We start from the raw sequence: 57,671 nt of genomic DNA on the forward strand, positions 1-57,671 counted from the left end.
GAGGAAATAACAAGTGGCGGAGTGGACGGGACTCGAACCCGCGACCCCCGGCGTGACAGGCCGGTATTCTAACCAACTGAACTACCACTCCGCAGTGGTATGTGCATGGGGTAATGCACTTACTAATTTTAATCATGATATCAAATGGCGGAGTGGACGGGACTCGAACCCGCGACCCCCGGCGTGACAGGCCGGTATTCTAACCAACTGAACTACCACTCCGCAGAGATATCATTATACTTGTTATTACTTAATTTGTTGGCGGAGTGGACGGGACTCGAACCCGCGACCCCCGGCGTGACAGGCCGGTATTCTAACCAACTGAACTACCACTCCAGCATACAAATTTTGTAATATAACATTGTTTAAATAGTTGGCGGAGTGGACGGGACTCGAACCCGCGACCCCCGGCGTGACAGGCCGGTATTCTAACCAACTGAACTACCACTCCAGCGCATATTTAAACTGTTATTTTTTCTTATTGGCGGAGTGGACGGGACTCGAACCCGCGACCCCCGGCGTGACAGGCCGGTATTCTAACCAACTGAACTACCACTCCATAATAAGAATATGTTTTACAACCATACGTTGTGTAAGTGTTGGCGGAGTGGACGGGACTCGAACCCGCGACCCCCGGCGTGACAGGCCGGTATTCTAACCAACTGAACTACCACTCCAGCTTTTACTTACAAGTTTTACGAAAATGGCGGAGTGGACGGGACTCGAACCCGCGACCCCCGGCGTGACAGGCCGGTATTCTAACCAACTGAACTACCACTCCATATTTTCGTTGCTGTTTAGGTCTCCCTGACAGCGGCGTGAATAATACGAACCAACCCCTATTTCGTCAAGGGCTTTTTTGTTTTTTTATAGGTTTTTTAGTCATCTGTCATCGAAAGGTTTAAAATTTCACCTGATCTGTCATTTTTTGAGCCATTTTTACCGACTTGATTTTTTTCTGTGTCGGCAACATCACCTTCGCTTGTTTTCTTTTTCTTTAAAAAAGGCAGCTTAACTTTAAATTTAATCGGTTTTTTCTGAACAAATATACGAATTAACAACCAACCGAGTAATAAAATAAGCGTATTGCAGCCTACAATTAAACTAATAATTGTCGATGTGGCCATTTCTTCTTCAGCAGGTTCACTCTCAATCATTTTATCTGGTGTAATAATCGTTGCCGGATCAATTTCGGGCACCGCTTCTATGGGTCGTTCTATCTCAAATTTATACGTTGGCAGCGTTGCCATAAATTCACGACCATTAATATTAGTGCCAAAAACAGACAGTTCAACACTATATCTACCCCAATCATAATTTTTAACACTAAGCTGACGTGAGTCTTTAGCTGCAGCATCTATGGTAAACATTTGCTCTTCGTTATTGGGATAGTATATTTTTCCCTGGATGATGACTGTTTCTGGCTTAACAATACTTGGGTCTATATTTATAGTTAACAGATGCTCGTCTGTGTCTTGCTCTGCTAACGCGACTTCGGTTACAAAAGGTGGCTCGTGCACTTCTATTGTATTTTGCACAATGCGACGCTGCAGCAGAGGTGTTGCCACGTAAAGCTCTGGTGTCCATTCACCCGCAGGAAAATCTAAAGTAAACTCGCCGGTAAACACACCATCTTTAGGGCGCTCATCAAACCCACGTCCATCGTCCTTAAATTCCGCTACTTCTTGAATGCCTGCGCCAAAGTTAGCAAAGTTTTCATTGTTGGTACTTACAAAGTCAACATTAAGGCTCACAACATCCCTAAATAGGTTTGTGTTAATTGGCTCACCGTCGTTTAGTATTTTCCCGGTGATTTTTATTGTCTCCCCCCTAAACAACATTGAAGGAAGAGGCTCTGCCTCAAGAGATATTTCGCCTAATACAACTATTCTGCTATCGGGCAAAATACTGCCTATTACTTGCCAAGGACCTGCCATAGGTTTTTTTATGGTAACTAAATCGTAGCTGAGTTCGTCAAACCAATCTAAGTTAGGGTTTTTAACTGAGTCAGTAGCAAAGTACTTACTGCCATCGGGCCGCACTAAAATAACAGCAGGTGCACCTGATTTTCTAAAAAACAGCAGTGTTATTTCATCTATTTTGCTATCTATGCGAAAACGATTATCAAGTAAAGGGATCTCATTTTGATGCCCATCGCGCTTGAGCACTTCTACTTGTTTTACGCCATATGCATTGCCAGTAAATAAACTAGCGGCACATAACGCTGTTACAAAATACATCGTTTTCATTAAATCGCCTTATTTAGCGCGCCATATACATTGGCCGCCTTCTTTGTTTACAAGATCTAATCGTGCTTCGTGTGCGCTTTGCTCAGCGTCGCTTGCTCGCAATACAACTAATGGGGCTCTATCGCTATTTAAACGCTTTATACCGCCTTTCTGTTGCTCGCTGCCGTCATCTTTGTTTTGATTCAAATTCAGCTTTGTTTGACCACCCGTCATGGCAAGGTAAACATCGGCTAAAATTTCAGAATCCAGTAGCGCGCCATGAAGTGTTCGCTTTGCGTTATCTACATCGTAACGACGACATAATGCATCAAGATTGTTCTTTTGACCTGGATGCAAGTCACGCGCCATTTTAAGCGTGTCGAGAACTTGACAAAAAGTCTCTGTTTTAGGATAGCCCTGATTAAGTAGTGCAAATTCATTATCCATATGACCAACATCGAACGGTGCGTTATGAATAACTAACTCTGCCCCTTCAATATAGTCGAAAAACTCTTGGGCAATTTGATGAAACAGTGGTTTATCACGTAAAAATTCGTTAGTGATACCGTGAACGTCGATTGCTTCTTCTTCACTTGGCCGTTGTGGGTTTATATAAACGTGAAAGTTATTGCCTGTTAAACGACGGTTTACTAACTCCACACAACCAATTTCTATAATACGGTGCCCTTGTTTAGGGTCGATGCCGGTGGTTTCTGTATCTAAAACTATTTGTCTACGTGCCATATCGAATTTAGCCTGATTCTGGTATCTTTCTATAATCACTTTATTGTACATAAGATCAAGGTAAAACAGTGCAAAAAACCGTAGAGATTTACACCGACGGCTCATGTTTAGGTAATCCAGGCCCCGGCGGTTATGGTATTTTTATGATTTATAACGGCCACGAAAAAGAAATGAGCCAAGGTTATATACTCACAACAAATAACCGAATGGAAATGCTCGCGGCTATTGTAGCCCTAGAATCACTCACTCGAGAATGCGAAGTAAACCTAACAACCGATAGCCAATATGTTAAACAAGGCATTGAATCGTGGATCACTAACTGGAAAAAACGTGGCTGGTTAACATCAGCTAAAAAGCCGGTTAAAAACGTCGATTTATGGAAACGCCTAGATAAAGCCTGTAGCGAGCACAATGTAACTTGGAAGTGGGTTAAAGGGCATAGCGGCAATAAATACAACGAAATAGTTGACGATTTAGCCCGCGATGCCGCTGGCAGTAAAGATTTACTAGAAGATGTAGGCTACCAGCCTTAAATTTATTCTAAGCTAGTTGTTATACCAATTTTATTAAAAACATGTTCATTCTATCGCATTAAATAACTCACTAACTGCGTTAAAAATTATTCATATAGAACAACTATATGTCACAATTTTCGCCTTGTTAATGTGCTATTTTCTTAGCGCTATAATAGATCACTTACTTAATGCAATTGGTATTATTTTTTTGCTCGCACGATTTAAAGTGTTGCTTTGACGTTTGTCTAAGCCCTGCCCCTTTTACTGGTGCAAATTGCGGCCTAGCATGCCACTTAGGTTTTATTGGCGTAAGTGGCGCAACTCTTTTTCGTGCCACCAGCATATAAACACTGCCCATTGGTTTTAAATACTGTTTTGCAAAAGTCCGCCAAAACTCAAATCTTGATAACCTGTTACCTCTTGCCAGTGATGAATAAATAAAACGTTCGTCACTTACAATTTCAAAACCCAATAAATTTAGCCAATCTTTAACCCTCGCAGGGGTAAAAAAGCGCCCCGTCCATGGTAATTTCTGACCACTAAAAGGCAGCATTTGTGCAAGCCCACACAAACTAAACGGGTTAAAACCAGTCACTAGTATATAACCACCCGGAATAAGCGTGCGATGTGCTTCTCGTAAAATGTGATGTGGGTCTGAATGATACTCTAAGCAGTGGCTTAGTATGCAGGCATCAATACTGTGCTCGTAAAATGGCAATTCATCTATGTCAGCAACTACCCCGGTGTAAGGCCCAGGCTCTGCAACACACACTTGGTGTTTAATCGTACTTATACTTGTGTTTAATTCGCCACTTAAATTACCCAACTTAAGCATATGATAGCCAAACATACGCGGTAGCCATTGCTCCATTTTACGTTCAATATCTGTGCGTAAATAATCCCCATGAGGAAACTGCTGCCACGACAGTGGTTTGGGTCCTTCTTGAAAACTAAGGGCTGGTTTCATTTTTTGAGCTCGTTATACTATGTGATAAGTGTCACTTTATAGAGCAATTTACCATGGTGCAAGTCAAAGCAATTAAAGCCTTTTCTGATAATTACATTTGGTGTTTAACTACCAATAACAGTAACCAAGCATGGGTAGTCGATCCAGGCCAAGCACATCCCGTATTAACGTACTTAGCTGAGCACAAACTAACGCTTGGTGGTATTTTAATTACGCATCATCACTACGACCACACTGATGGCGTAGCTGAATTAGTTGACGCCTATCCAGATATATCGGTTTATGGCCCTGCAAATAGTCCATTTAAAGGCGTCACTCACGCACTCACTGATGGACAAAGCATCAGTGTGCTTAATATTAACTTTACTATTTTAGCAACTCCTGGGCACACGCTTGATCATATTTGTTACACAAATGATGAACTTGCTTTTACAGGCGATACATTATTTAGCGGCGGATGTGGGCGCTTATTTGAAGGCACGCCAGAGCAAATGTGGAAATCTTTTAATAAACTAAGAGAGCTGCCTGCAAGCTGTGTTGTGTATTGCACACACGAATACACGCAAGCTAATCTTGCCTTTGCCAAAGCAGTTGAACCACGCAATCCAGAACTACTCGCGTACAGTAAAAAAGTAGATGTATTACGCAGTAATAATCAAATTTCTCTACCGACCTCTATTGGACAGGAGCTAAAAATAAATCCATTTATGCGTAGCGATTTGCCAACCATTATAGAGTTAGTGCCCGAGAAATTTATCTCGGTTACAAAAAACAATGAACCTTGGGGAAACTTTGCGAGTCTGAGACAGTTCAAAGACAATTTTTAATGCAAAAACTAATACTTTAATATTTATTTTATTAGAATCATTAACTTAAGATATAGTGATGATTCTATTTCTGCGTTTTAAAATGTCATTAAGTGGCAATGTTAACTCATAGCAGGTAGTATTCGCCGAGTTTTTTACCCGATGTATTGGTATTTATGAATAAATCTCCCCTATTAGTAGCCTTGGCGTTAGCGCTAAGTGGTTGTCAAACACTGACAACATTAGAGTCAGACTCTAAAGTTGCCACGCAAGCAAACCAACAACTCGAAGGCGCAAGTCCTAACGACATTAACAATGCATTGATGGTAAACGCACAATATCAGCAAGTTGACTCTGATGAGCAAGAAGCTCCCGTGTTTGATGATGTGTGGGAGCGAATTCGCTACCAACTTTCTATCGAAATACCGCAAAACCGCCCTGTTGTTACTGAACGTAATTATTACGCTCGCCACCAAGCCTATTTAGATCGTATTTCTAAACGTGCAGAACCTTACTTACACTTTATTGTTGAAGAAGTAGAAAAGCGCGAAATGCCAATCGAAATTGCACTACTGCCTATTGTAGAAAGCGCATTTGACCCGTTTGGTTATTCTAATCGCAGCGCATCGGGCATTTGGCAGTTTATGCCTGCAACCGGTGAGCGATTCGATTTAAAACAAAACTGGTGGTACGACGGTCGTCGCGACATAGTGCAGTCGACTCGCGCAGCACTTGACTACTTATCGTATTTACATAAAACACTTGAAGGCGATTGGCTAAATGCGATTGCTGCTTATAATTCAGGTGAAGGGCGCTTGATGCGCGCAATTAAAAAGAATCGTAAAAAGCATTTACCTACCGATTTTTGGTCTCTTGATTTACCAAGCGAAACAACAGCCTACGTACCAAAGTTATTAGCACTTGCCGATTTATTAAAACGCTCAGATGATTTTAACGTTACATGGCAACCAGTAATTAATGCACAAGTGGTTGAAGTGGTTGATGTTGGCTCGCAAATAGATCTAGCACTTGCTGCTGATATGGCCGATATGACGCTTACTGAGCTATACAGATTAAACCCCGGTTTTAATCGCTGGGCAACTGATCCTAATGGCCCACATTCTTTATTACTGCCAGTAGATAAAGCAGAGCAATTTAGCCAAAAACTAGCAAACACTGATGTTAAAAACAGATTACGCTGGCAGCGTTATATTGTGGCTCGAGGCGACAGCTTATCAGTAATTGCCAAAAAATTTACAACGAGCTCAAGTGCAATCCGATCGCTTAATAAACTCAAATCAAATACGATTAAAGTAGGCCAAGAGTTACTAGTCCCGCTTACTGATGGCGCTATAAATAGCGAACATTTACCAAAGCAGATGCGTTTAGCTGCTAATAAAGCAACTCGCACAAAGCTTTCGCACACAGTTAAAAGTGGCGACACGTTATGGGACATTAGCCGCGAATATGACGTAACTATGGATGAGTTGGCTAAATGGAATAAGCTAAAGAAAAACTCTGTACTGCGCCTAAATCAAAAACTTACTGTGTATAAGTCAGCTAATAAACCACAAGCAACGGCAAGTACCAACCGTACTATTACATACAAAGTACGCCGTGGTGACTCACTTGCACGTATTGCGTCTAAGTTTAATCTAAGCGTTAACGAAATTATTAAGTGGAATAATTTAGCCGGTCAAAAATACTTACAACCTGGCCAAAAGCTAAAACTTAAAGTTGATGTCAGAAGTAGTTAATTTATAAAACTATATTAAAAGTAAAAAAGTAAAAAGGAGCGCATGCGCTCCTTTTTTAATACCTTAAAATTAAGGGTTAAGCAGGTAGTTTTTCTAGCCATACTTTTAACCAAGGCTCGGTTACCGGCCACGGTTCAAAATCTTCACATGCATCTATTTCTAGGCGGTTGCCCACAGGCTTTGCTTGTAAATCACGAAGTAGCTCGTCAAAGCTTCGCCCTGCGCCACAAAATGTATCGCCGTAACATCTGTCACCCATTGCAATTACACCAAACGGTTTATCGGTAAGCATTGGGAAAGTGCTATTCATTGCAAAGTACAATCCGGCCAAATTACTCGGTACATCACCTTGGCCTGTTGTGGAGGTAACAATTAAAATATGCGATGCATTTTTTATATCATCAAGTGATGCTTCAGTAATTACTGTAGCAGTATGACCCGCTTGCTCTATTGTGGCTGCAACTTCATCGCTTAAACGCTCTGCACCGCCATTAACGCTGCCTACAAAAATACTAATATGTGCCATTAATAATCCTTTTCTTGCTCTGGCCAACCTAGCTGCTTACATATTTCAAGCATGTCTTCACCTAGTGACGCTTTAATTGTTATTGATTCATTACTATAAGGGTGCACAAAACTAAGCTCTGTTGCAAATAACATTAAGCGTCTTAGCTCAAAATGATCCCTAAAAAATTGATTATGCTGGTTATCACCATGATTTACATCCCCAATGATAGGCAGTGATAAGTGCTTTAAGTGTCTGCGAATTTGATGCTTGCGCCCAGTTTTTGGAAAACACTCAACTAACGAGTAACGCACTGTTGGATACTTACCTATAGGAATAGGCAATGCAGCTTGGTGCAAGCAATTAAACTGGGTTTGCGCTTCTTGCGGTGCTTTATCTTGATCTGCAAACTTATCGGCTATTTTATCAAGTTCTTCTTTAAGCGGTTTATCTAGAAATACTGACTCTGGCGCAAAGCCGCGCACTAAGGCTAAATAACGTTTAGCGATGGTGCCTTCAATAAATAGCTGGTTCATATCACGAGCTGCTTCAGAGCTCAGTGCAAACAGCAATACGCCCGACGTAGGTCTATCGAGCCTATGTACTGGAAATACATGTTGCCCTAGCTGGTCGCGCAAAATTTGCATAGCAAACTGGGTTTCGTGTTTATCTAAAAACGAGCGATGCACTAATAAGCCTGAAGGCTTATTTATAGCTACATAGTTTTCATCTTGATACAAAATAGTCAGCTCGCCATATTCAATAGGCGCTAGACGCTCACTCATTTGGTTCTCCTAAAAAGGTATCAAGGGCTGTTAGTAATTCAATAATTTCATCGCTTCCGGCTTTATTCACAAGTGTCATTTGCGCCATAGGGGCGATAGCAAAGTTACGCGGTAGTGGTTGCCTATGTGTTAATAATTGCTGTATTTTTTCAATAAATACAAATTGTAACCACTGCTCAAATGCCATTGTATCGTGACAAAAAGGAGTATTTGAAAGCAGTGCCTCAGCGTCTATTGGCTCACTTTGCCAAAGCGCGTGTTTTTGTAAAAGTGCCGTTAGCTGCACTAAATAAGTTTGGGTTTGCTGGTACATAACCACCCTCTTTTATATATGTAATGCAATTATACCCTGTTCCCTCATAGGCGGCTATGACGTATAATTAATGTAATTTTGCAGTAAAAACAGTTGAGAAAACAATGAGTGATCAAATAGCTACATTAGGTCAGCTTTTAGATGGTGCGGGTACTCAGTGGCGTGCTTTTGATATTGGCAGGCACATTACTAAGCTTGATAAAAAACAATTTTTAGCTATTGAACAAGCTCAAGTGCCTTACCCTTATCCACTTGCTGGTCATGCATGGCTCGCTATTCAATTTTGGGATACTAAAGCCAGTAAAGAACCGTATGTATGGTTTTTAAAATTTCCACTTGATGAGCAAAGTATGCTTGTCAGTGCTAGTCGCGATCACTTTGCTGATATGGTTATTCAAGCGCTAGGCACTGAAATCACAGGCGAACAAGCCGATGGAAAGCTTGATAATAACCCTTATGTTTTTACACCAAACGCAAATAAATTAGCGGCATTTAACGCCCAAGTAAAAGTACTATTAAAACAGCCTGCATCGCAGTATTACGAGCATACACAACTGTACTTTAGCGGTAAAATTGGTTTTGATAATTGGCAAAGTGTTGCACTACAGGGTATTGCCGATTTTGCACTACGCTTAAACAGCGATACAAACTTAAGTAATCTGCAAAAAGCATGGGCGCATTTACCTATTGAAGTACTACAACCACTCAGTGCAATGCTTGAACACGTTGAAATACCAACATCAATGAGTGAGTTACTTGTTGATTACACCCAGGGTGCAATTAGTAACAACGACACAGTGGCTATAACCGCAGCACTAAGATCAGCTTCAAAAGGTCAAGCTCAAGGGTTATGCGCTCAATTAGTCGATACTGTACTAAGCTCACCAGTGAGGTACGACTCTGACGTGTTACTAACAATAGCTGGGCGGTGTTTTAAGCAATTAGAAAACCCTGAACGCTTACATGTATTTATGGATAATTGCGCGCATCATCAGAAAATTGAAGAATTGTTTCCAAGTATTTTTGCTGACTTAGTTGCAATACCGACTATTCGCCCGCATTTATTAGGCTTATTACGTAAAGAAAATCGTAGCGAAACCCTCGCGCGCGCAATTGGAAGGTTATTCTCTTAAATGGCAAGTTTATGGACGTTCATACTTATTGGTAGTGTAATTTACTTATTTTGGCTTAACCGAAAGGTTGCTGAAGCGGCGAACGTTCATGCTAAACGTCAAAGTGAGCAACTGCAGGTGCAGTTGATGAGTGTTGCATGCACAAAACGCCGCTTTGGTTTTTTAAAGAACGGCAAGCCAGGCATTAAAAGTGAATTTATATTTGAGTTTTCAAGCGACGGTGAAAATGCTTATCAAGGTGTGTTAATTATGGAGAATGAGTTTTTGAAAAGTGTGGTTGTTCCACCGCATAAAATATAAACTTAATATACTTTAAGAGTGTGTGTCTTAAATTAATAAATTTAATTCAACACAAAAAACTAAGGCGTAACTAAAGTTACGCCCCAATTGGACTGCATCCTGCTAGATATCCATTATCTTAAATCCGTATTATCATCCCCTGAACGAGTAAACAACCTTGTTTACCCTCACATTGCATCCTGCAATATCCATGGCCACCTTGGCAAACCCACGAAATCTATCGTTTGGCTACATCTGTAGCATCATCCTTGGTAATCCTTTTAAGTAGCTCCTGCCACTTTTGCATCCTGCAATGTCCACTTGCCATCTTGGCAGTCCTGTGTAAACTAACGCTCCTGCTACTTCCTGTAGCGTCATCCGTGATTATCCTAAAGTAACTCCTAGCTACTAAGTGCTTCATGCACTTCCTTATTCTTCCTTGTATCCGTTTTAGCTTGTCCTTTATGCTTCCTGCTAGCGTCTACTATGTTGCCTATTCCTTATCCCTGGCAGTAACTCAATCATTGAGCTATGTCGTCTTGACAAAGAGAAGTTTAAAGCAATCAGGGGGGAGAAATAGGACTTAACACTAAATAAATAAACGTCACAAAAATGAAAAAACAAAATAAACACTGCAGAACAATAACTTAGAACAAAAAAGGCTACTTATTAGTAGCCTTTAAGTGACAATGCTTACGATGATGTGAGAAATATCTCACGGTCTTATGTCCGTTTGGGCGCATTGGCTCACATTATAATTTTAAATAGTTGGCTCAATTATTGATTTAAACAGTAACTCGCCCTCTACTTGATTAAAAGTAAGGTGTTTAAAAGCTTCAAACTTTTCAGTTTTAAAAAATTCAATGTGCTCCTTACGTGTTACAAATACAGCCATCCCCGTTGACTCAGCGTTACATTTAACTAAGTCGTCAAGCCCGCGTAGTAAGTAACGGCCAAAGCCTTGTCCATGAAAATGCGGATCTACGGCAATAAAAGCTAAAAAATAGTAATTGCCTTTTTGTTTAAGGGCGTCTCTAATTGTTTGTTCTTTATCTATTAATTGATTTGTTTGTAAGTAGCCCGCACTCAGCATTAATTTTAAACGCCAGTGCCAATAACGCTGCGCTTGTAATTGGCTATTAGATTCAAATACACACGCTACTGCTTTTAATTTATCGTTGCGGTATAAACCAATTAATGGCTGTTTTTCTTGCCAAAAACTACTGAGCTCTTCGCGAATTAATGATCGTAATTTTTTTTCGTAAACTGGTTTATTTTCGTCATTGTAGCTAAGCATGTTTAGTAATACAGGATCGTCATGATAAGCCTGATAAATTAGGCTCGCTGCAGTACTAATATCTTCTGCAGCTAAATACTGTACGCTGAACGTATCAGCTGGTGTGGTTACACTCATTGTATTTCCTTTATTATTTTAGCTATAGGCTGTTTAACTTTAAACCTAACTATATACCTAAAATTATTAACCGTAAATTCAGCGAGAGTTTAACTAGCAGGAGGTACAGTTAGGTACTAGTATGAATTTTCATTCATTTAAAGGAGCAATATCATGGATACGACAAAACACGACATTAACACACTTTTTGCACAGCTTGGATTACCAAATAGTGATGAGCAAATAGATGCATTTATTGCCTCACATGAATTAGAAGACACAACATTACTCCAAGAAGCTTCTTTTTGGGATGAGGCACAACAGCACTTTTTAGCTGAATCCCTTGCACAAGACGGAGATTGGAGTGAAGTAATTGACGAGTTAGATGTGCGCATTCGTCAAAGTAAGTAATTTTATTTAATGTACCCTCCCTTATTTATTGCTAACATAGCATCTGCGCAGCATTTATATGCTGCGTATTTATTTTATTAAAGAGTTATATATCTAATGAATTCAGTTGTATTTGATGCAATCAAAGCCCTTCTCGATGAAGGCAAAACCCCTACTGTAGCACTAACTAAAAGCCGCTTGGCGCAACCGGTTCCAATGCCGATGATTATTGCAGCAGTAAGCCAATATAAAAACAATCCTGATTCAATTAATAACTTCATGAGAAACCCACTGCAGTCAGATAATACTGAGCTTAAAACAAGTCAATTAGATAGAATTGAGCAAAAACTCGATAAACTTCTTGCGCTGCTAGAACAAAAATAATTTGAGACTATAAATGTTCGTTGTTGATTTAACTTTTGATTGCTACCAAGACACCACCCTAGAACAAGCCGAACAAGCAATAAATCGCTTAGTAAATGCACTGCGTTTTAATGGTCAAATAATGGGGGAAGAATTTCCAACCGTTTTAAAAGATGGATTTTTTATTACCCGCGTAATGTGCCCTACTGAAGATGCAATGCACCCGCTAAATAACAGCCCGTTTGTTAAGCACAGTATCGAAAAGTTACATAGTGCTGGGCTACTTGCGCCAAAAGTAAAAGTGATTGGACAAGATATTCACTCCAACGGCGCTGATTGCTGCAAAGAACCATCAAGTTATATTTTATATACAACCTATGTGCATACGTGCAGTCCGCTTTATTGTGGTGATGACTTTTTGCCTGTGCCGCTATTTCGTATTCCGGCAATTGCTAATGGTGACTATAAAACGCTTATAAAATGGCAAGAAGATTGGCAAGCCTGCGATCAAATCCAAATTAATGGCGCAACCCGTTGTGAGTTTCCGGCGCTTGAAGAAATATCGAGTATTCAAAGCGACTTATACAGACGCGGAAAAGACATAACAAAGCGAATTAGTTTTTTAACTAAAAAGCCAACCTATTATTATTTATACCGTGTAGGCGGCGTAGATAAAGCGTCTGAACTTGAACGAAAGTGCCCTAGTTGTAATGGCGACTGGAAATTACCTGAATCGTGGTTTGGGTTATTCGACTTTAGGTGTGAGCCGTGTGGCTTGGTGTCTAATATATCGTGGGATTTTCAGTAACTACTTTAATAAGCGCTTAAAATCAGCTTAGTGATAACGCTAAGCTGATTTATTAAACACGTTTTAAACCTCTAACGCCTTTAAAAAAGCATTAATGTTAGGTGCAAGTACATGGTGTGTTTTTTTGCCTACGTGCTCTAAGCATACCTCGCCAGTGTGCACCAATACACTCACTAGCAAATCATCTTGATCTGTTAAACCAATAAACACTGTTTCTGGCTGCTTGAGCTTGCGTTTCATTAACACGTGGCCCGTGATATTTTGCTGTAGCAAATTAAAGTCTTCTTCATTCCATGCTTGTAGTAATTCAACCTGATGCCCATCAATACTTGCTAAAATACTTCCACCGTACATATGTCCGTATAGCTCGCTAAGCGCTTTTGGAAACTCAAGTTCTAGTGCACTGGCTAAATCATTAAGCGAACCTGCAGGTTGCTGACGCGCCCCCTGCCATTGAATGTTTCCTTGCTCGTCAACCTCACCAACTTCACATGGGCTTGGCCATTGCTCGTCATGCGCAATAAGTGGGTACTTTGTAGTGTTTTTAAGGGTATTTTCGCTAAATGTTTGATGAAGTTGTTCTATAAGCAATGCAACAGACATACTGTGAAACTCATTTAAATTAGATATAATGTCCCTATTGTAACTATTTAAGAGCAAACATGACAGATTACAGCAATTCTCCAGACCTTAAAGGTAGCGTATTAGGCCAATCTACTGAGTATGTAGATGTGTACACGCCAAGCTTGCTTTTCCCTATTGCGCGCAAACTAAATCGTGATGCTTTAAATATTGACGAAGCAGAGCTTCCATTTAAAGGCCAAGACATTTGGACAGGTTACGAGCTTTCATGGCTAAACAATAAAGGTAAACCGCAAGTTGCCGTGGCCTTATTTACCTTTGAATGCCAAAGCAGCCATATTATTGAGTCAAAGTCGTTTAAACTTTATTTAAATAGCTTTAACCAAACCCGATTTGAAAGCATTGATGTAGTAAAACAGCATTTAATTGATGATTTATCAAACGCGGTTAACAGCCCTGTCAAAGTGACTTTATATAATCCTGATGATTACAATTGCTTACCGTGTACAGCGCTGCCAGGTGAATGTATTGATGATTTAGATATTGAGATTAATAATTACGATATTGATGCTAATTCACTTAAAGCAAAAAGTGATGAAGTAGTTACTGAAACACTCTACAGCCACTTACTTAAGTCGAACTGTTTAATTACCTCCCAGCCTGACTGGGCAAGTGTCATTATACGATACACAGGCGAGCAAATATGTCGCGAATCGTTATTGCGTTATTTAATTTCGTTCAGAACGCATAACGAATTTCATGAGCAGTGTGTTGAGCGTATTTATAGCGATTTAACAACACAACTTAATATTAAAGAATTAGAGGTTTACGCGCGTTATACTCGTCGCGGTGGGCTTGATATAAACCCGTATCGCTCTACGCATTATAACGATACGCCATTTGCAGTTAAAATTAATCGTCAGTAGGTTATTTTAAACTGGAATATGAGTATTAAAAAAGGAGCCTAGGCTCCTTTTTACATTTTTTAATTAATACCAGTTCCATTAAGTACGTGATCTAAATTTTACGCCGAAAAAACAATTCAGTTCTAGGCGTAAATTGATGTAAATGGTTGTTCCCTTTGCGAAATTTACAACAAAGAAATGGGTTGTTTTAGCAAGTAAAATAGATCAGCTATTTATTGGAATTGGTATAACTTCGCGCTTAGTGGGTATGGGCATACCACACACGTCAACGTAGTTATGTGCTTTAACAAACCATGGTTCAACACGGTTTTTACGAGCATTTATTAAGTTTTTAAACACCAGTGAGTTTGTTTTCATCACTTTAAATATACTTTTATCGCTTTGTACATCACCAAGTACTTGTATATTGGTAATTGGGTTAAATGCTTTACCTTCACTTGGTGTGCGCGCTAAACGGTTAAAATGCTCTATACCTTCGAGCAATCGACCAAACACCGTAATATTTTTATCAAGATAGCGCGGGCCTTGCCCTATTGTTACAAAAAACTCCGTACTCGCACTATTTTTATCGTTGTCGCGCGCCATGGCAAACACGCCACTACAATGCACTTGCCATGTTTGCGTATGTGCTGAGTTTTGAGCTACTGCAAAGCCGTTTAAAAAGCCGGTAACTGGTGCATATCCGTCGCCATTTAGCTCAGTAATTAAAAGTGGTTTGTTTGTTGTTAAATAAAACTCAGCTGGAACTGTTTTATCTGCAGTTTTAATTAACTTTTTACCCGAGCTGTCGCCACCTTGCGCTACAAAACCCTCAACAAACCGATAAACGCTGGTGTTTTTATAAAACCCTTCTCGCGCTAACTTTTTAATGTTTTGAGCGTGCTTTGGGGCAAGCTGTTCATTAAGTTCAATATACGCATCGCCCGTTGGCAGCGTTACCTTTAAAATATTTTGAGCATCCACTACTCGCCAGTCATTATCTGTTGCACTAGCAATTACCTCACTCGCGCTCAATAAAGGTAGCTCTTGTTTAGCAAAATCATCACCTAGTTGTTGAGCACAACCGCTCAATAAAACACTAAGCAGAGCTGGCAATATAATTTTTTTCATCGCTTATATCCTTATAATTATTATAGTTTTGGTTATTCCCAATCAAACTTATATAGCACATCAACATTTTGATATAGGCCGCTTGTTATTTCTATGTATAACTGTGAAAGTAACTGATAACGCACAGCCACTTCACTGAGCGAATCAAATACACCCACGCTATATTTAACTTGCAAACTGGGTGCTACGTATCCTGATATTTCTACTTTGGTACTATCACCACTACCTGATGAGCTTAAACTTACATCTGACAACCCAAAGGTTTCACCTACCTTAGAAACAACCCCTTCGCTGCGGCTAACCCCTTGAGAAAGTAATAACTGTGTGAGCATAGCATCGCTTGACGAACTTTCTCCATCGCCTAAAGGTTGGCCATTAAGTAAATATGCGAGTGCTTGTGCTTGATCCATCGCAGGCTCAGAAAATATTTTAAGCGTTGGTTGTTCAACATTACCCGTAAGCGTAACCCCTGCAATGACACCATTTGCAGTCGTATCGGGGTTACGTATTGCTTTAATATTTAAAAATGGTTGTTCAATTGAACCGCTAAAACCTACTTGCCCGGTGCTGATTATTAAATCTTGCCCAAAGGCTAAGTAAGTACCTTCAATTAAGTTAAGCTCACCTGTGGCTATAATTGGTGCACCTTGACTCATTTTTATCGCTAAATCACCCGCAACTTTTGATTCCAAGCCAAACGATTCTACTTTTACATCGTTTTTAACAATCACTTTTAAATCTATGTCGTAATCAAACGGAACTGTTTCGGTGGCCTCGGTTTTTTGATCAACAATAATTTCATCATCGCTAACTTGCACTGCGCCCTCAGGAAGCTCTTCAATCATTATACGACCGTAAGGCACAACTACCTCACCAGCAAGCTTGAGTGCATTATTAGCCAAGCCTATTTTTAAATCCGGCGATACTTTAAAAGTAACCCCTTGCTGCGCGCGTACATAAAACTGATCGCCAACTACCGCCACATTTACAGCAGGTTGCGCACCTTGCCAATCAACGTCACCGGTGAGGTTTATTTTACCGCCCTGGTTGTCGTTTAAGTTGCCTTTTATTGTGGCTGTTGTTTTATCAAACAATACGTTTATATTTGAGTTTTGCAGCGCTATAGGCAATTGCTCGCCCTCTAAACTAATATCGCTCACATTAAGCTCGCCATTTAATAATGGATCTTTTAACGTACCTGCTAACGCGACTTTTCCACTAATATCACCTTTTAACTGCTCAAGGGTTTCAAGAAATGGTTGTAAGTCTGAAAGGAGTATTTTATCAATATTAATAGTGCCATTAAGCGCTTGCGTATTTTGTATGTCGTCAATATCAATTTGTGTGTTTATTTTACCAAGCACACTTGATTCTAAATTAGCTTCAAGCTTGCCAACTTGAGAGTCCGAAAATGCACTAACAGTTAGAGTTTCGATTGGTAATTTAAAACGATCTTCTTCCGAGGTAAGCACCGCTTCTAAGTCGCTAGAATCGATATTTGCGCGTAATGTTTTAAGCGCACCGCTTTGCCAATTAAGTGCTACATCGCCCGCTATATTACCGCGAGTACGAATGCTATTAGGTAAAAAATGCTTAAGTTCCTCAAGTGCTAAGTTGCTTAGCTTCGCATTTAATTGACCAAGTTCTTTTGATTGCGCTAGCGTGTCTATACATAATTCACTTTGCTCAGATGCCCAACAATGCGCGCTTACATCAAAGTCGCCACTTTGCGTATTAACCATAATGGCAATATTTTTAGTATTACTAAAACTAAGCTTTTTATCGCTAAGCGTTACATTACTAAGCTCGCCATTCCAAGTGGTATTATTAATTTTGCCATTAACTTCAAACTCTACACTGCCTTGCTCAGCATCTACAGATGCCGTAAGTTGGTGATCTGTTTTGTCGCCGCTAATATCAATTTTAACGCTATTAATTTGCTGTTCGGCTACAAGCGCCGAACCAACACTTACCGATACATCGGTTTGCCAATCGGCAGCGGTATCTAACTGCCCTTTTACTGATAATTTATTAATGTTTATTTCATCAAAAATAAAGCGATCGAGTATTAGTGCTAAATCAACAGACGGCGTTAACCTCTCCCCTCTCACTTTTAAATTTGCGTTGCCGTCAGCAGTAAATGGGATATTAGCTTTTTCATCACTTTTTAGTGTTACTTTGCCATCAACCTGCCAAGTGTCATCAACTTGCCCACTTAGTGCTAATTTATTGGTGCCGCTACTTAAATAAAAACTATCAATATTAGCTTTTAACGTGTTGTCTAGCTTAAAGTTTGAGGCAAATTCTAGTGGCACGTCGTTAAGTAACCCGTTTAACTTTGTATTATTCATTTGTAGCTGCCACTTGTCGTCAGCTGCATTAAACGAGCCTTTAAACTGTCCTGAAATATCACTGGTAGCGGCATCAGTTAAGTACTGCGCTTTTAAGTTAGCAAGCGTGCCATTAAAGTTAGCCTGTATGCCTTTTTGCCAATCAACATTGGCTTGTATAGTTGCACTGCTTTCGTTCGCTTTAATGCTTAGCGCTTGTAAAGTTGCTTTGGTGAGACTGCCTTTTAATTGGGTATTTAAGTCAACAGCTGGGTACGCGCCTAATTGGCTATTCCCCTGCAGGCTAAGCTGGTAATCGTCGGCATTACCTTGTGCATTGAGGCTTACATTTCGCACTTTAAGCTCATTACTTTGTGCATCAATAAGCCACTGTTTAATTTTGCCATTTAACTCAAACGGATAGTTTTTTTGCTTTAAATTTGCCGTTGCCGTTAAACTAAGCGGATATTGTCCCTGCGTTTCTAAATTTAAGTTTAGATTTGATAAGTCGCCATTCAACTGCAAATTGGCTTGGTGCTCATCACTTTGTAAAACAACATTCCCTTTTATGGGCAAATTTCCTGCAAGCTCAGCATTAAGGTGCGTATTAAGCTGCCACTGCTCATACTTTGCTGAGAATGACTCTAAATTAATAACCGCATCTTCCACACTTAATTGCAGCGAGATGTTTTCAATAACATGCTGGGCTTCGTTTTGCTCAATCGTAATGTTAGCTATTTCAAAGTATTCAACAACTAAATCAAGTGGTGAAGTAAATTCTATATTAGGCAGTGCGGGTAGGTGCGTCAAAGGCGCTTGAGTATTTTGCGCCATTTGTGTTTTCGCATCTTGTTCTTGCTCTTTTAAAGCAACAAGTATGGTGGGAATATTCAGGCTTTTAACCGTCAGCTTTGAACCCTCTGCTTTTGCTGAGAGTTTAAAGTTATTAACGCTTACGTTTGCACTTGGATGCTCTAGCGTAAATTTATTGATCGCAATGTTTTTTACAGCAATATTAAAAGGTAAGCTGATTTTTTCAAGCGGCTCTGCCGCGGCTTCTTCTTGTGACTCTGCAGTTTTTGGTAATGTTAAATTTATAGATTTAGCACTTAAGTTATCTATACAAATTCCATCGCACTGCCACCAAAACAAATCAATTTTCAATTGTTGTGCATTAAAGTCCAATCCGTTGCTAGTAAAGCGCACATTAAAGGCATCATTATAAATAAAACGGCCATTTTTAATTTCAATATGTAGTCCATCTACCGCTTTGTTTGCACTATAAGCAATAAATTGATTACCGGGTGCGGTAAATAACAAACAAAATAGTGCGACAACTAACGTGACAAAAATAGCACTTACGGCGGCTGTTATCTTTTTTAATACTGACATTAAATTTCTGGCCCTATGGTAATACTTAAACGTGTGCTTTTACTTTCTTTTGTTAATCCCCAAGCGTGGTCTATACGCACTGGGCCAACGGGTGTTAAATAGCGAAAACCAAAACCAGCGCCTACTTCAAAATCATCAGAAAAATCATTCGTCGCAGTACCACCGTCAACAAATAAAGCTGCGCGCCAGTTTTGAGCAAACTGATAGTTGTACTCTATTGTACTGGTTAGTAAGTATTTACCACCGATGAGATCGCCATCATCATTTTCCGGCGATATTGATTGGTACGCAAAACCACGAACACTTTGATCGCCACCTGCGTAAAAACGCAGTGAGTAAGGTACGTTTTCAATATCATCAACAAGCATTGCACCAACATTTGCTTTTAAAAACACTAAATGCTTATCTAAGTAAGTACGTAACCACGCATGTTGCATTTGAACCCTAATCAGATTAGTACTCGAAAGCACATCATCTAAGCCAAACTCAGCAGATATAAGCCACTGCTCTCCCCAGTATGGAGTCGTGCCGCCTTTTGATTTTTTGCGGGCGTAGCTAATGCCCGGCATTAACATTTCTGTGCTTTCTTCCTCTTCATCACCGATGCGGTAGGTTTCTTGGTCGCGGCGTAAAAATGCAGTACGCACCCACTTATTTTCGGTTAACCATTGGCGCTGAACCTGCCCAGTTAATATTTCACTGTAAGTGTCGTTTGTGAGCTCATCTTCTAATTTATAACCAGCAGAAAAACGCCATAAATCATCATTCGGATCATCAACTGGAATGGTATAAGCCATGGAAATATCTTGCTGCCTTTGCGCCACATTTAAATTAGTTTCGAGATAATGGCCGTCTTCTGTGATCCACGGTTTACTCCATTTAAAACGCACTTTGGGCCCTAAGTCAGTACTAAAACCGCCGCCAATTTCATAGCTATTTGCAGGCTTGTGCAACACATCTACCTTAATAGGTACTTGGCCATTTTTACGCGCAGCAATATCGGCGTAAACTCGCACGCTTGCAAAATAAGGGGTGCTTGATAAATCCAAATTATAGTCAGCAATATGTGTTGATTTATAAGGTTGACCCTGAGTAAAAGGCGCAAGCGAGCGTATGTATTTTTCAGCAGGCGTATTACTGGCAATTTTTATATCGCCAAACTGATATCTAACCCCAGTATCAATTACAAAAGTAATAACAGCACTATTTTTCTTAAGTGACACTTCTAATTTGCGCGCTGGCCACTTTGCATCAAAATAGCCAAGCTCCAATAGCATAGATTCTATTTTTTTATGAGCAGAGTCATATCTACCATGATTTAAAACATCACCTTGTTTTAAGTTGGTATTTTTAATTAATGCCTGTAATTGAGTATCATTTTGGCCATCGCCGTTTAGCGTAATATTAATTGCTTCTATGCGAGTTGCAGGACCTCGCTCAACTTTAACAATTAGCTCGCTGTCGTCTTTATCATAAATAACCTCGACGGTCGGGCTATAATAACCAAGTGCTTTAATGCTATTTTGTACTTGCTTTTGAGCATAACTGCGAAGTGTACGGGTTGGTTTTTCACCAATTAATTGCTTGAGATAAAGGGCTACGTTATTTTCTAAATCACCACTTAACCCTTTAATTTCGTAATCTTCTATGACTTTTTCTGCCGCATAGCTATTTGTAGCAATTAAAGCGCTCACAACACATATGCAACGTAAAAACTTAATAAACAAGTAAATATCCTTACTTTTAATATCTTACATAAAACTGGCTAATTACACGCATGTTAGCATAGCCATAATGAGCAACACATTAACTTAATAACTATCTAACGCGTAAATTTAACTTTGAATAAGTATCAGCATAATTAAAATTAGTACGCGTTAAGACAATATTTTAGTTACAATAGTGCCTACGAATAAAAAATTAATTTTAAATGAGTTTTTAATGCAATTCCCTGATGATGATAACGGCCAACTTTTAGCCGAAATAGCCGCTGCTGGCATTGATTTAAATAAAATGCACCAAGTCGATTTTTTTATTTTATTTGAACAAGAAGCCGATGCTGAAAAATTTGCTAAAGAAATAGTCTCTGATGCATTAGTTCAAAAGGCTGAACTTGAAAAATGTAAAGACACTGGCGTTTGGGAAGTAATCACTCAAGTACAAATGGTGCCAGAGCACACTCTTTTAGGACAAGCTGAGCAATACATTGAAAGCATTGCTAATAGCTTTAATGGATACGGTGACGGCTGGGGATTAATGGACGGTGACGAGGCTTAGTTGCCTTTTAATTGTATTAGTTCAATGTACTCTATCAGTTAAGCTTAACGGCTTAACTGATTTGCCTTCCTAAAATTGCCTTTATAGTCAAATAGCTTATCAGCCACTTTCCAACCATACTTTTTGCTTTTTCGTGCAATAACAAAATCTGGTGGTACTAATTCAAATTGTGCGCTTAGTACTTGCGCTGCAGTTTTAAAATTAATGGGCGTTTGTCCAAGTCCTACTCGTAGACCAAATTGCTTATTAAATATAAATTGCCCGCCCTTATTTGCGAGGTTATATACCTCATCGCAACTTGAGCCATCTTCATCAAAATACGTTACTTTAATAAGTTCATCTTTAATTAGAGTTACCGATAACCCACTACATCGAAGCACAAGTGCGTCTTTTAAGTTTAATGCATTGCGTAACTTATCATCAGGGTCGGCCATTACCGCGCCGCAATCATGGCATTTACGTGCCGCAATGTCATTTTGGGCGCCGCACTGCTCACATTCTTTAAACCTAAAACGATAATCGCACTGCTCTTTATGCCCATCATCATCTTCTAACAGGCCTTGGCAACGCCTGCCAAAGTGCTCTATTACTTTGCCAGTGGAGTCTATTTTACCCCAAAATATATTCGCAAACCCACAACCTGGGCAAAGTACCTGCACAGGTTCATTATCACTATCGCCTTTTTTATCACCTACTTCTGGGTGAAATAAATTAAAACCATTGCCAGCATAATCTATTACTAAGCAATCCGTTTTTGATTCGGATAACCTTAAACCTCGCCCCACAATTTGTTGATATAAGCTAACCGATTCTGTAGGTCTTAAAATAGCTATAAAGTCGACATGTGGCGCATCAAAGCCAGTTGTTAGTACCGATATATTAACTAAATACTTTAATTGCTTAGCTTTAAATTGCTTAATGATTTTATCGCGCTCAGTGTTTGGCGTATCCCCTGTTATAAGTGCACTTTGATGAGCTGGTAGGTAGCTTAATATTTCCTGAGCATGCATTACCGTAGCGGCAAAAACCATAACACCTTCGCGCCCTTCACTGTATTGAATTACTTGCTGTAATATAGCCTGCGTTGCGCGCTCACTGTTTTTTAAAAGCGCATTCATGTCATCAGTCGTATATTGCCCAAATGCATTGCTATCTAAGGACGAAAAATCATAATGGCTAATTGCTGCATCAACTTCGTTAGGCGGCGTTAAATAATTATGTTTGATCATATACCTGAGCGGCAATTCAAAAATACAACTTTTAAACGGACTTTCTTGAGTACCCTTAACAAAACCATGATAATGGTGGTGGTATATCCACCCCATTCCTAACCGATAAGGTGTTGCTGTTAAACCCAATACTTTTAACTGAGGGTTATACTCTTTTAAACTGTTTATTACTTTACCGTACTGACTTTTTTTATCCCCATTTACCCTGTGGCATTCATCAATAATAAGTAATGAATAATGCTCATTTAATTTATTTAAATTACGAGAAAGTGATTGCACACTGGCAAAGGTTACTTGATGGTTTAATGATTTTTCTTTTAAGCCTGCTGAAAATATACTCGCCTCTAAACCAAAACTTTTATATTTTTGCGAATTTTGCTCTACCAGCTCTTTTACATGAGCAAGCACTAATATTTTTTGCTTAGCTATACGCGCAAGTTCAGCAATAACCAAACTCTTACCTGCGCCGGTTGGTAGTACAATAACGGCAGGATCATTACTCTTTCTAAAGTGTAAAACGGTGCGTTCTACGGCTTCTTGTTGGTAAGGTCTTAGTTTATAGCTCATGGGAAAACAAATAGGTTCGAGTGAAGAGATTTTAGCAAATAATAGCTGGGAGTTTTAAACTTTAATTATATTTTATTGAGGGGTAAACAAAAAAGAGAAGCCGAAGCTTCTCTTATATTTAGCTTTAAGCTAAAAACTTTTCAAGCTCAACACCTTCAAACGCTTTAGGACGACGGCCACGGCCAGTCCATTCAATAGTCTCACCATTAAGTTCCATGCGGTACTTAGGCTTAACTTTGGTGCGCTTGTCTGATGCTCCATCTTGTAAATCTTCTAGCGTAAGTCCTTTTTCTTTTAAAAGATCCAAAACTTCCTGTTTCGCTTTTTGCTGCTGGGTATATTTTGAAATTGCATCATTGATAAGCTGTTGAGCTTTTTCAAGCTCTGTTAATGATGCTGTTTTAATAAAAGATCGGACTTCTTTCATCTATATCTCGCTAAATTGTGTGATAGGAATTATTTAAATATTCTTTTTTAGTATAAGGCTATTTCTCAGGAATGACTATTACAAGATATAAACTAAATAATCTCTCTATTAAATATACGCTATTAGTCTTACCTTATTAAATTAGGAATAATTTAATATAAATTGTCGATGTATAAGGGAACTTCATTTTATAAAAACATATAGTCGATAAAAAACACTACTAATCCGTTGAATAATAAATCCCAGCTTTCAGTACAATAAAGCAGCTAAGAACTTATATGTAATTTGCAAATATCATTACTTCGACTGAATTAAGAAAGCCACATTATCTATTCTTAGTGTCAGGTGAATATCATCGGAAATTACAAGGTAACAAACTTAAAAATTAAGTGGGTCAGTAAGTACATACAACCCATAATCTAAATTTTGAAGATAAAATAGCAAACCAAATGCAAAAAGGTCAGAAGCATAAGCAACTGACCTTTTATTATAATCGTCAACGTATTAAAGACGAAACATAATCTATAAACGATTCTTAGAAGTTTTGTTCAACTTTTAAAAATACAGCTCGGCCTAAAACATCATATAATGATGTTGAAGCGTCACGGTAACCTCTAGTGCCATCGTTTAGCTGTGGTGCTTCTTTATCAAACACATTGTTCACACCTAGTACAAACTTACCATTCCATTCATGGTTATATGATACTTGGATATTGTGTTTAATATAGCTTGGAATATCAGCTAAATATGTTACACCATACTCTTCATTACCTGAGTCTTGGTCGCCTATGTAGTATGTAGTCCATGCTGCACCAAATGCATCATTTGTCCAATCAAAGGTAACATTACCACGAAGCTCTGGGTACTCTTGCAGACCAGCATAATCAAACGCATCAGCGCCTTTTTCTGTTACTTCTTCAAAGTCGCTTACATAACTTAGCTCACCTTTAAGAGCGAAATTACCAATGCTAGACTCAAACATATAAGCTGTTTTAAAATCAAAACCTGACGTTTCTAAACTCGCCATATTTTGGTCAAAGCTGTACATTACATCAATACGACCTGTGTTTGGATCGCGAACCACTGCAGGGTTAGAACCATTGTCTTGCTCGTCTTTTAATAGGCGCTCAACACTTACAGCTGCAATTCTGTTTTCTAACTTAATATTATAGTAAGAAAGCTCTACAGATAAGTCATCTGTTACATTCCAAACAAAACCTGTTGTAAATGATTCACCTTCTTCTGGCTCAAGATCTGGATTACCACCAAACCAAGTCTTATGTTGCTGTGAAGCATTTGGGTTACAGTAAATAGCATCAGAACCTGCATTGCCTTGCGTATCACACCAAATTGTATCGTAAGCTTTTTCGAAGCTTAATGCCTGACTAGAGAACATTTCGCCCATGTTAGGTGCACGGAACGATTCACCCCAGCTAGCTCGAACTAATAGCGCATCAGAAGGACGCCATGCAACACCAATTTGAGGGGCAACGTTATCGAATGTTCCTGATACAAATTGTGAACCAACGTCACCTTCTTGCTCGTATTTGTCATATCGAACAGCTGCTTTAATATCAACATTGTATGGTAAGTTTACTTGTAGCTCTGAATATACAGATGTTCTGTCACGCTCTGCATTAACATCATCACCACCTGAACCACCTGACACTCGACCAGAGGCCGATTGAGGGTCGCTCATTTGTTCAAATTCTACTTGCTCAAATTCAGCACCAACTACACCAGCAATAGAAACATCACCATTATCAAACAATAATGTAGATGCTACCGTATCAAATTGAGTACTTGTAAAACGAGCTTGATACACACCTGTATGAGCAGCTTGACCATACAAATCCTTCATGCTGCTATCCCAGTCAGCAAAGCTCATTCCTGATGTGTTAAATATATCATACTCACCACTATCAACTAGCTTTTGAACAACATCATCATTTATAAGGTTTGTATTAAATGAATTAGTTGTAGAACGGCTGTGTTGTACATTAAATTCCCAGTCAATACCATTTGCAACATCTACAAAACCGACTAAACCACCCAAGAAATCAATACTATTAATTTCAGTACGAGTATCTCGCTCACCAATGTTAGCTGAGCGCATGTATAGAGTTAAATCTTCGCCTACAGGGTTTAGAGGATTATCAGCCAACATAGTTGGTTGGTTTGTAGATACTGGTGTACCTGCATAGCGAGAATCAGTTTCAGAAAGTGATGCACTCGCGCGACCGCGGAACTTTAAGTTATCAGTGAATTCATAATTGAAATTTGAAAGCATTGAGTTCTGAGTAGTATCACCAAATAACTTGGTTACTGCACCATAGTTATATAAACAACGAGTGCCTCCATCAACCGTGTTATTTGATTCTGCACACATAGTAGGGCTTGTAACCCAACCACTAGCACCATTACCATTTGGAACTGAGCTAAATGACGAATAATCAGCATAAGTCTCATCATTTAATTTCCAAATATCTCTATCGAATACTGATTCAGCATCATAATATTCATAAGTTAATGTAATATTACCCTTCTCACCAGAGTAACCTGTACTTACGTTAAAACGATTTGTATCACCACCTTCAGCACTAGGTAGTTCAGTATCATATGAAAAACTTAATCCGTTAAAGTCTTTTTTTGTAATAATATTAATAACACCTGCAACAGCATCTGAGCCATATACAGCAGAAGCACCTTCGCGAAGAATCTCAATTCTTTCTACGATCGCCATTGGAATACGAGAAGTATCCGCAGCTGCGCCTGAAGAAGAACTTGTACCAGGCATACGGCGACCATCAAGTAACACTAATGTGTACTCAGCCCCAAGGCCACGCATGTTTATATTACTTGTTGCTGCAGCACCGTTACCGTAACCTGACATACCACGCCAAGAACCAAAGCTATTTACAGAAGTGTTATTTAAAACATCAGCAACTGATGCTTCACCTGATAATTGTAGATCTGCAGCTGTAATAACAGTTACTGGTGATGATGTTTCCATATCAACTTGTTTAATGCGAGATCCAGTTACTTCTATACGTTCAACTTTTTCTTTTTCCGCAGCCATAGAGCTTACAGAAAAAGCTGCTGTAGATGCCGCGCCAAAAGCTATCGCTAAGCGAACCGCTTTCGAGATTTTATTATTTAACATTGGATTACCCCTAGAATATTTTTTAATTATTTTGTTTTCAAAACGGTCTGCAATTAATCACAGTACCTATTTCGGTTTGAATAGTAGGCCCAACTCGAGCAAAAGGTCAACACTTTGACAACGAAAAAAAACATTAATTTACAACAACTTAAAGAAACAAAAAACTAACACGTTGCGATATTATCACCATTAACCAAAGAGCAATACTCCACTTTTTGGAGTTATGCTAATAAAATGAAATTAAATGTAAGCAAAACTTGAAAGTAAATTAACATTTGTAGATTATGGTGTTCCTAACAAACAAAGGAATTGCTATGAAAACTCACCTCGTATGTATTTTAATACTCACTATCTCATTCTCGGCTTTCGCTGACTTAAAAGAACTTCCGGAAGAATTTTCAGATTTTAGTTTAAATAGAGATATTACTGTCTCATATGATGACTTAGATACTCTTTTAAGTTTTACTGTAATTGATACTGGAGCATCAGATCGTTCCAAACTAAATTCTCAAGCCTCCATCGGTACAAGAATGAAGTCGCATAAAAATAACGACACAGCATTAGAAGCAAATCGTTTCTTCTTTGAAGAAGTAACAAAATCAGAGATTAAAGACGGTTTTTATAAGATCAGAGTTAGCCTAGAAAGTCTGCCAAATGAAATCTCACTTAACGAACTCAGCCTTGATGAGCAACTTGCTTATTGGTTAAACCTTTACAATACAGCCATGTTAGAAAAACTGATCACACACTATCCTATTCGCGATACAGAAGATTTACTCTTTGGCAGCAATTCAATTTTAGAGGATGAGTTTTTAAATGTTGCTGGCCATAAACTTTCTTTAAACGACATACAACAAAATATTGTTTTTAAAAAGTTTGGTATAAAAAAACCAATAGTTATGTATGGGTTTTATCAAGGAAATATAGGAAGTCCTAACATTCGTGCCGAAGCATATAAAGGAAACAAGGTTTATCATCAATTAGTTGAAAACGCTGAAGAATTCGTCAATTCAAATAGAGGAACTAGTATCAAGCGAAAAAATCGCCTTTATGCCTCTAAGTACTATGAGCAAGTTAAACCATTATTCGAAAACTTCGAGAAAGATTTACGAGAGCACCTAAAAGACTATGCAAACCCGCCAATGAGCTCTGATATAAAATATGCTAAGAGCTTTAAAATAGGTATTGAAGATTGGAGAATCACTGATATTTATGGCACAGAGCGAAAGTTTGGTGGCGCAGCGTCAACAAATCCTGCCGCCATGCTCAATGCTGTTGCAAATAACTCATCAAAACCAATAGGAGCTGATGGCGCAGGTTCAGGACTAGGTGCTGTTAACATAAGCTTTTTATCTAATTCTATTTCGGAGAAAACGATGGACTTTGGCCGCTTTTCTCCAGAAATGCTCGAAAAAATTAGAGCTCTCAAGCTAAAAGAAACTGATAATAGTGGCTCTGTAAAAATAAAAGACCTTTAATAAATTTTATTATTTAACTTTAAAAAACACCCTGTTAACATGGTACGAAAAATAGGGTGTTTTATGTCTAACTTTCTTAACTCTGCGCTCGCTGCTTATAATTCACGCCAATATAACCAAGCTATTCTTTTTTTAAACAAATGTGATATTAAAACTGTTGATTGGTATATTTTACTTGCCGCTACATATAGCGCACTTAACCAAAATGAAAATGCCGAACAAACATATTCTTACGCAGTAAATAAGTTTCCTTCATCCCTCCCTCTAATTGAAAACTATACAAACTTGCTGTGCAGAACTGCTAAACATTCGTTATGTTTAAACTTTTTAAAAAAAACAAGGTATTTGGCATTAAGCAAAAAGGTATCTCTGAATTTTATAGAAAGCTTGATCAAAACCAACCAGTTGTTACAAGCAAAAAAGGAACTTTCTAAAACCGTATCTGATGAAACCTTAAAAGAGAGATATCACTGGTTAAAGCTTGAATTACTAGAACGTTTGGGTGACTTAGAATTAGTTGAAAGCTATTACCTCTCTTTACCTGCCGATTTAAAAAATCAATTTTTATTTAAATATAAACGTGCTTGTAATTTTCGCAATATGGGTAAATTCGACAATGCTTTAGATATATTTTTAATGCTAAGCGATAAGCAGAACAAGTATAGCCCCGAGGTTAACTTTTTGATTGGCTGTACTTACTATGATTTACTAAAGTTTGAGCTCTGTGAGCAGTATTTAAAACGATGTCTTGAACAGGCTCCTAACTATATACCTGCGCATGAGTGTTTAAATAAATTATACTGGGATCGTGCAAACAAATCAGCCCTTATGAGCTCCTACAATAGTACATTCTTAAATCATGCTAAAAACCCACAACTAGTTCAATCACAACTAGCTCAGCTTTTACATTTTAAAGATTTTAATCAAGCCCTTGATGTATCTTCACAAGCAATTAGGCTCTTCCCTGATAACTTAGACATAAAACATGCTCATGGCATCATTTTAGGTAAGCATGGGCAAAGTGATAAAGCATTCATTATATTAGATGAGCTTGTATCACAGGCTCCCCAATCAGCAAGATATAGTGTAGATTTGGCAAACTACTGTATTGAAAATTTTGAATATAAAAAAGCAATACTGCACTTAAATACTGCAGTTAAACACAACCCTTTTAATCAAGAAATCTGGGCTTATTTATCCACAGCTTGGCGCTTAGCTAAAGACGATAAATATCATTGGTTAACTAATTACGATATGTTTGTTAAAACAATGGCTCTACCTACGCCTAAAGGCTACAAGTCGTTTGACTCTTTTGGGAAGGAACTCAAGGAACTATTACTTACTTTACACACTAAAGAACAAGACCCGCTTGATCAAAGTGTTCGAAGAGGAAGTCAAACTGAAGGACACTTACTCTATCGCTCAAATACGTTACTCTCATTATTTAAGCAGTCAATGGAGTCATGTATATCTACTTACTTAAATGATTTACCAGCAGATAGTATGCACCCATTAACGGCAAGAAATAGCCTAAACTTTACTGCCAAAGGCAGCTGGTCAGTAAAACTAGAAAATGGAGGATATCATGCCAATCATATTCATCCTCACGGTTGGTTGTCAGCACCCAGCTATATTTCTATACCTGATGAAATGAGTAAAAATGATCCACTTAAAAATGGCTGGTTAAAGTTAGGAGAAACATGTCTTGATCTAGGAAAAAGAGAATCAATAGATCGCGAGATATGCCCTGAAAGTGGACAAATTATCATTTTTCCTAGCTATATTTGGCATGGCACAAATGAGCTTAAAAGCGATAGACCTCGCTTAACAATACCTAGCGATATTATGCCAATTGGTTAATCTAGTTGATTGAAATTCAAACTAGTGCTATAAAAATAAACAAAAACAAAGGATTGATCATGATAAAATGCTTGCTACTTATAATCGCTATTGTTTTTATTCCAGTGAAAGCTGAAGAATTCTCTTTACCCGAAGAGTTTTCAGATTTTGGCTTAAATAGGGATATAAGCATATCTTATGAAGACCTAGACCAACTTCTAGAGTTAACCGTTATTGACATGGGTTTATCTGATAGGACTATTCTAAAACCAATAGTAGGTAATGGCACAAGGTTACGGTCTAATAGAGACAGAGATACGGCTTTAGAGGCTAACCGCTTTTATTTCGAAGAAGTTGTAAAATCGGATATTAAGCTAGGTTTTAAAGTAATTCGCCAAAGCCTAGAAAAAGTACCTGAAGAAGTCCCTTTAAACGCATTAACCTTAGATGAGCAATTAGCTTATTGGCTAAACTTATATAATACAGCCATTATTGAAAAGTTAATTGAACATTACCCAGTTCGAAATGCAAAAAAATTACTCGAAGGGGAAAACTCAATACTAAACGATAAATTTATAAATGTTTCAGGTCATACCTTGTCACTTAATAATATTCAACATGATATCGTTTTTAAGAAATTTGGGAATAAGAAAATAGTAATGTATGGCTTCTATCAAGGGATAATCGGAAGTCCGAATTTACGTAACGAAGCTTACACAGCTGATAAGGTATATAAACAACTTTCAGGTAATGCTGAAGAGTTTGTAAACTCCAACCGAGGCGTTCAAGTTAAAAGAAATCGTCTAAACGTTTCTATTTTTTATGATCAAGCAAAAATTTTATTTCCTGACTTTGAGAACGATCTACTAAAGCATATTTTAAACTATTCTGATTCTTCTATTAACTCACAAGTAGAAGATTCGGAAGAATTAATTCTAGCTATTGAGGACTGGAATGTAACCGACATATACGGCACTGAGCGCTCATTTGGTGAGGGTAATGCCACCAACAAAGCGGCCTTACTAAATGCCGTAGCAGCCAATAGTAACGTGCCTGGTGTAGGCGCTATGAACCTTAGCTTCCTAAGCGATATGTTATCCTCTAAAGTTAGCTCTCAATCTCGCTTTTCACCTGCAGTATTAGACAAAATTAATCAGCTTCGTCTCAAGAAAAAAATCAATAGTAGTAGTGTTAAAATAAAAGACTTACCCACTAAATAATTAAATTGTATTCAGCGCTCTATTGAGTGCTGAATACTCTCAGTGATTAATCTAATACATTATTAAACTCTTCAAAATCAGAAATAGATAAGCTTTCTTTAATATATCTACTGAAATTTTTATATCTTCCCGATGAAGATGTATAAAGAGGCTTTCTCACCTGCCAAACACTAGCAGTACTTACAATATTTTTTTGTTGATGAAATAAACCGCTTTCACCTTGATATTTTACGCCTAAAAATTCGAACAGAGGCAATAATACCCCCTCGGGCTTTGAAACAAGTTCATCATAATTGACTGTAAAAATATCATTAGGATACTTTTTTAGCCAATGTGCTTTAACACGCTGCTGCGCTTTATGATAGTGCACTGTATCATTCAGTGCGGTCGCATAATTCAAACTTGGGCCTAAATGTTGAAAGTAAGCTGATAAACTGTTATCTCTAATATCGCGCTGTGTCCAAATAACTTTTGCTTCAGGGTACATCATTTTAATTATATCAATGTATAAGTAGTTCTCAGGCCGTTTATCAGTAACAAGACTACTTTTTCCCGCTCTTAACTTTAATTCTTTCTCATAACCTTGCTGAAATAATGTTGAGTTAACCGTGCTTGACAGCACTTTAGGCTTATCAATTAGATTGAATAGTTGCTTATGCAAGTAATCAATCTCTCCTCCATTACTAATCACCTCAGAAGTGCAAATGATTTGTTCTATTAAGGTTGAACCAGACCTAAACATGCCACAAATAATAATTGGAACAATATCGCCAGTCTTACTTTTTACGTTACTAAGCTCTCTTGCTAGTGTGCTACTTACTTGATGTTCGATATCAACTCTGTTGTATTGCGGGATATATTTTCGATTAAAACTATTGGCTTTAGTATAATAAGACCATGATTTTTCATAATCTTTGCTATCGTCAAAGGCTTTCCCAAGCGCATAATACATATCAGCTTTTAATACATCATCTTCTGTAGCTTCTAAAATAGATAGGCTTTTTAGTTCGTATTCTAACGCTTCTTTTTTATTAAATGTTTGTATATCAGCAATTCTCGCATGCGCCAGACCATATAAAGGATTTATCTTTAATACCTGATTAAAGCTCTTTAAACAGTTTTGCTTATCACCAAGCTGCTCATATATATTAGCAAGATTAAAATAGGCATTAATTTTATTTGGTTCAACTGTAATTGCCTGCTGTAAATAATTAGTCGCAGTCCCATAATCAATTAAAAGCTCAGAGTAGACGGATGCTAACTCCACATAAGCGGTATATATGTCGTGATAACCAAGCTCGATAGCTGCTAAGAAAGATGTACTTGCAAGAGTACCTTTGCCATCTTTTTTTGCCATTTCACCCAATTGAAAATATGACATTGCGCTATCCGGTACTATTTCAGTGTATTTTTTAAGTAAGTCTATTGCTAAAGAGAATTCATTACTGGCGGCATATAACTGACAAAGAGTATTTACATAATCGAATTTTTTGGGGGCTATTGAAATGAGTCTTCTACAAACTTCCTTACTTTTTAGTAAATCTCCTTCATTCATAGCTACTTTAAACAATACAGCTAAAGCTTGCTCATTAACTTCAGGGTTGTCGCATAAACCTTCTAGGGTTGCTTTTCCTGCCACAATCTTTCCACTATTCAATTGCTGTATTGCAAACAGTAAACTTTCTTTTACCGATTTCATTTTTTCCCCATAAAAAAAGCGAGCCTAAGCTCGCTTAATATACATTAATTAATTCAAATTAGAATTTTAATGAAAGGCTCGCATGGAAGTAACGACCTAACGAATCGTAGTAACCAGCAATAGCATTTGCGTTTGTTGATAATGAACCACCAACTAGAGGTGCCTCTTTATCCATAACGTTGTTAACACCTACTAATAAAGACGTGTAATCATTAATAGTAAATGTACCTTTAAGGTCAATATAGCTTTGTGAGCTAATACCGTCGTCTTGTACTAATGTATCAGCACCAGTGTAATCGTTTACACCGCTGAAGAAACGCCATTTAGCAGTAGCTCTCCACCAGCTGCCCGTGTCGTAGCTAGCAGATACAACATGACGCCATTCTGGTTGAGGGAAACAACCGTTATCTAATGAGTCAACACAGTCATATACTTCACTTACACCAGGAATATTATCAAATTCCTTAGTTAACATGTAGGTACCAATGATACTAGTTTTTAATGTACCTTCAGCAATTTCCATATCGTAGTTTGCGCTTAAATCGATACCTTCGTAATGGATATTACCTAAGTTAGTATTTGTAGCAACAACTTGGCCAGAACCTATCCAAAGGCTACCACTACCAGGTGTACGGTCTACGTTATCACAAAATACAGCCGCGCCGCTTTTACCACATTGTGTAACTAGAATTTCTGGGTCAATATTACCAATCGCGTCTTCAAGTTCAATATCCCAGTAATCGATTGAGAAGTTGAAGTTTTCAAATGGGTTACCAACAACACCTAAAGTAATAGTATCAGCAATTTCTGGAGATAAATCTGGGTTACCACCAAACAGAGCATTATATTGATCCGCAGGGCTCTTACCTACATTGCCGTACTGACTTGCAGAAACACCTGTATTTGCACACTCAGCAGCTGTTAGGCTTGGTGTACCAGCACATGGATCAGTACCGGCCCATAAACCAGTGCTTTGTTGAGCGAATAGCTCACCATTGTTTGCTGCACGAACTGCACGGTTGTAGCTTGAACGAATTTTCCAATCGCCTGTTACATCCCAGTTCATTGCCACTTTATAAGTCGGCTCAGCACCTGAAGTGCTATAATCTGACCAACGGTAGCCTAATTCAACAAGTAAACTTTCAACTAACGGTAAATCTTCAACGATTGGCAGGCTAAGCTCACCAAACACTTCACGTACTTGATAACCACCATTTAAACTCTTAGTAGTACCACCTTGGCCTAGTAATAGACCTTGTGCATATACTTCATCAGCTGTTCTACTGAATGTTTCTTCACGATACTCTGCACCAAATACTGCAGCAACTGGGTACTCTGAAGATGGAAGTGAGAAATCGAATTCGCCAGTAACAAAACCACTTACAATCAATTGCTCAGTAACACCGTTCAAGATTGCCGTACCAGTAAGTGACTGTGCAGCTTCTTCTGTTACACCATCAAACTGAAAAACATCGTACGGAATACAACCAGAAGTCGCGCTACAATCTTCACCATTTGCTGATAAAGCGGTGATTATACGCGGACCAAAGAAATCATTTTCATATGCTGAAGAAGATGAAGTTGAACCGTATTGAGCAAATGCTTCGTAAGACCAAAGGTCGTTAATTTCGCCTTTACTACCTAATACTAAACGGAAAGAGTTATGTTCAAGGCTGTCTGCACGAGGGCCACCTTCAACGTTACGCTTACCAATATAAGTTGCAAACTGATCACCAGAAGTCAATCCAAAGCGCTCAGTTAGTTGTGCACGTTGTGTATCATTTAATAATGGGCTATCAAAATCAATTGAGTAATTATCATTAAAGAACGTACCAGACTCAGCAATCTGCGCTGTAGTGCGGTTACGCATAAACATTGCTTCCATGAACGGACGGAAGCTATCATTGATTTCGTAGTTAGCAAACATACCTAATGTATGACGTTCATCAGGACGCATAAAGTGGTTAATTGGCGCGTAGTTATATGTATTACCAACTGAAGGAATAAAGCTGCTATCTTGACCTAGAGTCCAGTATTCGTACTGGCCTTCACCAAAGTCTACAACACCGTCAGCGTTAGGAGCTGAGATATAAAAGTTAGGGTTAACAGCATTACCTGAACCACCACAAGCTGTACCAGCAGCATTTAGAGCACAAGATGAGTAGTCACGTGCACCTTGGCGTAATTCATTTTGTCTGTTGTAAGTAAAGTAAGCTACTGCATGACCCCTACCACTATCAAATGCACCACCTAGAGTCGCTGCAAAATCAAATGACGCGCCATCAAGACCCGTATTACCTTCTTCATATTCAAAGCCAGCATCATCCATTAGGCCTTGCATGTATTCATTATCGTTATTATGTTGGTAAGCAGTTGTACCTACATTAACTTCAAAACCCTCAAACTGATCGTTCATTACAAAGTTTACAACACCAGCAACAGCGTCTGCACCGTAAGTAGATGAACCACCACCAGTCATTACATCTACGCGTTTAATTAGCGCAGCAGGAATTTGGTTAATATCAGCTGATTGTGTGTAGATACCACCAGCTTGCATACGACGACCGTTTACAAGAACAAGAGTACGCTGAGGGCCCATACCACGTAAATCAAGGGTTGCAGTTCCCGAAGCACCATTTGATTGGAAAGAAGTATTAGACGCTTCTAGTTGCGGTAAGCTATTCATCATGTCTTCAACACGAGTAAAACCTGCAACAGCAATTTCTTCAGCAGTTGTTACTTGCACTGGGCTAGCTGTTTCCATATCTGTACGTTTGATACGTGAACCAGTAACTTCAATTCGTTCAACCTTATCAACTTTTTCTTCATCAGCAGCAAACGAACTTGCTGAAAAAGCAGCTGTTGAAGCTGTACCGAAAGCTATCGCTAAGCGAACTGCTTTTGAAACTTTATTATTTAACATTTGATTCTCCCAGAATACTTTATATTTTTTATATTTTTTGCTTGATTACCATTTGTTAATAAATGGTAATCATACGTTATGATAATACCAGCAACACAACGTGGTCAACATAAAATTAACTTATTGTTAATTACCAACACTTTCAAAGCTAAAGCATTACAATTTTAAAATCAAAAAATTTACATTGGTATTATTAAATAGCGCCATTACTGCATTAAGGGAAATTATAAAAAAGGGGGGATTGAATTCACAAAGGTTAACTTTTAGCTCACGGTAACTTAAAAGAGAGAGGTTTGAGAGCTCTTTGATAGCGTCACTTCCATAGCACTAAAAATCATTTCGGCTATTGGGTCTAATTGTTTTTTTATATACAAAGGATAATTCAGTCTTTTATTTGTATCACTGAGCTCTGGTCCATCAAATGTGTAAACATACTCTATAATTTGCCCTCGTTTCACCTCAAAGTTTGGGTTCTGGGCTTTATATTTTTTAACTGCTTGGACATGTGGTGGAATATTCTTTTTATATTCAGTTAAATTTTGTCCTAACCTTTTTCTATAAATTAATTTATCGTCAAATTCTCCATTTTGTAAACGCCTAGAGTAAGAATTAACTAACTCCTCTAAAAGGCTTATTTTATAGTCACTACTGAACAAAGCTTCAAACAACTCTACTTGAAACTCTTGAGCGAACTCAGTCCAATCACTTCGAACTGCTTCAACACCTTTAAATACTAGCTCATTGTGATTTTTATTAATTTTTTGACCTACATATCGTTTTTTAGAGCCCATCGTTTTCCCCCTAATTGTAGGCATAAAAAAAGGACTGTATAAGGTTTCAAATTCAATTTCCAAAAAGCTCTCTAAGTCGTGCTTCTGACTAATTTCTTGTACCCACTGTTGATTGATATTAATAGCTAATTGTTTACCAATTTCATCGCATTGAAGCGTATTCAAACCGTCATCCAAAGTAATGAATATTGAATCTGTATCGCCATAAATTACATTGTACCCACACTCCTCTATCCATTTTTTTGTGGTTTGCATTATATCGTGCCCACGTAGTGTGATTGAACTTGAAAGACGTGGATCGTAAAAGCGACACCCCCGAGAACCAAGCACTCCATATAAGCTATTCATAATAATTTTTATAGCCTGCGATAACATAGGTTTTTGGCTATCTTTTGCTTCTTGTCTTGTTATTGATAGAGTTTTTATAAGGGCTGGTAAATGATTTTTATGTCTTGAAAAAAGTGCATTATTATATCCTGGAATTGCATCTTTTGGATTGAGCAACCCCTCAATTAAACCAAGAGGGTCTATACAAAAAGTACGCATAATTGATGGATATAAGCTTTTAAAGTCGAGTACAAGTACATTTTTATAAAACCCCGGTTTTGAAGACATTACATACCCTCCAGGACTATCAAAACTTAAGCCATGATCTCCTAAATTAGGTGCAACATAACCACTTCGGTGAAGTAAGGGCAGATAAAGGTTAACAAATGAAGCGACTGAACCGCCCATTCTATGAAGTTCAAGCCCCGTTAATTGACTCCTAACAACAGCAAAATCAAGTAAATTTAATTTGTTAAAAATACGTAGCACCAGTACGCAATCTTGTCTATTGTATTTCGCAAGGGATAACTTATCATCATTAAATTGGCGTTCAATTTCTGCTAACTGGTCACTTGAACTGATGAACTTTTTCTCACCAAGCTCCTTAGCAGCTACATTTGACAGGCTAAAGCTATCATAGTGGTAGGTCGCATTTTTTAACGTGTCTATACCGTCTATAACAACTCTTCCTGGTATAGTTAATCGAGTATAATGGCCTACTCGTAATTTTATTTTTTCGTTATTACGTCCAAGACGCAATTCTATACCTAGAGTTTCAGCTCTGGAGTGAAGAACAGAAAAATCAAACTCAATGACGTTCCAACCAATAATAAGATCTGGATCTGTTTTTGCTATAAAGTGCTGTAATTTTTGTAAAAGATCGATTTCATCAACACACCATATTATTTCAATTGCATCACTATATTTAATAGGACTGCCAATCATTAATACACAATCAATACCATGACCGACCAAACCAATGGAAAATAATACCCCTTCTCCATTGCACTCGATGTCTAAAGAAACTGTTTTAAACTTAGGATTTACATCTGGGTTATTTTTAAATTGGCAATTGGTTAACAGCCTATATCCGTCTTTTTGTGTAATATCTCCTCTCACCCATGTGGAGCCTTTAATAAATCGCTCCATTAAAAAGCGATCTATAGGGCGTATGTCATCTTCGTATGTCACAATGCCCTCTGCGCTTAGAGCTTTTAACGCATTGTAGTAATGTTTAAGTGATTTAAAGTAGCAACCAGCCACAGTCCCCTGCTGAAAATCTTTTAATTCTACAGGGACAATTTCAAAAGAAACATCTGAGAGCCGCAGTACTTTTTCTACCGTCGCTTTATCCTTTAACTTGATAAAAAAAACAACTGACTCTGGTAAGCTAATTGCTTTTAATGGCCCTTTTTCAGTTAAAAGCCAAATAACAAAACTTACGCCCAAAGGTGAATCAACTGTTTCTGTAGAGAGAATAAACCCCGAGTCTAAGTGCATTAATGAAATAAGCCTTGTAATAAAAAACGACAAAAATAAAATTTGTAAAGCAGGTTATATTTTATTTCTTTCTAAGTTAGTCTTAAGAAAAAATAATATGAGCATTCAATGAGCCCTTCTGAAATTATCCAACACGCTAATAATCTCCTTCAACAAAACAAGCTTCAACAAGCCAAAAAAATAATATTATCTTTAATTCAAACTGCACCAGAGCACCATCAAGCTTGGCAAGTATTAGCCCAAGTACATCGACAGTTAAAAGAGCAAGAGCAATACCAACATGCCATTAAACAATATGAGATGATTGCTTGGTTTAACCAACGTTTAGATAAAGCGAATCAGCATCTATTAAACAAAGAATTAAAACCAGCAGAAAACATTGCCCATGAGTTGCTCAAGCTTGTAGCGAATGAATACCGTGTTTTAGTGTTATTAAGTAAAATAGCTTTTCAGGCAAACGACTTACAAACGTATTTGGCTATTACTTCTCATAATATAAATATAAACAGCACAAAATCAGCCGCTTATGATGCGCACATTGAAGCATTATTTAATACAAAGCAATATTTAGAACTAATCTCTTTTTATAATAGGTCGACCAAATTAGTTACTTTACTACCACAATCCCAAAGTCTACTCGCTGCTGCCTATGTAAAAATGATGGACTTCAAAAATGCATCTCTAAATTACCAATCTTTGTTAAATAAAAATTATTACCCCGCATATTGCAATTTAAGACTTGGAAACATAGAAAAGATAATTGGCAATAACCAAAGTGCTATTGCGTACTATTGCAAAACAATAGAACTAGCTCCCCATATCGGCGAAGCCTATTGGAACTTAGCAAACTTAAAAACATATACTTTCACTCAGCTCAATATAGCTATTTTAGAACAGCAGATAACAATAGACTCAAATAAATTAAATAAAGCACAACTTCACTTTGCTTTAGCTAAAGCATACGAACAACATAGCCGGTACGAAGATGCCTTTTTGCAGCTAAGAATAAGTAACGATTTACAAAAGTCACTTACCCCTTACATTACTAATGACTTTAATGAGCGCTGTAAAAAATACCTAACCAAAAAAGTAGCCAATACAGTACATACCTCAACCGAAAATGAAGTCCAGCTAATATTTATTGTAAGCTTGCCAAGAAGTGGCTCTACACTTATTGAGCAAATACTGGCATCGCATAGCCATGTTGACGCTAGCTATGAATTATCAGAAATCAATTCTATTGCTGTAGAGTTAGAAAACCTTCAGATAAAAAGCAAAGTACCTTATAAGCTAAATAGTTTGACTCAAGATCACTTGGCAAAATTAGCCAAACGCTATTTAAAATTCATTGAACCTTTTCGCAATAACAAGCCTTATTTTATTGATAAACAACCAGTCAACTTTCAACATATTGCTCTTATCAAAACTTTATTTCCTAGTGCAAAAATAATCGATGTACAACGAGATAAAAAAGCGACTGCATGGAGCCTTTATAAGCACTCATTTTCACAAGGCCATAGTTATAGCTACGATCAGGAAGATTTAGCTCACTACATGAATGAATATTATAAGCTGATGACACATTGGCATAGCGTATATCCTGACGAAATATATACAATTAATTATGAAAGCTTAATAAACAACTTCACTGAAACGGTTAATGATTTATTTGAACATTGCAATTTAGTAGTAGAGCAAGCGTGCTATGAGTTTTATAATAATCAACGTCCTGTTTTAACTCCCAGTTCAGAACAAGTACGTAAGCCAATTTACAAAGAAGCGCTGACTGATTGGAAAAAATATGCAAATCATCTAACGCCACTGCTTAATAGGCTAAATTAGTAAACAAGCTGCTTGTAGTTACACTCTTATAACTCTAAAATCCATAGCACTGTAATTATATACATACTTTAGGTAAATCATCCCATGCTTTCTGACTCACTAAAAAAAACAATTAGGCAAGTACACCAGCATGTGGCTAGTAACCTAAAAGATTATCGCCCTCGTAGCAGTCAAAATTATCTTGTAGCCGAAATAGCAAAAACATTAGCCGGTGAATATCATAAAAAGCAGCGCATTTGCGTAATTGAAGCAGGCACTGGTACCGGTAAGTCTCTTGCCTATTGTTTAGGCGCGTTGCCTCTTGCCTTAGCGCAAAAAAAGAAGTTAGTTATTTCTACCGCAACCGTTGCACTGCAAGAACAATTAATAGCAAAAGAGCTCCCATTTTTTAAAAAGCATTCAGGCCTCGACTTTAAATTTGATTTGGTAAAAGGTCGCCATCGTTATATTTGTGCCCACAAATTACATAATGCTGTAAACGGCGATAGCCAAACACAAATGGACTTTATGCCAACGCTTACTTCACCATTGAGCGCAATGGAAACCAAGTGTTTGAATGAGCTATATAACGCCTATGTGAATAAAAAATGGCAAGGCGATAGAGACAGTTGGGCCGATACTGTACCCGATAGAGTGTGGAACTTAATAGCGTGCGATAAACATTCATGCCAGCGCCAAATGAAGGCTCATCAAACGTGTCCGTTTCAGCTTGCTCGTAATCAATTAATGCAAATGGATGTACTGGTAATTAATCACTCTTTATTACTTGCTGATTTAGACTTAGGCGGCGGTAAAATTTTACCCGAGCCCGACAACACCATTTATGTAATTGATGAAGCGCATCATTTAGCACATATAACACGCGACTTTTCATCAGCTGCTGCCACAATAAAAGGTACAATAGAATGGCTTGATAAGCTCACCAAGTTTAGCGGAAAAATGGCAAAGGTTTTAGTGGGGCAAAGAGCCATTGGCCAAAACTTTAAACTTTGCGACAGTATTAATGACGCGAATAAAGATTTAAAAGTAGTTCGCGATATTCTCGATAATGCTGACTTTGAATATTCGAAAGACGATACTTATCGCTTTGAGCACGGTGAAATTCCACAATCGCTGCACAGTAAAGCAAAAGACATAAGCGAAGCCACGCAAGATGCGCTGCGCTGTTTAAACAAAATGCACGACACCCTTACCCAAGATGTAAGCGACGGCGACATAAAACCTTACGTTGCCGACCCAATACTAGGCGAAAGCGGTCAATACATAAACCGCTTAGAGCAACTAAACAAACTATGGTTTAGTTACGCAAAAAAAGGCGAAGGTGCTCCCCATGCACGGTGGATAAAACGTCTTGAATATAAAAGCCATCACGACCACTTATTAAGCGACTGCCCTATCGAGGTCGGTTACTACCTAAAAGATAAATTGTGGCGAGAATGCGCGGGCGCTGTTTTGTGCTCTGCTACATTAAGTGCACTGGGCTCATTTGATCACTTTGCTTACGAAACAGGGCTTGCTAAAGAAGAGGGCGTTAAATTTATTAAAGTACCTTCTCCTTTTGATTACCCAAAACAAGCCACTTTACGTATTCCGGTATCTAAAGTAGAACCTACCGATAAAGACTTTAGTGATCACCTAGCTAAAACTTTACCAGAGTACCTAAATGATAAAAAAGCGAACCTTGTACTATTCGCTTCTTACTGGCAAATGGACCACGTAACAAAGTTTCTTAGAACAAAAGGTTTTAACTTATTAGTACAAGGTGAGATGTCGCGAGAAGCATTGCTTAAATTACACACTAAAAATGTAGACGAAGGCAAAGGCAGTATTTTATTTGGAACACAAAGCCTTTCAGAAGGTCTTGATTTACCTGGTAAATATTTAGAGAACTTAATAATCACTAAAATTCCGTTTGCTGTACCTACTTCGCCGATAGAAGAAGCGCAAGCAGAATTTGTACAAAGCAAAGGTGGTAACCCGTTTTTAACGATTACCGTGCCAGACGCCGCAAAGAAATTGGTACAAAGCTGTGGTAGACTGCTGCGAAAAGAGAGTGATGAAGGCTGTATTACTATTCTCGATAGACGCTTAGTGACTAAGCGATACGGTAAAGCCATGCTCGACACCCTACCACCTTTTAAAAGACAAATAGATTATTAATGTTTGAACTCGCACTCGATCCAACAACCTGGGCTGTTTTATGTGCTGTTGCACTTGCCGCAGGTTTTATAGACGCTATCGCCGGTGGCGGTGGCATGTTAACTGTACCCGCTTTATTAACTGCTGGCTTACCTCCACATTTAACATTAGGCACCAATAAATTAGCGGCTAGCTTTGGCTCGTTAACGGCAAGCTATACATACTATAAAAAGAACTTATTTAGTCCTAAGTTTTGGGCAGCCTCTATTATTGCTACCGCAATAGGTGCATTGATAGGGACTGTTATTGTTGATCATTTAAGTATCGATTTTTTAAACAAACTACTCCCCATTATTATTATTTTAGTTGCTGGCTATAGCTTATTTGGTAATTTAAGTACTACCGAAGGCGATGAACTTCCTAAACTAAACAAAGCGATGAAAATAAAACAATGGCTACAAGGTTTAGCATTAGGCTTTTTTGATGGTTTAGCAGGCCCAGGTACGGGTACATTTTGGACTGCTTCTAATGGTATGCTTTACAAAATGAACCTGCTACTCAACTGTGGTTTAGCGCGTTCAATGAACTTTGTGTCTAACTTTATATCTTTAATTACCTTTGTTGCACTCGGCCATGTAAACTTTTTACTTGGCATAACAATGGGCTTTTTTATTATGCTAGGCGCATGGTTTGGGGCGCATTCAGCAATACGTTTTGGTAGCAAATTTATTCGCCCAGTATTTAATACTATGGTTATACTTTTAGCATTAAAACTAATTTACGAGGCTTACTTTTAATATGCATTCAATGGCTTTAGATAAACTACGTCAACAAGTTGCAACACTAAAACAACAAGCTGAGCAATTTGATAAAGCTAAACTTTTTTCTAAAAATCGCTACATGCAAGCACAACCTAGCTTGTTTGACCGCGCAGTTTTTAGTACCAAAAGCATGAACCTAGTCGATTACGTAATAGAAATAGAAGATGAAGTTTCGAGGTTACCGCCAAGCGAGCATCGCCATGCTTATACCTACGCGCTTGAACGTATTGCAGCTCAAATACAAGCTGTATTCAATGTTATTAAATCTACCCCTATTTGGGTTAAAGAAAACAAAAGCCATTATAAACCACGCCCTAAGCAAACCGTTTATAAGCAAGCTGTGCAAAAAATAATGCAATCATCCCATGAGCTTTACGACGAATTAAAACAAAACCATGAGTTTGAACGCCGTTTAGTGCTCATGATTGAAGAGCGAAAAATGCAAATGGATAAAGCCTCGCCTGCTAAAGCACAAAAGCTTAACCTTGAAATATTAAGCACACACGCTCGATTAGGCCGCTGCAGAAAAGCAATTTCTGCCACCGAAGATAAAATTCAACAAGTAGAAAAACAGCAGCTGCGTTAAGGCGCACTTTACTATGCAGCTTTATTATCATCCATTGTATTCAGACCTTATACTCCCAGAACGCCATCGATTCCCTATTCAAAAGTATAAGTTACTTAAAACCGAAATAGAAAACCTAGGTGTTTCGGCTATTCACTTTCAAGAGCCTAAGAAAGCAACGCCTGCTCAGCTTTCGCTGTGCCATAATCAAACTTATATAGATGACTTTTTAAATGGGACTCTTAGCAATAAAGCCATAAAAAAAATGGGCTTTCCTTATTCAAATGAATTGGTAGAGCGCACATTACTATCAGTTGGGGCAAGCATCCAAAGTAGTGAACACGCGCTAAAACATGGTTTTTCGGCTAATTTAAGTGGTGGCTATCATCATGCATACAGTGATTACGGCAGCGGTTTTTGTATTTTTAATGATTTAGCTATTGCAGCAGCACATTTAATAAATACAAAGCAAGCCGACACTGTTTTAATTTTTGATTGCGACGTACACCAAGGCGATGGCACAGCACAAATCACTCAAAATCATGACCAAATTATTACCTGCTCAATTCATTGTGAGCAAAATTTCCCTCGTAATAAACAGCAATCCACTTACGATTTTGCATTACCCGCTAAAACAACCGACGCTGAGTACCTTGCTACATTAGAGCAAGCACTCGATTTTTGCGTGCGTATTCATAACCCCGATATTATTTTGTATAATGCAGGGGCTGATATTTACACAAAAGACGAGTTGGGCTTGTTTGATGTATCGCTCGATGGCGTATATAAACGCGACTTTTTTACTCTCAACTTTTGTAAGCAACACCAAATCCCACTAATGTGCGGCCTAGGCGGAGGTTATCAGCGTAATTTGAGTTCACTAATTAATGTTCATAAACAACTATTTAAAGCCGCTATCGATTTATAGCAAGCCATAGTATAGACTCAGTTAAACGGATTATTTTAAAGCGGTGGGAATATGCGATTACACGAAGATATACACAACTATTACGAAAAGATTGTAGTCGAGGAAGTTATCAAACTTAAACTTGATGAAAAATATGATGAAGATGTAATGGCTGACTTTTGTTGTACGGTACTAAATCAGCTCCCGCCACGATATATTCGCTACGATGTAGATATGGCGTTTTATTTACCGCAATCAGAACGCATACATATGGAACAACGTGTACAAACAGCAATAAATGTTGCCATCAGCCAAATATCAAAAAAGAAAGAGTTAAATGACAAGCCCACTTGATCAAGCCCCTACACATATTAAACTTGCAGTAGATTTAATTATGATACTAGAGCAACACGATGTTGCTCCAGAAGAAGTACTTAAAGCACTTGAAATAGTTAAAAGCGACTTTGAAAAGAAGTTAGAAAAGTCATAACTCTATTCTATTATTTGTATGTCGTGCTCGGTAACGCTACCTTCGTGCTTAGTGCAATCAATTTTAACTTCACCAAATGTACGCCTAGGCGAAGCTGAACGCCGACAGGTCATATTTTGTGCTTTAACGCCAAATTGCGTTATATACAACTCAACTGTTTCGTCTATTTGTTGTTTTTGCTGCGTAGTCGCTGCACTGTAAAATGCATCGTATTGCGCAGACCAATTCTCAACCCCCGCTTCTTTTGCAACACCTAGCCAGCCCATTCCGAGTTTAGTAGATTGCTCCAAGTATTGGCCTTTTAAAAACATGAATGCCAACGTGTATTGTGCACTTTTATAGCCAAGTGCTGCCGGCTCTTTTAAATCATAAAAAGCTTGCTCGTACAGACCCTTTTTATACGCTTTAATACCATTGTATTCTTTTTTCTTCATTGTATTGTCGCTGTATAGGCTAACAGGGGTCGACCCACACCCACCTAATAAACCTACAGCCAAAATTGCTGCAACCGATATACATTTAGCCATAACTAGTCCCTTATTATTTTTATATGCGAGTACCGAATCTGGCTTACACTCTTTGCAAAGCCTGCTATTGTGTAATCCTATTTGTATAATTAAAATACTATCATGAGCTTAGCAAGTTTACTTCGGTTATTTTTTCTGGCTGCAATTTGGGGCGCGTCATTTTTATTTATGCGAATGGCAGCTAACAGCTTAGGCCCAGCGGTGTTAATAGAATTTAGAGTTGGCTTTGCCGCACTCACCCTCTTTATTGTGGCGCTGTACTTAAAACGCAGCTTAGCGTTTGTCCAACATAAAAAACACTTTTTTATTATAGGTGCGTTTAATTCTGCTCTGCCGTTTTTATTTTTTGCTTACGCAGCCCAAACTATTAGCGCTTCCACACTCTCAATTTTAAATTCTACAACACCAATATGGGGTGTTGTTGTTGGAATTTTATGGACAAAAACAAAGCCCAATAAAAGTATGGTGATTGGTTTACTGCTGGGTTTAATTGGCGTAGTTATTTTGGTTGGGCAAAATCATTTTGTGTTAAATAGCCAATCAATTTTGGCCATAGTAGCAGCATTAAGCGCATCACTTTGCTATGCCATTGCATCGCATTACACTAAAAACGCGCCTAAACTGCCCCCATTCGATAACGCCCATGGCTCAATGTGGGCTTCAAGCTTTATGGTATTACCGCTTATCTTATTTATGCCAATACGAGAAATACCAAGCACCAACGTTATGCTAGGTGTACTCGTATTAGGAGTAATGTGCACCGCACTTGCTTATATTTTACTTTTTAAATTAATCGAAGATATAGGCCCTACCTCGGCGTTAACAGTCACTTTTTTAATTCCGCTATTTGGCATTTTTTGGGGGCATTTAATTTTAGATGAGCAAGTTGGGCCAAATACATTATTAGGCGCATTATTTGTCATTGTGGGCACTATGCTGGTTACTGGATTTTTACCACGAAAAAAGCACTTAGCTAAAACAAGCTAAGTGCTTATATCAAGCGCTTTTACCAAAAAAGCTTACTTTTCCGCCTTTTTGCTTAAGTTTTCAATTAAGTCTTGGGCGCTAAAACTATTGTCGCTTGGTTTTATCCCTTTGCCCATTTTAATATCAATTAAGGTGTGCACTTCTTTGCGTTTATCATTGTTACTTACCTGTACGCCTACGCTGCTTGTTGGGCGTGCACGAGTTTCGCAGGTTAATAAACCACAGTTTCGCTCATATTGCTGGCTTTGTGATGCACTAATAGATGACGCGGGAGCTTGCGATTTAGACTCAACAAAGGTTTCTTTGTTGGTTACAACAAACCAGTCGTAGCCTTGTGCTTGTGTAAGCTCAGCCGCGCGCAATAATGCATAGTCACCGGCATCGGCTACATTATTTGATACGCTTTTAAACTCTACTCGGTATTGATCGTCGCTAATTTTTTGCTCGCTGTAACCTTGTGAGCCATTATTTGCGGCGCGGTAATCAGGTTTAGATGCACAGCCCGCCATAAGTAAAATACTGATAATTAAAATAGATGTTTTCATAGTTCACCTCGTTTTATACACATTATTATTTGTTTAACTGCCACTTAGCGCTAATTGCTTGCTGCTCTTGCGCTCTATCGAGTGGTGCGCCGCTGATCATGCTATCTATAACAGCATCTAACTCACTGTTATTAGACGCCGTTTGATATTGCGCGCCACTGTTACTTTGCTGCGTAGCTGTTTGCGCTTTAATTTGCCAACCGCTTTGCGTTTTACAAGCAATGCTTGTTTGCGTTGTATTATTTGAGCTTAGTGCATACTGCCTACAAAGCTCATCTTGCTGATTTTTAAAACTAAGCTGTGCACTAAATAGTGAGCCATCACTTTGCTTATACTCACCACTACTTAGCTGTGTATTAAGTGCTGTGGCTATGTTACTGGCTACTAAATTTTGCGACTCATTGGGTTGTAAATAGCTCGTCATTGCAATACCAAATACCACAGCAACGCTTGCTGCTATTGCTAAACTTTTATTAGCCGATTGCTTAACCTTTTGCCTAGGCGTTAAGGTTACTACATTACTGTTTAACGTGTTTTTTGTCGTTGCTGTATCAAGCTTTGCAACCGTTTTAGCTAATGAGTCACTAAGTGGTGCGTCGTCAATACTTGCTGCGTGCTCTTTTACTAACATGTCTACTTCGCTAAATTCTGCAAGTCGCATTACTAGCTCATCATCGGTTTCAAGGGCTTTACGCACTTGCTCCATTTCGTGCTCGCTTAGTTCTGAGTCTAAAAAGGCGCTAAGTGTTTCGTCGTTAATGTTCATACTTGCTCCTTTTTAAAGTCGGGTTTTATTAAATTATAAAGTGTACTGCGTGCGCGCGATAATTTACTCATTACACTGCCTATAGGTATATCGAGTGTATGTGCTACCTCTTTATAAGCCATGCCCTGCACTGCCACCAGCGATACTATGGCGCGTTGCTCTTCGGGTAATTGCCCAAGTGCTGTATTTACATTTTTAAGCATTTGTTTGTTTTCGAGTGTTTGGTGCTCATTACTTGTTATTGGCTCTGGTAATATATCGGCCTGAGCCGTATTTTGCCTTACCTTGCGTGAGCGGTATTCGTCTATCCACACATTGCGGCAAATTTTAAACGCCCATTTAGCAGGCTCAACGTCATCCGGAATGCCTTTTACTAATAGTTTTTCAATTGTTATTTGCACTACATCGTCTGCATCTGCTTTACTACCCGTTAGCGAATAGGCAAAACGCCTAAGCATGGGCAATAAGGTTTTTAATGTTTCGTTCATTGATTTTTACCCCTTTTATAAAGAAGACGATTCAAAAAAACATTTATTCCCAAATAGTCAAAATAATTTGAATAATGAAATTTTTCTATGTGTTAAACGTTAACTAACCAGCATGATAAATTTAATAGAAGTAACCCAGTATGAACATGAAAAAAGTCCGCGTTAAACACATAATAGCTGCCTCGCTTTGCATATTTAGCACAACGAGCTCAGCCAATATAGTAAAAGTCGATCAGGTACTTGGGCAGCTAAACCCAATAGAGCAGCGTATTGAGCAAACTATAGAGCGGGCACAACGCGTGCCGCTTCCGGTGCCTGTTCCACAAATATCGATTGATGAACTAAAAGCGCAAATAAGTGAGCCAATTAGCAATTTACCCAATGTGCTTAACATTAATATAAATAGCCAAAACACCGCATTTGTTGAAGTAGAGCTAGAAAACGGTTTTAGAGCAATAGAGCGCCAATGGTTATTGATGGCAAATAGCCAACAACTTAATACCCTAAAGCAGCAAAATATAACGATTGTGTCGGTAAAAAATTACAACGCACTTAACATGAGCTTAGTGCGCTTTAACGTACCCCAAGGTGTTAATTCTAAAAGTGAGTTATTAAAAGCGCTTAACTTAGATGAGTCTGCAATACTTGACCGAAACCACATATACCAAGCGCAAACAGGCGAGCCTACCGCAAAAGTAACGCAAAATAAGCCTATTGCGCCTTACTGCACACAAAGCGTAAAAATTGGCATGATCGACAGCGCCATTAATACCAAACACAGTGCTTTTAAAGGCACCAATATCACCTCGCAAAGCTTTTTACCACAAGGGTTAAGCTCGCCAAATTTACACGGCACCGCCATTGCAGGGCTAATTACAGGTAAAGGCGCAAAACTTAACCCGCTTTTAGGCAGTGCCAAGCTCTACAGTGCCGAGGTGTTTTATAGGCAATCTGAATATGCACAAGGGGCTACTTTATTTGCCATAGTAGAGGCACTTAACTGGCTAGTTAGTAATAAAATACCCGTAATAAATATGAGCCTAACGGGGCCAAATAACGCAATTTTAGAAGCAAGTATTACTGCAGCAATAAAACAAAATGGTTTAATTGTAGCAGCTGCGGGTAATCAAGGTCCGGCGTCGCAGCCGTTATACCCAGGCGCGTATAAAAGCGTGATAGCGGTAAGTGCTATTGATTCAAAAAACCACATTTATAGATGGTCAAATAAAGGCGATTACATAGACTTTGCAGCCCTTGGTGTAAATGTTGTTACAAGCCAAGGCAATGGAAAATTTGGGAGGGAGTCGGGTACGTCAATGGCGGCGCCGCATGTAAGCGCGGCATTAAGTTGTTTATTGTTAAAACATGGTAATAATAAAACCAAAGCACTTAACGAACTTACATCGCTGGCCGTCGATTTAGGCGAGCAAGGCAAAGACGCCACCTTTGGTTATGGCGCCATTTACCCACCTAAAAGTGAACTTTAACTGACGCCGATAAAACCGACTGAGTATAGGTATTGCTACTAAGCTTTGATTGATAATCGCCATATTCAGCCTCGGCTATTAGTGTTACGTGCTCAAACACAGCTAGGTTATAAAACGCATTAACTACATTTCGGTGCTCATCTCGCGACGGTATTTGCTCAAAAAAATCATCCGTTGTTTGCTCATCGTAATCTTTATTTTGATAACGCCAGCCAGCCCCTACTTTGTTAGCCACATTAAAGGCCGTAAATTTGTGCGTAACTTTAGTAGTAAAGCCGTAACCGTTAAAGTCGTATTGGTTGTCGTCGGCGTTTTCTTTATCGGCACTTAGCGCTGCCATTAGCATGGTTTGGCCATTATTTATAAAATGATAAAGCGCTACATCGGCACCTATGCCATCGGCATTACGTGCTTTTGCAGTAGCAAAACGTTTAGCTTTGGTTTTTATGCTCATACGTAAATACGTATACGGGTTTAAAAAATGACCATAGTAAGCACTAGCTTGATTAAAATGTAAAAATGTATCGCCATCTACATTTGCTTTTGCGCCATCGTAACGAACTCCTACCTCATGGCTATTAAAGCTGTAGCTGCCATCTAAACCATATTGATGAAGGTCTAAATCGTATTGATCAAATTCATCGTAGTCTTGTTGTTCAAACCGATAGCTTGAGGTTAATTTAGCGCCTTTGGTTAATTGCCATTTTGCATTAACACCGGCTGCGGTTTTTATGCCGCTGTCGCTTTGCGACGAAATATCATCAAGCTCCTGAACAGAAAGCGCCGAGTTACTTAATACCCCAACTTCAGCATCTGCATTTAGCTCAAAGCTATTTTTAAAGGGTTTATTTTGCTCAGGTGTTTTAACGTGGTTGGTTTGTGCAAGCACCGCTTGGGCACTAAAAACACACAATGTGGCGGTTATAACTGCTTTCATATTTATTCTCCAACAGGCCGAATAGGTTTCCCTATTCGGCATTTGTGCAAACACGCGGCGTATTAAAGGCCTAGGTCTAAGTCGTTAGTAATGTTGGTTACTACTTCACTTGCGGTGCTAAGTGCTACATCGTTACTAATTTGATCAGTAACCGCTGCACTCACCTGCCCGCTAACACTTTGTTGTACCGTGCTTTGTAAACTGCTAACCGTACTATCTTGCACACTGGCAATTAAAGATTGCTGAACACTACTTACAACTTCATTACTGGTATTAATTGCATCACCTAACTGCAGTGCAGAACTCACTGAGTTTGCAGCCGTATTAGTAATTGCTAATTGGTTTGTAAGCTCACCCGCATTAAGCGCACTCGCTGCATCAGCTTGTGTTACTGAATCGGTTGCGCTACTCACATTTGAAAGTAAAGAGGCATCTGTTGGTGTATCAGTAGTGTCAGGCTGAGTGCCTTGTTCAGAGGTAACAGAAAGTAATGACGATTGGTTCACTGCAGTCGTTAAATTACCCGCCGATGAGGTTAACTGCGCTGTTGCATCAAGTGCTGTATTGACTGTGGTATTGCCTGTGGCATTTAAAGACGATGCGTTCAATGAGTTATTTAAAGATGGGCTGGCAGATGCAACTAATGAATTTGCAGGCTCTGTGGTCTCGCTGCTTTCTTGCGCTGGAGTTTGCGTGTTATTTGCTGTTGAATCTGTGTTTTGCGAATCATCAGCCGTTACTTGTGTATCGTTAGATACGTCTGACTCGTTGCTACCACTGGCGGTTAAACCGTTTTGTGAAAGCGCAATAGATGTAGATGTTTGTTGCTGCGCCGACGTTGACTGAGATATTTCAATATCAGCGGCGTGCACTGCACCTGTAAAAATACACACACCGCTTAACATCATTACGCTTACAATTTTATTTAATTTAGTCATTGTTTTGTCCTCTAGTTTGTCGGATTGACATAAAGAAGACGATTTACAAAAACACTTTATTCCAAAATAAATTAAAAAATTACAATAAAACCACTTACTACCTAAATTTCAAATACTTAAAGGTAAGCTAATACCCTACGGCGTTAGCGTTTCACTATTTTGTATCAGCAATAACAGCTCAGCAGTAGCCGTTGCATCGGCCAACGCGCGGTGATGGCTGGTTAAATTCAAATTAAAATGCTTGCTAAGGTTACCAAGCGAATACGACTTTAAGCCTTTAAACGCTTTGCGCGATTCAACCACGGTGCACATTTTTGGCATTTTAAAAAAGTGCCCTGCCATCTCGCATTCTTTTTTAATAAAGCCGTAGTCAAAATTAACGTTATGGGCTACAAAAATACTGCCTGCGAGTATATCTAATAGCGGCTTAACTATATCGACAAATACAGGCGCGTTGTAAACCATACTGTCGCTAATACCGGTTAATGACGTAATAAAGCCAGGTATATGGCGCTCGGGGTTAACTAAGCTTGTCCAAGTATCAATGACTTTACCGTGCTGCACTTTAACTATGCCAATTTCGGTAATTCGGTTACCGCCTTTTAAGCCGCCCGTGGTTTCTATATCAACTACGCTGTAAACACGGTTTGGGTCTACAAACCACTTAACTGCGGCAATATGTACTGTAAAGCCCACATTTTTTAAATTATCTATGGTGGTTAATTGGTTGCGCCTAAGCTTATCGCCTGGAGCTTTTACTTCTTCAAAATGTACTTGGCCATTATTAATAACCATTAAATCGGGGTAGCCGTCTTTTAGCTGTAAATAATGTTTACTCATAGCCGTTAAGTGCGCAATTAGTGCCTCAAGTGGGCTGTTTAAAATAAGCGCTTCTAGTGGCTCTAATAAATTGCTGCGCCATCTAAATAAGCCATTGGGCTGATCAAAGTATTGCGCTGCATGTTTGCACACTAAATTAAGTAATGCTTGCGACGTTTGGCACTGAGCTAAGCGCTCGTTTATCTGTGTTTGCTGCGCTTCATAAAAATTACCAAGCCTTAATACTTGCGGATAAATATCAAACTCATTGCATGGCGGATAAGGCGACTCCACAAATAACTCATGCCAAAATACTAAACCAAACAAACTTTGCCAAAGCGTGTTTTCGGTATTAAATACAGCCATACCTTGGCGAGTATAATAATCGTTTACGCCCTGCTCTACTTCACCTCGGTATAGTTCATCTATTTCTAGCACGCACTGAGTGTCGGCAAGCATGGCACTTAAACGCGAACGTGTTTTTTTATTAAACTTACGCATTAAAAAATCGTCAGCAAAATAAAGTAAATCATCAGTAAGGGGGTTTTCGATAATGGCTTCTAATCGTGCTTTTACCCACTCTTTATTGCCAAGCCTGTATTGCTCTCTTATTTGAATTTCTTGTGCTTCGCTATCATCCACACACCCTTCAAGTAAACTAAAAGCAAGTTCGCTATCAACTGTTTTTAGCTGCCTATAAAGCCTAACTAATAGTTTGTTTTTTAATACAACGGCTATTGCACCATGTGCAGCTTGCACTAAAACCTGCGACGCTAAAGCAACATAGTCGCTCTCATCTGTAATATTTTTAAATGCTAACCGGTAACGGTTTAATAAATAGTTTGATTGCGCTTCGTCAAGTGTTTCAAAGCGCGACAAGCTCTCGCTGTGTCCTTCGCGCGTAGCGGTTAAGCCTAAGTCTCGCATTACAAAACGGTTTTGATGATTCACATCACCACTGCTTAGTTTGCCTGCAAATAAAAACTCAAAATACTCGTAGTAATCACTGCGGTTGTTAATTACATACTGGCTATAAAGTGGCGCAAGCTCTTGTGGGCATGCTTTAAAAAACTCACGCGCAATATCCACCAGCGCGCCTTTAGCGGTGCTCTTTTTAAAGCTTATTTGCTCTGGGTAGTTACTTAGTAACTCAACCAAAGAAGGCTTAGTTAAGTGCGCTAAAAGCTGCTGGTAATGCTGCTCGTTTGGCTCAAATAAAATGCCCGCTTTTTTTAGCGCATAAATAGCCTGATGCGGCGATGTTATTTCTTCATAATTAAGCGATTGCGCCTGCACTAAATAAGGCTTTCGCGAGTACACACGCGCCAACATGCACTGGCTTTGCTCATCTAGCTGATTAATTTTACTAATAAATTCGCGGTGCTTGGGCTCAAGTAAATGCATACATTTACTAGTTACAAACTCAATAAGCTCTCTAAAATGCGCTAAATAGTATTTTGCTGGTAATTCTTTTTTCATAATATCGCCATGACTGTATATAAAAACAGTATCTAGCATTTGTGCTTATTATTCAATCTTAAACTTGTAACTAAAACACGCTATAGTGAGCTTATTAAAGCAAATTCATTAAAAATAAAGGACTTACCATGAGCGCGCATCCGTACGATGTTTTACCACTCAATAACGGCGCAAATATTATTTTTACGCCTTGCCCTGGCACAAAAACACAAAACTTAGCGGATTCAATCGCCACATTAAAAGCGGCTGGCACTCACATGCTGCTTTCGCTTATGCCGCTAAAAGAACTTGAAAAAAACAACGTAGAAACAATTAATAGTGAGTGCAATAAGCACGATATAACCTGGTTTCATTTACCTATAAATGACGACGAAGCACCCAAACAGCCTTTTACATCAAGCTGGAACACCCACAAAACCGACATATTACAGGCCATACAACACAAACAAACCATTGCCATACATTGCAAAGGCGGTACAGGCCGCACAGGGTTGGTCGCTGCGCTTATTTTAAATTCGGCAGGTTACACAAAAGAAGAAGTATACAGCCTAGTACAAGGCATTCGCCCTAAAGCGCTTACTATAGAATTGCAAAAAGAGTACTTTGAGAGTTTTAGTCGGTAATAAAAAAGCTAGCGTAAAACAGCAAAGCTACTGATAGTTAAACGCCCATTAACTGGGTCACAGGCATAACCATTAGACGCGTTTATATTACCGGAATGCAATAAGTTACTTGGGTATATAACTGCGCGATTTAGCTTTGCCTCTACACTGTAAACTTGCTCAAACAAAGTTGTACTTCCATTTATATATTGTGGATTTTTATGAAGCTTTTGCGCCATGGCTTGTTGCTTAATAGCTTGCCTATAAAGCATAATCCGCTCTTTTGTTATACGTTCGTACCCTAGGGCTCTATGCTTATAAAATGAAGTGCCACCATGAGTTTCATCACATAAAAAGTGCACTATAGCAAGTTGATTTATATTAGGTGTATCAAAATGAGGGAGCATTTGTATTGGCCTGAGCTTATCAGGCTCAGTGCATGCAATTGAAAAAGCAGAAAGAATTACATCGAACTCGCTTTTATCCGCCATATCAAAGTGTGAATTAATAATTGGCGCAAGCGCTTTTAACCGCTCGATATAACTAAGCGGTGCTGCTTTTCTTACTCCTGGGTAAAAATCACTTTCTTGTGCGCAAAACGCTTCTCTAGCACTTTGAGAAAACACAGCAAAATTAATAAGCGCATCTACATTATTTACAAAATCATCAATAACAATAATAGGGGTTTTCTCTTCCCCTACAGTATGTATGTGTAACGCCATATTTTCGTTTAGTTTAAAATCAATCATCGGCTAAATTAAGCACTGCATTTTTACGCTCTATCAATGGGTATATTTGGCCAAGTGAGGTTATAACAGTATAAATAGCGGGTAATAAAGCGCTTTGATGTAAAAGTGTAATTTGATCACTATTAAGTTGTGCGAGTCTTTCTTGGTTAATAGTGTATAGGCCGTTTAACTTTGTTTTTTGACTGTTCTGAAACGTTACCTCAAGCGATAATGGCTGCAGTAGATCATGCTGTAACAAGGTATCAATTAACTTTTTATTGTCTATTTCGCCCTGTAGTAAATGCCCTAAACACTGCTTTATTTGTTTGAAATAGCTACTTTCTTCTGCGCTTTGGGTATAAATTGGTTCTAAATTATTCTGGCTTTGCGATCGATTATTAACGACTGCTGGGCTATTTAAATTAATACACACAGGGTATTGAGTTTGCTGCGCATGAGTATCACCAACAAAAAATGGCTGACGCTGTAATTGAAGCGGTAAATACACACCCTGCCACTGCGAGTTCTGATAAAACAAGTTCTCATGTTGCTCAAAGCCTAATAAAGCATTGAGTGTAAACTCCCCTGTTTCTGAGTTTTTTGCAAAAACTATAGGCTGCTGAACAGCAATTTGGTTTAGTTCCGCCATAACAACAGGAACCATATTAATGTTTTCTGCGTGTGATTGTGCCTTTTGTGTGTCTATTTTTATGTGCTGATGAGCACTTTGTTCTAATGCGACTAAATTTTCCATGTGTCTCTCTTTATTGTTTTTATGTGTAAATTTTTAAGCTAAATAGTGCTAAAACCATGATTCTTAACTTTATTTAATAATTCTCGGTTACTAGGTAAGTTAGTTACTGCTTGGTTTATCATGCTCTTATTTTTATCAAACTGACTTTTAGCAAAAACAGTGTCTTCAAGCATATAGGCAGTTGTGCTGTAGTCACTTTTAAAGCCCATACCATATAAAACATATTGATAACTCGCAGCTGGAAACACCTCATTGTTACTTGTAAAGTCGTGATCAGCAGGGGCGCGGTATTGCCATAGTTTCATTAGATCTTGTAAGCTTTGAGGAATCGTTTTAGGGTCTCTGTTATCGCTCCAAAATGCGTTATCGTCACGGGTTGATAAAATATAATGTAACTTTAAAAAGTCGATTATTTTTTCCCACCTATAGGTAAACGTCTCATTAAAGCGTTTGGCGGTAATATCCATAATATCCCGGGTATGGGGAAGTTGTTCGCTGATCATTTGTGCTGACATTTCTACTAATACCAATGCAGAAGCTTCTAGTGGCTCTAAAAAACCAGCCGAAAGCCCAACCGCAACACAGTTGTTTTGCCAAAAATGTGAGCGGTGGCCACTTTTAATAGGGATTTTTCTAATTGTTAACGACTCTATTTTATCGCCTACATACTCTCTAAGCTTTTCCCTTGCTTGCGACTCGGTACTGTACTTACTGGAGTACACATAGCCCACCCCACGGCGATGCTGTAATCCTATATCCCATATCCAGCCCGCTTCTTGCGCTGTTGAAATTGTGTGAGATGCAATACTCTCATTTTCATCTTCATAAGGGACTTGCACTGCTAAGGCGGTATCAATAAACAGCACATCATCGCAAGGCTGAAAAGGAACCTTATAATGCTCGCCTAATAACAATGATGAAAAACCAGTGCAATCGATAAATAAATCACCGCTAATTTCACCTTGTTGCTTTGTAGTAACGCTTGCAATATCGCCATTTTTAGCACTATTGACCTGCGTTACATCAGCTAAAATATGTTTAACGCCTAGCTGCTGCGTACAATGTTTTTGTAAAAAAACGGCAA

50 protein-coding genes and 7 tRNA genes (1 of these 57 running past the window's edge) are annotated in these 57,671 nt (G+C 38.6%); 23 read left to right on the plus strand and 34 right to left on the minus strand.

Going from position 1 to position 57,671, the window contains the following annotated elements; translation table 11 throughout:
* Positions 1 to 14 precede the first annotated feature (14 nt).
* The 9 genes from H5122_RS13445 to dnaQ all read right to left on the minus strand — a co-directional run bounded on the left by H5122_RS13445 (position 15) and on the right by dnaQ (position 2,972).
* Positions 15 to 91, minus strand: a tRNA-Asp gene (locus tag H5122_RS13445).
* A 54-nt stretch (positions 92 to 145) separates the two neighbouring features.
* Positions 146 to 222, minus strand: a tRNA-Asp gene (locus H5122_RS13450).
* A gap of 37 nt (positions 223 to 259) precedes the next feature.
* Positions 260 to 336: transfer RNA gene (locus H5122_RS13455), tRNA-Asp, on the minus strand.
* 38 nt (positions 337 to 374) lie between these two features.
* A tRNA-Asp gene (locus H5122_RS13460) sits at positions 375 to 451 on the minus strand.
* 31 nt (positions 452 to 482) lie between these two features.
* Positions 483 to 559, minus strand: a tRNA-Asp gene (locus H5122_RS13465).
* A 41-nt stretch (positions 560 to 600) separates the two neighbouring features.
* Positions 601 to 677, minus strand: a tRNA-Asp gene (locus H5122_RS13470).
* 27 nt (positions 678 to 704) lie between these two features.
* Positions 705 to 781: transfer RNA gene (locus H5122_RS13475), tRNA-Asp, on the minus strand.
* Between the two features lie 97 nt (positions 782 to 878).
* Positions 879 to 2,249, minus strand: a complete 1,371-nt coding sequence (locus H5122_RS13480; RefSeq protein ID WP_182682291.1) for a TIGR03503 family protein — start codon at positions 2,247 to 2,249, stop codon at positions 879 to 881.
* A gap of 9 nt (positions 2,250 to 2,258) precedes the next feature.
* Positions 2,259 to 2,972 (minus strand): DNA polymerase III subunit epsilon, encoded by a 714-nt coding sequence (dnaQ, locus tag H5122_RS13485; RefSeq protein ID WP_149602937.1) that lies wholly within the window; start codon positions 2,970 to 2,972, stop codon positions 2,259 to 2,261.
* A gap of 68 nt (positions 2,973 to 3,040) precedes the next feature.
* On the opposite strand from dnaQ, the gene rnhA reads away from it, so the two are divergent.
* Positions 3,041 to 3,505: a ribonuclease HI gene (gene rnhA / locus H5122_RS13490; protein WP_182682292.1), complete on the plus strand. Its 465-nt coding sequence runs from the start codon at positions 3,041 to 3,043 to the stop codon at positions 3,503 to 3,505.
* A 163-nt stretch (positions 3,506 to 3,668) separates the two neighbouring features.
* Here the strand turns inward: rnhA and H5122_RS13495 are convergent, their stop codons facing one another.
* Complete coding sequence (locus H5122_RS13495; RefSeq protein WP_002963022.1) at positions 3,669 to 4,454, minus strand: class I SAM-dependent methyltransferase; 786 nt, start codon at positions 4,452 to 4,454, stop codon at positions 3,669 to 3,671.
* 53 nt (positions 4,455 to 4,507) lie between these two features.
* On the opposite strand from H5122_RS13495, the gene gloB reads away from it, so the two are divergent.
* Entirely contained in the window at positions 4,508 to 5,281 is a 774-nt protein-coding gene (gloB, locus tag H5122_RS13500; RefSeq protein ID WP_182682293.1) for a hydroxyacylglutathione hydrolase, read from the plus strand.
* A 155-nt stretch (positions 5,282 to 5,436) separates the two neighbouring features.
* Positions 5,437 to 7,017 carry a LysM peptidoglycan-binding domain-containing protein gene (locus H5122_RS13505; RefSeq protein ID WP_182675669.1) on the plus strand — a complete coding sequence of 527 codons (1,581 nt, stop codon included), beginning with the start codon at positions 5,437 to 5,439 and terminating at the stop codon, positions 7,015 to 7,017.
* 76 nt (positions 7,018 to 7,093) lie between these two features.
* Here H5122_RS13505 and H5122_RS13510 read toward each other — a convergent pair whose 3' ends face one another.
* Genes H5122_RS13510 through H5122_RS13520 form a run of 3 tightly spaced genes read right to left on the minus strand, consistent with a single transcriptional unit; the run spans position 7,094 to position 8,620 of the window.
* On the minus strand, positions 7,094 to 7,543 hold the full coding sequence (locus H5122_RS13510) for a flavodoxin (protein ID WP_010553680.1): 450 nt from the start codon (positions 7,541 to 7,543) through the stop codon (positions 7,094 to 7,096).
* Positions 7,543 to 8,307 (minus strand): tRNA pseudouridine(65) synthase TruC, encoded by a 765-nt coding sequence (gene truC / locus H5122_RS13515; protein ID WP_182682294.1) that lies wholly within the window; start codon positions 8,305 to 8,307, stop codon positions 7,543 to 7,545. The genes H5122_RS13510 and truC overlap by 1 nt, the downstream gene beginning before the upstream one ends.
* A complete protein-coding gene (locus H5122_RS13520) occupies positions 8,300 to 8,620 on the minus strand; it encodes a YqcC family protein (protein ID WP_182672058.1) in 321 nt (106 codons plus the stop codon). Before H5122_RS13520 ends, truC begins: the two co-directional genes overlap by 8 nt.
* Before the next feature lie 104 nt (positions 8,621 to 8,724).
* Between H5122_RS13520 and H5122_RS13525 the strand changes: the two genes are divergently transcribed.
* Together H5122_RS13525 and H5122_RS13530 are read left to right on the plus strand one after the other, a co-directional pair.
* The gene (locus H5122_RS13525) at positions 8,725 to 9,753 is read left to right on the plus strand and encodes a DUF3549 family protein (RefSeq protein ID WP_182682295.1); all 1,029 of its coding nucleotides are present in this window, start codon (positions 8,725 to 8,727) and stop codon (positions 9,751 to 9,753) included.
* Positions 9,754 to 10,053 (plus strand): DUF3301 domain-containing protein, encoded by a 300-nt coding sequence (locus tag H5122_RS13530; protein ID WP_002963032.1) that lies wholly within the window; start codon positions 9,754 to 9,756, stop codon positions 10,051 to 10,053.
* A 739-nt stretch (positions 10,054 to 10,792) separates the two neighbouring features.
* On the opposite strand, the gene H5122_RS13535 is transcribed toward H5122_RS13530, so the two are convergent.
* Positions 10,793 to 11,446 carry a GNAT family N-acetyltransferase gene (locus tag H5122_RS13535; protein ID WP_182682296.1) on the minus strand — a complete coding sequence of 218 codons (654 nt, stop codon included), beginning with the start codon at positions 11,444 to 11,446 and terminating at the stop codon, positions 10,793 to 10,795.
* A gap of 153 nt (positions 11,447 to 11,599) precedes the next feature.
* Here H5122_RS13535 and H5122_RS13540 point away from each other — a divergent pair, with 153 nt between their 5' ends.
* From H5122_RS13540 to H5122_RS13550, 3 genes are all read left to right on the plus strand, one after another.
* On the plus strand, positions 11,600 to 11,836 hold the full coding sequence (locus tag H5122_RS13540) for a DUF2789 domain-containing protein (RefSeq protein WP_002958240.1): 237 nt from the start codon (positions 11,600 to 11,602) through the stop codon (positions 11,834 to 11,836).
* 96 nt (positions 11,837 to 11,932) lie between these two features.
* Positions 11,933 to 12,199 carry a hypothetical protein gene (locus H5122_RS13545; RefSeq protein ID WP_182682297.1) on the plus strand — a complete coding sequence of 89 codons (267 nt, stop codon included), beginning with the start codon at positions 11,933 to 11,935 and terminating at the stop codon, positions 12,197 to 12,199.
* 13 nt (positions 12,200 to 12,212) lie between these two features.
* Positions 12,213 to 12,986 (plus strand): Zn-ribbon-containing protein, encoded by a 774-nt coding sequence (locus H5122_RS13550; RefSeq protein WP_002958242.1) that lies wholly within the window; start codon positions 12,213 to 12,215, stop codon positions 12,984 to 12,986.
* A gap of 63 nt (positions 12,987 to 13,049) precedes the next feature.
* Here H5122_RS13550 and syd read toward each other — a convergent pair whose 3' ends face one another.
* Positions 13,050 to 13,589, minus strand: a complete 540-nt coding sequence (syd, locus tag H5122_RS13555) for a SecY-interacting protein (RefSeq protein WP_182682298.1) — start codon at positions 13,587 to 13,589, stop codon at positions 13,050 to 13,052.
* A gap of 59 nt (positions 13,590 to 13,648) precedes the next feature.
* On the opposite strand from syd, the gene queF reads away from it, so the two are divergent.
* Positions 13,649 to 14,494 carry an NADPH-dependent 7-cyano-7-deazaguanine reductase QueF gene (gene queF, locus H5122_RS13560; protein ID WP_039488544.1) on the plus strand — a complete coding sequence of 282 codons (846 nt, stop codon included), beginning with the start codon at positions 13,649 to 13,651 and terminating at the stop codon, positions 14,492 to 14,494.
* Between the two features lie 204 nt (positions 14,495 to 14,698).
* On the opposite strand, the gene H5122_RS13565 is transcribed toward queF, so the two are convergent.
* Genes H5122_RS13565 through H5122_RS13575 form a run of 3 tightly spaced genes read right to left on the minus strand, consistent with a single transcriptional unit; the run spans position 14,699 to position 21,053 of the window.
* Positions 14,699 to 15,604: a peptidylprolyl isomerase gene (locus H5122_RS13565; RefSeq protein ID WP_182682299.1), complete on the minus strand. Its 906-nt coding sequence runs from the start codon at positions 15,602 to 15,604 to the stop codon at positions 14,699 to 14,701.
* A gap of 32 nt (positions 15,605 to 15,636) precedes the next feature.
* On the minus strand, positions 15,637 to 19,326 hold the full coding sequence (locus H5122_RS13570; protein WP_182682300.1) for a translocation/assembly module TamB domain-containing protein: 3,690 nt from the start codon (positions 19,324 to 19,326) through the stop codon (positions 15,637 to 15,639).
* Complete coding sequence (locus H5122_RS13575) at positions 19,326 to 21,053, minus strand: autotransporter assembly complex family protein (protein WP_182682301.1); 1,728 nt, start codon at positions 21,051 to 21,053, stop codon at positions 19,326 to 19,328. Before H5122_RS13575 ends, H5122_RS13570 begins: the two co-directional genes overlap by 1 nt.
* Positions 21,054 to 21,267: 214 nt before the next feature.
* Between H5122_RS13575 and H5122_RS13580 the strand changes: the two genes are divergently transcribed.
* Positions 21,268 to 21,603, plus strand: a complete 336-nt coding sequence (locus H5122_RS13580; protein WP_002958248.1) for a ribonuclease E inhibitor RraB — start codon at positions 21,268 to 21,270, stop codon at positions 21,601 to 21,603.
* A gap of 44 nt (positions 21,604 to 21,647) precedes the next feature.
* Here H5122_RS13580 and H5122_RS13585 read toward each other — a convergent pair whose 3' ends face one another.
* The 3 genes from H5122_RS13585 to H5122_RS13595 all read right to left on the minus strand — a co-directional run bounded on the left by H5122_RS13585 (position 21,648) and on the right by H5122_RS13595 (position 26,989).
* Entirely contained in the window at positions 21,648 to 23,399 is a 1,752-nt protein-coding gene (locus tag H5122_RS13585) for a DEAD/DEAH box helicase (protein ID WP_182682302.1), read from the minus strand.
* A gap of 124 nt (positions 23,400 to 23,523) precedes the next feature.
* Positions 23,524 to 23,826 (minus strand): H-NS family nucleoid-associated regulatory protein, encoded by a 303-nt coding sequence (locus H5122_RS13590; RefSeq protein WP_002958250.1) that lies wholly within the window; start codon positions 23,824 to 23,826, stop codon positions 23,524 to 23,526.
* A 535-nt stretch (positions 23,827 to 24,361) separates the two neighbouring features.
* Positions 24,362 to 26,989 carry a TonB-dependent receptor gene (locus H5122_RS13595; protein ID WP_182674426.1) on the minus strand — a complete coding sequence of 876 codons (2,628 nt, stop codon included), beginning with the start codon at positions 26,987 to 26,989 and terminating at the stop codon, positions 24,362 to 24,364.
* Positions 26,990 to 27,303: 314 nt separating this feature from the next.
* Here H5122_RS13595 and H5122_RS13600 point away from each other — a divergent pair, with 314 nt between their 5' ends.
* The 3 genes from H5122_RS13600 (at position 27,304) to H5122_RS13610 (ending at position 31,526) form a co-directional block, all read left to right on the plus strand.
* On the plus strand, positions 27,304 to 28,467 hold the full coding sequence (locus H5122_RS13600; RefSeq protein ID WP_182682303.1) for a DUF547 domain-containing protein: 1,164 nt from the start codon (positions 27,304 to 27,306) through the stop codon (positions 28,465 to 28,467).
* A gap of 63 nt (positions 28,468 to 28,530) precedes the next feature.
* On the plus strand, positions 28,531 to 30,327 hold the full coding sequence (locus H5122_RS13605) for a putative 2OG-Fe(II) oxygenase (RefSeq protein ID WP_182682304.1): 1,797 nt from the start codon (positions 28,531 to 28,533) through the stop codon (positions 30,325 to 30,327).
* A 5-nt stretch (positions 30,328 to 30,332) separates the two neighbouring features.
* Positions 30,333 to 31,526: a DUF547 domain-containing protein gene (locus tag H5122_RS13610; RefSeq protein WP_182682305.1), complete on the plus strand. Its 1,194-nt coding sequence runs from the start codon at positions 30,333 to 30,335 to the stop codon at positions 31,524 to 31,526.
* Positions 31,527 to 31,572: 46 nt separating this feature from the next.
* Here H5122_RS13610 and H5122_RS13615 read toward each other — a convergent pair whose 3' ends face one another.
* The 3 genes from H5122_RS13615 to H5122_RS13625 form a co-directional block, all read right to left on the minus strand.
* Positions 31,573 to 33,225, minus strand: a complete 1,653-nt coding sequence (locus H5122_RS13615; protein WP_182682306.1) for a tetratricopeptide repeat-containing sulfotransferase family protein — start codon at positions 33,223 to 33,225, stop codon at positions 31,573 to 31,575.
* 58 nt (positions 33,226 to 33,283) lie between these two features.
* A complete protein-coding gene (locus H5122_RS13620; RefSeq protein ID WP_024597657.1) occupies positions 33,284 to 36,148 on the minus strand; it encodes a TonB-dependent receptor domain-containing protein in 2,865 nt (954 codons plus the stop codon).
* Between the two features lie 278 nt (positions 36,149 to 36,426).
* Positions 36,427 to 38,766 (minus strand): DNA polymerase II, encoded by a 2,340-nt coding sequence (locus tag H5122_RS13625; protein ID WP_182682307.1) that lies wholly within the window; start codon positions 38,764 to 38,766, stop codon positions 36,427 to 36,429.
* Positions 38,767 to 38,874: 108 nt separating this feature from the next.
* Here H5122_RS13625 and H5122_RS13630 point away from each other — a divergent pair, with 108 nt between their 5' ends.
* The 7 genes from H5122_RS13630 (at position 38,875) to H5122_RS13660 (ending at position 45,530) form a co-directional block, all read left to right on the plus strand.
* On the plus strand, positions 38,875 to 40,608 hold the full coding sequence (locus H5122_RS13630) for a tetratricopeptide repeat-containing sulfotransferase family protein (protein ID WP_182682308.1): 1,734 nt from the start codon (positions 38,875 to 38,877) through the stop codon (positions 40,606 to 40,608).
* Positions 40,609 to 40,692: 84 nt separating this feature from the next.
* On the plus strand, positions 40,693 to 42,768 hold the full coding sequence (dinG, locus tag H5122_RS13635; protein ID WP_039484246.1) for an ATP-dependent DNA helicase DinG: 2,076 nt from the start codon (positions 40,693 to 40,695) through the stop codon (positions 42,766 to 42,768).
* Complete coding sequence (locus H5122_RS13640; protein ID WP_002958254.1) at positions 42,768 to 43,544, plus strand: TSUP family transporter; 777 nt, start codon at positions 42,768 to 42,770, stop codon at positions 43,542 to 43,544. Before dinG ends, H5122_RS13640 begins: the two co-directional genes overlap by 1 nt.
* Before the next feature lies 1 nt (position 43,545).
* Positions 43,546 to 44,154, plus strand: a complete 609-nt coding sequence (locus tag H5122_RS13645; RefSeq protein ID WP_002958255.1) for a primosomal replication protein — start codon at positions 43,546 to 43,548, stop codon at positions 44,152 to 44,154.
* A 13-nt stretch (positions 44,155 to 44,167) separates the two neighbouring features.
* Complete coding sequence (locus H5122_RS13650) at positions 44,168 to 45,061, plus strand: histone deacetylase (RefSeq protein ID WP_182672042.1); 894 nt, start codon at positions 44,168 to 44,170, stop codon at positions 45,059 to 45,061.
* A 51-nt stretch (positions 45,062 to 45,112) separates the two neighbouring features.
* Positions 45,113 to 45,394, plus strand: coding sequence for a late competence development ComFB family protein (locus tag H5122_RS13655; RefSeq protein ID WP_166420264.1), 282 nt, complete (start codon positions 45,113 to 45,115; stop codon positions 45,392 to 45,394).
* Positions 45,378 to 45,530: a DUF2496 domain-containing protein gene (locus H5122_RS13660; RefSeq protein ID WP_076915489.1), complete on the plus strand. Its 153-nt coding sequence runs from the start codon at positions 45,378 to 45,380 to the stop codon at positions 45,528 to 45,530. Before H5122_RS13655 ends, H5122_RS13660 begins: the two co-directional genes overlap by 17 nt.
* A gap of 2 nt (positions 45,531 to 45,532) precedes the next feature.
* Here H5122_RS13660 and H5122_RS13665 read toward each other — a convergent pair whose 3' ends face one another.
* On the minus strand, positions 45,533 to 46,057 hold the full coding sequence (locus tag H5122_RS13665) for a sel1 repeat family protein (protein WP_182672041.1): 525 nt from the start codon (positions 46,055 to 46,057) through the stop codon (positions 45,533 to 45,535).
* Positions 46,058 to 46,159: 102 nt separating this feature from the next.
* Between H5122_RS13665 and H5122_RS13670 the strand changes: the two genes are divergently transcribed.
* Entirely contained in the window at positions 46,160 to 47,044 is an 885-nt protein-coding gene (locus tag H5122_RS13670; protein ID WP_182672040.1) for a DMT family transporter, read from the plus strand.
* A 32-nt stretch (positions 47,045 to 47,076) separates the two neighbouring features.
* Here H5122_RS13670 and H5122_RS13675 read toward each other — a convergent pair whose 3' ends face one another.
* Genes H5122_RS13675 through H5122_RS13685 form a run of 3 tightly spaced genes read right to left on the minus strand, consistent with a single transcriptional unit; the run spans position 47,077 to position 48,843 of the window.
* Positions 47,077 to 47,589, minus strand: a complete 513-nt coding sequence (locus H5122_RS13675) for a CC0125/CC1285 family lipoprotein (protein ID WP_182672039.1) — start codon at positions 47,587 to 47,589, stop codon at positions 47,077 to 47,079.
* Between the two features lie 25 nt (positions 47,590 to 47,614).
* Positions 47,615 to 48,355, minus strand: coding sequence for an anti-sigma factor (locus H5122_RS13680; protein WP_182682309.1), 741 nt, complete (start codon positions 48,353 to 48,355; stop codon positions 47,615 to 47,617).
* Complete coding sequence (locus tag H5122_RS13685; RefSeq protein WP_006793586.1) at positions 48,352 to 48,843, minus strand: RNA polymerase sigma factor; 492 nt, start codon at positions 48,841 to 48,843, stop codon at positions 48,352 to 48,354. Before H5122_RS13685 ends, H5122_RS13680 begins: the two co-directional genes overlap by 4 nt.
* Positions 48,844 to 48,983: 140 nt before the next feature.
* On the opposite strand from H5122_RS13685, the gene H5122_RS13690 reads away from it, so the two are divergent.
* Positions 48,984 to 50,330 (plus strand): S8 family serine peptidase, encoded by a 1,347-nt coding sequence (locus tag H5122_RS13690; protein ID WP_182682310.1) that lies wholly within the window; start codon positions 48,984 to 48,986, stop codon positions 50,328 to 50,330.
* On the opposite strand, the gene H5122_RS13695 is transcribed toward H5122_RS13690, so the two are convergent.
* The 3 genes from H5122_RS13695 to H5122_RS13705 all read right to left on the minus strand — a co-directional run bounded on the left by H5122_RS13695 (position 50,314) and on the right by H5122_RS13705 (position 54,542).
* Entirely contained in the window at positions 50,314 to 51,267 is a 954-nt protein-coding gene (locus tag H5122_RS13695; RefSeq protein ID WP_182682311.1) for a hypothetical protein, read from the minus strand. The genes H5122_RS13690 and H5122_RS13695 overlap by 17 nt on opposite strands.
* Before the next feature lie 62 nt (positions 51,268 to 51,329).
* Positions 51,330 to 52,205 carry a hypothetical protein gene (locus H5122_RS13700; RefSeq protein WP_182672035.1) on the minus strand — a complete coding sequence of 292 codons (876 nt, stop codon included), beginning with the start codon at positions 52,203 to 52,205 and terminating at the stop codon, positions 51,330 to 51,332.
* A gap of 135 nt (positions 52,206 to 52,340) precedes the next feature.
* Positions 52,341 to 54,542, minus strand: a complete 2,202-nt coding sequence (locus H5122_RS13705) for an exonuclease domain-containing protein (protein ID WP_182672034.1) — start codon at positions 54,540 to 54,542, stop codon at positions 52,341 to 52,343.
* A gap of 89 nt (positions 54,543 to 54,631) precedes the next feature.
* Here H5122_RS13705 and H5122_RS13710 point away from each other — a divergent pair, with 89 nt between their 5' ends.
* A complete protein-coding gene (locus H5122_RS13710; protein ID WP_182682312.1) occupies positions 54,632 to 55,126 on the plus strand; it encodes a dual specificity protein phosphatase family protein in 495 nt (164 codons plus the stop codon).
* An 8-nt stretch (positions 55,127 to 55,134) separates the two neighbouring features.
* On the opposite strand, the gene H5122_RS13715 is transcribed toward H5122_RS13710, so the two are convergent.
* The 3 genes in view from H5122_RS13715 to H5122_RS13725 are tightly spaced (at most 38 nt apart) and all read right to left on the minus strand, a layout consistent with a single transcriptional unit that may run on beyond the window.
* Positions 55,135 to 55,854 carry a DUF6445 family protein gene (locus H5122_RS13715; RefSeq protein ID WP_182682313.1) on the minus strand — a complete coding sequence of 240 codons (720 nt, stop codon included), beginning with the start codon at positions 55,852 to 55,854 and terminating at the stop codon, positions 55,135 to 55,137.
* Positions 55,847 to 56,587, minus strand: a complete 741-nt coding sequence (locus H5122_RS13720; RefSeq protein WP_182674402.1) for a SapC family protein — start codon at positions 56,585 to 56,587, stop codon at positions 55,847 to 55,849. The genes H5122_RS13715 and H5122_RS13720 overlap by 8 nt, the downstream gene beginning before the upstream one ends.
* Before the next feature lie 38 nt (positions 56,588 to 56,625).
* A protein-coding gene (locus H5122_RS13725; protein WP_182674401.1) for a tryptophan halogenase family protein crosses the window boundary here: on the minus strand, positions 56,626 to 57,671 show its 3' portion. Its footprint extends 511 nt past the window's final position; only the last 1,046 of its 1,557 coding nucleotides appear in the window; its start codon lies off the right edge, out of view; the stop codon is at positions 56,626 to 56,628.

It is taken from the genome of Pseudoalteromonas sp. SG43-8, from assembly GCF_014164245.1.
In the GTDB taxonomy this organism is placed as follows: domain Bacteria; phylum Pseudomonadota; class Gammaproteobacteria; order Enterobacterales; family Alteromonadaceae; genus Pseudoalteromonas; species Pseudoalteromonas distincta.

Bases quoted from the DNA above. Each gene is read 5' to 3' on its own strand.
- H5122_RS13480 (WP_182682291.1), bottom strand. From the start codon at position 2,249: ATGAAAACGATGTATTTTGTAACAGCGTTATGTGCCGCTAGTTTATTT.
- H5122_RS13535 (WP_182682296.1), bottom strand. From the start codon at position 11,446: ATGAGTGTAACCACACCAGCTGATACGTTCAGCGTACAGTATTTAGCT.
- gloB (WP_182682293.1), top strand. From the start codon at position 4,508: ATGGTGCAAGTCAAAGCAATTAAAGCCTTTTCTGATAATTACATTTGG.
- syd (WP_182682298.1), bottom strand. From the start codon at position 13,589: ATGTCTGTTGCATTGCTTATAGAACAACTTCATCAAACATTTAGCGAA.
- H5122_RS13630 (WP_182682308.1), top strand. From the start codon at position 38,875: ATGAGCCCTTCTGAAATTATCCAACACGCTAATAATCTCCTTCAACAA.
- H5122_RS13565 (WP_182682299.1), bottom strand. From the start codon at position 15,604: ATGAAAAAAATTATATTGCCAGCTCTGCTTAGTGTTTTATTGAGCGGT.
- H5122_RS13525 (WP_182682295.1), top strand. From the start codon at position 8,725: ATGAGTGATCAAATAGCTACATTAGGTCAGCTTTTAGATGGTGCGGGT.
- H5122_RS13605 (WP_182682304.1), top strand. From the start codon at position 28,531: ATGTCTAACTTTCTTAACTCTGCGCTCGCTGCTTATAATTCACGCCAA.
- H5122_RS13720 (WP_182674402.1), bottom strand. From the start codon at position 56,587: ATGGAAAATTTAGTCGCATTAGAACAAAGTGCTCATCAGCACATAAAA.
- H5122_RS13660 (WP_076915489.1), top strand. From the start codon at position 45,378: ATGACAAGCCCACTTGATCAAGCCCCTACACATATTAAACTTGCAGTA.
- H5122_RS13530 (WP_002963032.1), top strand. From the start codon at position 9,754: ATGGCAAGTTTATGGACGTTCATACTTATTGGTAGTGTAATTTACTTA.
- H5122_RS13505 (WP_182675669.1), top strand. From the start codon at position 5,437: ATGAATAAATCTCCCCTATTAGTAGCCTTGGCGTTAGCGCTAAGTGGT.
- queF (WP_039488544.1), top strand. From the start codon at position 13,649: ATGACAGATTACAGCAATTCTCCAGACCTTAAAGGTAGCGTATTAGGC.
- H5122_RS13540 (WP_002958240.1), top strand. From the start codon at position 11,600: ATGGATACGACAAAACACGACATTAACACACTTTTTGCACAGCTTGGA.
- H5122_RS13695 (WP_182682311.1), bottom strand. From the start codon at position 51,267: ATGAAAGCAGTTATAACCGCCACATTGTGTGTTTTTAGTGCCCAAGCG.
- H5122_RS13675 (WP_182672039.1), bottom strand. From the start codon at position 47,589: ATGAAAACATCTATTTTAATTATCAGTATTTTACTTATGGCGGGCTGT.
- H5122_RS13640 (WP_002958254.1), top strand. From the start codon at position 42,768: ATGTTTGAACTCGCACTCGATCCAACAACCTGGGCTGTTTTATGTGCT.
- H5122_RS13620 (WP_024597657.1), bottom strand. From the start codon at position 36,148: ATGTTAAATAATAAAGTTTCAAAAGCAGTTCGCTTAGCGATAGCTTTC.
- H5122_RS13510 (WP_010553680.1), bottom strand. From the start codon at position 7,543: ATGGCACATATTAGTATTTTTGTAGGCAGCGTTAATGGCGGTGCAGAG.
- H5122_RS13670 (WP_182672040.1), top strand. From the start codon at position 46,160: ATGAGCTTAGCAAGTTTACTTCGGTTATTTTTTCTGGCTGCAATTTGG.
- dinG (WP_039484246.1), top strand. From the start codon at position 40,693: ATGCTTTCTGACTCACTAAAAAAAACAATTAGGCAAGTACACCAGCAT.
- H5122_RS13655 (WP_166420264.1), top strand. From the start codon at position 45,113: ATGCGATTACACGAAGATATACACAACTATTACGAAAAGATTGTAGTC.
- H5122_RS13580 (WP_002958248.1), top strand. From the start codon at position 21,268: ATGCAATTCCCTGATGATGATAACGGCCAACTTTTAGCCGAAATAGCC.
- H5122_RS13685 (WP_006793586.1), bottom strand. From the start codon at position 48,843: ATGAACGAAACATTAAAAACCTTATTGCCCATGCTTAGGCGTTTTGCC.
- dnaQ (WP_149602937.1), bottom strand. From the start codon at position 2,972: ATGGCACGTAGACAAATAGTTTTAGATACAGAAACCACCGGCATCGAC.
- H5122_RS13545 (WP_182682297.1), top strand. From the start codon at position 11,933: ATGAATTCAGTTGTATTTGATGCAATCAAAGCCCTTCTCGATGAAGGC.
- H5122_RS13495 (WP_002963022.1), bottom strand. From the start codon at position 4,454: ATGAAACCAGCCCTTAGTTTTCAAGAAGGACCCAAACCACTGTCGTGG.
- H5122_RS13590 (WP_002958250.1), bottom strand. From the start codon at position 23,826: ATGAAAGAAGTCCGATCTTTTATTAAAACAGCATCATTAACAGAGCTT.
- H5122_RS13705 (WP_182672034.1), bottom strand. From the start codon at position 54,542: ATGCTAGATACTGTTTTTATATACAGTCATGGCGATATTATGAAAAAA.
- H5122_RS13650 (WP_182672042.1), top strand. From the start codon at position 44,168: ATGCAGCTTTATTATCATCCATTGTATTCAGACCTTATACTCCCAGAA.
- H5122_RS13710 (WP_182682312.1), top strand. From the start codon at position 54,632: ATGAGCGCGCATCCGTACGATGTTTTACCACTCAATAACGGCGCAAAT.
- H5122_RS13570 (WP_182682300.1), bottom strand. From the start codon at position 19,326: ATGTCAGTATTAAAAAAGATAACAGCCGCCGTAAGTGCTATTTTTGTC.
- H5122_RS13625 (WP_182682307.1), bottom strand. From the start codon at position 38,766: ATGCACTTAGACTCGGGGTTTATTCTCTCTACAGAAACAGTTGATTCA.
- H5122_RS13700 (WP_182672035.1), bottom strand. From the start codon at position 52,205: ATGACTAAATTAAATAAAATTGTAAGCGTAATGATGTTAAGCGGTGTG.
- H5122_RS13615 (WP_182682306.1), bottom strand. From the start codon at position 33,225: ATGAAATCGGTAAAAGAAAGTTTACTGTTTGCAATACAGCAATTGAAT.
- H5122_RS13520 (WP_182672058.1), bottom strand. From the start codon at position 8,620: ATGTACCAGCAAACCCAAACTTATTTAGTGCAGCTAACGGCACTTTTA.
- H5122_RS13680 (WP_182682309.1), bottom strand. From the start codon at position 48,355: ATGAACATTAACGACGAAACACTTAGCGCCTTTTTAGACTCAGAACTA.
- H5122_RS13585 (WP_182682302.1), bottom strand. From the start codon at position 23,399: ATGAGCTATAAACTAAGACCTTACCAACAAGAAGCCGTAGAACGCACC.
- H5122_RS13550 (WP_002958242.1), top strand. From the start codon at position 12,213: ATGTTCGTTGTTGATTTAACTTTTGATTGCTACCAAGACACCACCCTA.
- H5122_RS13595 (WP_182674426.1), bottom strand. From the start codon at position 26,989: ATGTTAAATAATAAAATCTCGAAAGCGGTTCGCTTAGCGATAGCTTTT.
- H5122_RS13665 (WP_182672041.1), bottom strand. From the start codon at position 46,057: ATGGCTAAATGTATATCGGTTGCAGCAATTTTGGCTGTAGGTTTATTA.
- H5122_RS13715 (WP_182682313.1), bottom strand. From the start codon at position 55,854: ATGATTGATTTTAAACTAAACGAAAATATGGCGTTACACATACATACT.
- H5122_RS13600 (WP_182682303.1), top strand. From the start codon at position 27,304: ATGAAAACTCACCTCGTATGTATTTTAATACTCACTATCTCATTCTCG.
- truC (WP_182682294.1), bottom strand. From the start codon at position 8,307: ATGAGTGAGCGTCTAGCGCCTATTGAATATGGCGAGCTGACTATTTTG.
- H5122_RS13690 (WP_182682310.1), top strand. From the start codon at position 48,984: ATGAACATGAAAAAAGTCCGCGTTAAACACATAATAGCTGCCTCGCTT.
- H5122_RS13645 (WP_002958255.1), top strand. From the start codon at position 43,546: ATGCATTCAATGGCTTTAGATAAACTACGTCAACAAGTTGCAACACTA.